Origin of the sequence: Gordonia amicalis NBRC 100051 = JCM 11271, assembly GCF_000332995.1 — a bacterium.
GTDB classification, from domain to species: domain Bacteria; phylum Actinomycetota; class Actinomycetes; order Mycobacteriales; family Mycobacteriaceae; genus Gordonia; species Gordonia amicalis.
Genome location: NZ_BANS01000021.1, coordinates 1 through 56,828 on the forward strand (window position 1 = coordinate 1; position 56,828 = coordinate 56,828).

General features: G+C 67.4%; 52 protein-coding genes (1 of these 52 running past the window's edge). 26 read left to right on the forward strand and 26 right to left on the reverse strand.

The window, feature by feature from the left end:
• Nucleotides 1–253: 253 nt before the first annotated feature.
• The 4 genes from GOAMI_RS10820 to GOAMI_RS10835 form a co-directional block, all read right to left on the reverse strand.
• Nucleotides 254–1,786: a catalase gene (locus tag GOAMI_RS10820; protein ID WP_006436538.1), complete on the reverse strand. Its 1,533-nt coding sequence runs from the start codon at nt 1,784–1,786 to the stop codon at nt 254–256.
• A 93-nt stretch (nt 1,787–1,879) separates the two neighbouring features.
• The gene (locus tag GOAMI_RS10825; protein WP_006436539.1) at nt 1,880–3,097 is read right to left on the reverse strand and encodes a CaiB/BaiF CoA transferase family protein; all 1,218 of its coding nucleotides are present in this window, start codon (nt 3,095–3,097) and stop codon (nt 1,880–1,882) included.
• 153 nt (nt 3,098–3,250) lie between these two features.
• The gene (locus GOAMI_RS10830) at nt 3,251–4,939 is read right to left on the reverse strand and encodes an MDR family MFS transporter (protein WP_006436540.1); all 1,689 of its coding nucleotides are present in this window, start codon (nt 4,937–4,939) and stop codon (nt 3,251–3,253) included.
• 267 nt (nt 4,940–5,206) lie between these two features.
• Entirely contained in the window at nt 5,207–5,725 is a 519-nt protein-coding gene (locus GOAMI_RS10835; protein ID WP_006436541.1) for a MarR family winged helix-turn-helix transcriptional regulator, read from the reverse strand.
• Between the two features lie 186 nt (nt 5,726–5,911).
• Between GOAMI_RS10835 and GOAMI_RS10845 the strand changes: the two genes are divergently transcribed.
• Nucleotides 5,912–6,325 (forward strand): DUF5313 domain-containing protein, encoded by a 414-nt coding sequence (locus GOAMI_RS10845; protein WP_006436542.1) that lies wholly within the window; start codon nt 5,912–5,914, stop codon nt 6,323–6,325.
• A gap of 42 nt (nt 6,326–6,367) precedes the next feature.
• Here GOAMI_RS10845 and GOAMI_RS10850 read toward each other — a convergent pair whose 3' ends face one another.
• A complete protein-coding gene (locus GOAMI_RS10850) occupies nt 6,368–7,204 on the reverse strand; it encodes an SDR family oxidoreductase (protein WP_006436543.1) in 837 nt (278 codons plus the stop codon).
• A 306-nt stretch (nt 7,205–7,510) separates the two neighbouring features.
• Between GOAMI_RS10850 and GOAMI_RS23950 the strand changes: the two genes are divergently transcribed.
• Complete coding sequence (locus GOAMI_RS23950) at nt 7,511–7,735, forward strand: twin-arginine translocation signal domain-containing protein (protein WP_157228303.1); 225 nt, start codon at nt 7,511–7,513, stop codon at nt 7,733–7,735.
• Nucleotides 7,635–9,200, forward strand: a complete 1,566-nt coding sequence (locus GOAMI_RS10855) for a GMC oxidoreductase (protein WP_006436544.1) — start codon at nt 7,635–7,637, stop codon at nt 9,198–9,200. The genes GOAMI_RS23950 and GOAMI_RS10855 overlap by 101 nt, the downstream gene beginning before the upstream one ends.
• A gap of 68 nt (nt 9,201–9,268) precedes the next feature.
• Here GOAMI_RS10855 and GOAMI_RS10860 read toward each other — a convergent pair whose 3' ends face one another.
• Entirely contained in the window at nt 9,269–9,913 is a 645-nt protein-coding gene (locus GOAMI_RS10860) for a TetR/AcrR family transcriptional regulator (protein ID WP_006436545.1), read from the reverse strand.
• A 183-nt stretch (nt 9,914–10,096) separates the two neighbouring features.
• Here GOAMI_RS10860 and GOAMI_RS10865 point away from each other — a divergent pair, with 183 nt between their 5' ends.
• Both GOAMI_RS10865 and GOAMI_RS10870 read left to right on the forward strand, forming a co-directional pair.
• The gene (locus tag GOAMI_RS10865; protein ID WP_006436546.1) at nt 10,097–12,130 is read left to right on the forward strand and encodes an OPT family oligopeptide transporter; all 2,034 of its coding nucleotides are present in this window, start codon (nt 10,097–10,099) and stop codon (nt 12,128–12,130) included.
• 100 nt (nt 12,131–12,230) lie between these two features.
• Nucleotides 12,231–12,848, forward strand: a complete 618-nt coding sequence (locus GOAMI_RS10870) for a maleylpyruvate isomerase family mycothiol-dependent enzyme (RefSeq protein ID WP_006436547.1) — start codon at nt 12,231–12,233, stop codon at nt 12,846–12,848.
• Nucleotides 12,849–12,855: 7 nt separating this feature from the next.
• Here GOAMI_RS10870 and GOAMI_RS10875 read toward each other — a convergent pair whose 3' ends face one another.
• Complete coding sequence (locus GOAMI_RS10875) at nt 12,856–13,425, reverse strand: type 1 glutamine amidotransferase domain-containing protein (protein ID WP_006436548.1); 570 nt, start codon at nt 13,423–13,425, stop codon at nt 12,856–12,858.
• Nucleotides 13,426–13,664: 239 nt separating this feature from the next.
• Between GOAMI_RS10875 and GOAMI_RS10880 the strand changes: the two genes are divergently transcribed.
• Nucleotides 13,665–14,732 carry an alpha/beta hydrolase gene (locus GOAMI_RS10880; protein ID WP_006436549.1) on the forward strand — a complete coding sequence of 356 codons (1,068 nt, stop codon included), beginning with the start codon at nt 13,665–13,667 and terminating at the stop codon, nt 14,730–14,732.
• Nucleotides 14,733–14,922: 190 nt separating this feature from the next.
• Entirely contained in the window at nt 14,923–16,308 is a 1,386-nt protein-coding gene (locus tag GOAMI_RS10885) for an IS1380 family transposase (RefSeq protein WP_006436550.1), read from the forward strand.
• A 153-nt stretch (nt 16,309–16,461) separates the two neighbouring features.
• On the opposite strand, the gene GOAMI_RS10890 is transcribed toward GOAMI_RS10885, so the two are convergent.
• A complete protein-coding gene (locus GOAMI_RS10890; RefSeq protein ID WP_006436551.1) occupies nt 16,462–17,586 on the reverse strand; it encodes an Rv3169 family protein in 1,125 nt (374 codons plus the stop codon).
• A gap of 4 nt (nt 17,587–17,590) precedes the next feature.
• The gene (locus GOAMI_RS10895) at nt 17,591–18,724 is read right to left on the reverse strand and encodes a phosphotransferase family protein (RefSeq protein WP_006436552.1); all 1,134 of its coding nucleotides are present in this window, start codon (nt 18,722–18,724) and stop codon (nt 17,591–17,593) included.
• 107 nt (nt 18,725–18,831) lie between these two features.
• On the opposite strand from GOAMI_RS10895, the gene GOAMI_RS10900 reads away from it, so the two are divergent.
• From GOAMI_RS10900 to GOAMI_RS10910, 3 genes are read left to right on the forward strand one after another with little or no spacing between them, the layout of a single operon-like run.
• Nucleotides 18,832–19,464, forward strand: a complete 633-nt coding sequence (locus GOAMI_RS10900) for a TetR/AcrR family transcriptional regulator (protein WP_006436553.1) — start codon at nt 18,832–18,834, stop codon at nt 19,462–19,464.
• A gap of 58 nt (nt 19,465–19,522) precedes the next feature.
• Complete coding sequence (locus GOAMI_RS10905; protein WP_006436554.1) at nt 19,523–19,963, forward strand: CoA-binding protein; 441 nt, start codon at nt 19,523–19,525, stop codon at nt 19,961–19,963.
• A 17-nt stretch (nt 19,964–19,980) separates the two neighbouring features.
• The gene (locus GOAMI_RS10910) at nt 19,981–20,757 is read left to right on the forward strand and encodes a hypothetical protein (RefSeq protein WP_006436555.1); all 777 of its coding nucleotides are present in this window, start codon (nt 19,981–19,983) and stop codon (nt 20,755–20,757) included.
• A 10-nt stretch (nt 20,758–20,767) separates the two neighbouring features.
• Here the strand turns inward: GOAMI_RS10910 and GOAMI_RS10915 are convergent, their stop codons facing one another.
• Nucleotides 20,768–21,652 carry a LysR family transcriptional regulator gene (locus tag GOAMI_RS10915; protein ID WP_006436556.1) on the reverse strand — a complete coding sequence of 295 codons (885 nt, stop codon included), beginning with the start codon at nt 21,650–21,652 and terminating at the stop codon, nt 20,768–20,770.
• A gap of 101 nt (nt 21,653–21,753) precedes the next feature.
• On the opposite strand from GOAMI_RS10915, the gene GOAMI_RS10920 reads away from it, so the two are divergent.
• The 4 genes from GOAMI_RS10920 to GOAMI_RS10935 all read left to right on the forward strand — a co-directional run bounded on the left by GOAMI_RS10920 (nt 21,754) and on the right by GOAMI_RS10935 (nt 25,488).
• Nucleotides 21,754–22,134, forward strand: a complete 381-nt coding sequence (locus GOAMI_RS10920) for a YybH family protein (RefSeq protein ID WP_006436557.1) — start codon at nt 21,754–21,756, stop codon at nt 22,132–22,134.
• 110 nt (nt 22,135–22,244) lie between these two features.
• Nucleotides 22,245–23,639, forward strand: coding sequence for a phosphotransferase family protein (locus GOAMI_RS10925; RefSeq protein WP_006436558.1), 1,395 nt, complete (start codon nt 22,245–22,247; stop codon nt 23,637–23,639).
• Nucleotides 23,640–23,681: 42 nt separating this feature from the next.
• Nucleotides 23,682–24,953 (forward strand): acyl-CoA dehydrogenase family protein, encoded by a 1,272-nt coding sequence (locus GOAMI_RS10930; protein WP_006436559.1) that lies wholly within the window; start codon nt 23,682–23,684, stop codon nt 24,951–24,953.
• Nucleotides 24,954–25,011: 58 nt separating this feature from the next.
• The gene (locus tag GOAMI_RS10935; protein WP_006436560.1) at nt 25,012–25,488 is read left to right on the forward strand and encodes a hypothetical protein; all 477 of its coding nucleotides are present in this window, start codon (nt 25,012–25,014) and stop codon (nt 25,486–25,488) included.
• A gap of 295 nt (nt 25,489–25,783) precedes the next feature.
• Here the strand turns inward: GOAMI_RS10935 and GOAMI_RS10940 are convergent, their stop codons facing one another.
• The 3 genes from GOAMI_RS10940 to GOAMI_RS10950 all read right to left on the reverse strand — a co-directional run bounded on the left by GOAMI_RS10940 (nt 25,784) and on the right by GOAMI_RS10950 (nt 28,539).
• Nucleotides 25,784–26,323, reverse strand: coding sequence for a DUF1697 domain-containing protein (locus tag GOAMI_RS10940; protein ID WP_006436562.1), 540 nt, complete (start codon nt 26,321–26,323; stop codon nt 25,784–25,786).
• 19 nt (nt 26,324–26,342) lie between these two features.
• Complete coding sequence (locus GOAMI_RS10945) at nt 26,343–27,635, reverse strand: glycoside hydrolase family 183 protein (protein WP_006436563.1); 1,293 nt, start codon at nt 27,633–27,635, stop codon at nt 26,343–26,345.
• 136 nt (nt 27,636–27,771) lie between these two features.
• Entirely contained in the window at nt 27,772–28,539 is a 768-nt protein-coding gene (locus GOAMI_RS10950; protein WP_006436564.1) for a methyltransferase domain-containing protein, read from the reverse strand.
• A 168-nt stretch (nt 28,540–28,707) separates the two neighbouring features.
• On the opposite strand from GOAMI_RS10950, the gene rnhA reads away from it, so the two are divergent.
• The 3 genes from rnhA to GOAMI_RS10965 are packed head-to-tail and all read left to right on the forward strand — an operon-like array spanning nt 28,708 to nt 30,920.
• Nucleotides 28,708–29,145 carry a ribonuclease HI gene (gene rnhA, locus GOAMI_RS10955; RefSeq protein WP_085950454.1) on the forward strand — a complete coding sequence of 146 codons (438 nt, stop codon included), beginning with the start codon at nt 28,708–28,710 and terminating at the stop codon, nt 29,143–29,145.
• A gap of 27 nt (nt 29,146–29,172) precedes the next feature.
• Complete coding sequence (locus GOAMI_RS10960; RefSeq protein ID WP_006436566.1) at nt 29,173–30,069, forward strand: D-isomer specific 2-hydroxyacid dehydrogenase family protein; 897 nt, start codon at nt 29,173–29,175, stop codon at nt 30,067–30,069.
• A 59-nt stretch (nt 30,070–30,128) separates the two neighbouring features.
• On the forward strand, nt 30,129–30,920 hold the full coding sequence (locus tag GOAMI_RS10965; RefSeq protein WP_006436567.1) for an SDR family oxidoreductase: 792 nt from the start codon (nt 30,129–30,131) through the stop codon (nt 30,918–30,920).
• Between the two features lie 133 nt (nt 30,921–31,053).
• On the opposite strand, the gene GOAMI_RS10970 is transcribed toward GOAMI_RS10965, so the two are convergent.
• On the reverse strand, nt 31,054–31,623 hold the full coding sequence (locus GOAMI_RS10970; RefSeq protein ID WP_006436568.1) for a YdeI/OmpD-associated family protein: 570 nt from the start codon (nt 31,621–31,623) through the stop codon (nt 31,054–31,056).
• Between the two features lie 45 nt (nt 31,624–31,668).
• Here GOAMI_RS10970 and GOAMI_RS10975 point away from each other — a divergent pair, with 45 nt between their 5' ends.
• On the forward strand, nt 31,669–32,364 hold the full coding sequence (locus GOAMI_RS10975; RefSeq protein WP_006436569.1) for a hypothetical protein: 696 nt from the start codon (nt 31,669–31,671) through the stop codon (nt 32,362–32,364).
• A 103-nt stretch (nt 32,365–32,467) separates the two neighbouring features.
• On the opposite strand, the gene GOAMI_RS10980 is transcribed toward GOAMI_RS10975, so the two are convergent.
• The 7 genes from GOAMI_RS10980 to GOAMI_RS11010 all read right to left on the reverse strand — a co-directional run bounded on the left by GOAMI_RS10980 (nt 32,468) and on the right by GOAMI_RS11010 (nt 43,444).
• Nucleotides 32,468–34,096: an HNH endonuclease signature motif containing protein gene (locus GOAMI_RS10980; RefSeq protein WP_006436570.1), complete on the reverse strand. Its 1,629-nt coding sequence runs from the start codon at nt 34,094–34,096 to the stop codon at nt 32,468–32,470.
• 352 nt (nt 34,097–34,448) lie between these two features.
• Nucleotides 34,449–36,368, reverse strand: a complete 1,920-nt coding sequence (locus GOAMI_RS10985) for an ABC transporter ATP-binding protein (protein WP_006436571.1) — start codon at nt 36,366–36,368, stop codon at nt 34,449–34,451.
• Nucleotides 36,365–38,098: an ABC transporter ATP-binding protein gene (locus GOAMI_RS10990; protein WP_006436572.1), complete on the reverse strand. Its 1,734-nt coding sequence runs from the start codon at nt 38,096–38,098 to the stop codon at nt 36,365–36,367. The genes GOAMI_RS10985 and GOAMI_RS10990 overlap by 4 nt, the downstream gene beginning before the upstream one ends.
• 146 nt (nt 38,099–38,244) lie before the next feature.
• Nucleotides 38,245–39,045 carry a family 1 encapsulin nanocompartment shell protein gene (locus GOAMI_RS10995; RefSeq protein ID WP_006436573.1) on the reverse strand — a complete coding sequence of 267 codons (801 nt, stop codon included), beginning with the start codon at nt 39,043–39,045 and terminating at the stop codon, nt 38,245–38,247.
• A gap of 65 nt (nt 39,046–39,110) precedes the next feature.
• Nucleotides 39,111–40,115 carry a Dyp-type peroxidase gene (locus GOAMI_RS11000; protein ID WP_040004776.1) on the reverse strand — a complete coding sequence of 335 codons (1,005 nt, stop codon included), beginning with the start codon at nt 40,113–40,115 and terminating at the stop codon, nt 39,111–39,113.
• A gap of 112 nt (nt 40,116–40,227) precedes the next feature.
• Nucleotides 40,228–41,889, reverse strand: a complete 1,662-nt coding sequence (locus tag GOAMI_RS11005) for an FAD-binding dehydrogenase (protein WP_006436575.1) — start codon at nt 41,887–41,889, stop codon at nt 40,228–40,230.
• 76 nt (nt 41,890–41,965) lie between these two features.
• A complete protein-coding gene (locus GOAMI_RS11010) occupies nt 41,966–43,444 on the reverse strand; it encodes an amidase (RefSeq protein ID WP_006436576.1) in 1,479 nt (492 codons plus the stop codon).
• A 409-nt stretch (nt 43,445–43,853) separates the two neighbouring features.
• On the opposite strand from GOAMI_RS11010, the gene GOAMI_RS11015 reads away from it, so the two are divergent.
• Nucleotides 43,854–44,816: an alpha/beta hydrolase gene (locus GOAMI_RS11015; protein WP_006436577.1), complete on the forward strand. Its 963-nt coding sequence runs from the start codon at nt 43,854–43,856 to the stop codon at nt 44,814–44,816.
• A gap of 369 nt (nt 44,817–45,185) precedes the next feature.
• Here the strand turns inward: GOAMI_RS11015 and pgfA are convergent, their stop codons facing one another.
• Both pgfA and GOAMI_RS11025 read right to left on the reverse strand, forming a co-directional pair.
• Nucleotides 45,186–46,544, reverse strand: a complete 1,359-nt coding sequence (pgfA, locus tag GOAMI_RS11020; RefSeq protein WP_040004767.1) for a cell envelope lipid trafficking protein PgfA — start codon at nt 46,542–46,544, stop codon at nt 45,186–45,188.
• Between the two features lie 103 nt (nt 46,545–46,647).
• Nucleotides 46,648–48,024 carry an ABC1 kinase family protein gene (locus GOAMI_RS11025; protein WP_006436579.1) on the reverse strand — a complete coding sequence of 459 codons (1,377 nt, stop codon included), beginning with the start codon at nt 48,022–48,024 and terminating at the stop codon, nt 46,648–46,650.
• A gap of 223 nt (nt 48,025–48,247) precedes the next feature.
• Here GOAMI_RS11025 and GOAMI_RS11030 point away from each other — a divergent pair, with 223 nt between their 5' ends.
• The 3 genes from GOAMI_RS11030 to GOAMI_RS11040 all read left to right on the forward strand — a co-directional run bounded on the left by GOAMI_RS11030 (nt 48,248) and on the right by GOAMI_RS11040 (nt 51,246).
• A complete protein-coding gene (locus GOAMI_RS11030) occupies nt 48,248–49,291 on the forward strand; it encodes an NAD(P)-dependent alcohol dehydrogenase (RefSeq protein ID WP_006436580.1) in 1,044 nt (347 codons plus the stop codon).
• 115 nt (nt 49,292–49,406) lie between these two features.
• Nucleotides 49,407–50,540: an Rv2629 family ribosome hibernation factor gene (locus tag GOAMI_RS11035; RefSeq protein ID WP_006436581.1), complete on the forward strand. Its 1,134-nt coding sequence runs from the start codon at nt 49,407–49,409 to the stop codon at nt 50,538–50,540.
• A 40-nt stretch (nt 50,541–50,580) separates the two neighbouring features.
• Entirely contained in the window at nt 50,581–51,246 is a 666-nt protein-coding gene (locus tag GOAMI_RS11040) for a DUF6766 family protein (RefSeq protein WP_006436582.1), read from the forward strand.
• Nucleotides 51,247–51,254: 8 nt separating this feature from the next.
• Here the strand turns inward: GOAMI_RS11040 and GOAMI_RS11045 are convergent, their stop codons facing one another.
• Nucleotides 51,255–51,500, reverse strand: coding sequence for a DUF6480 family protein (locus GOAMI_RS11045; RefSeq protein WP_006436583.1), 246 nt, complete (start codon nt 51,498–51,500; stop codon nt 51,255–51,257).
• Between the two features lie 141 nt (nt 51,501–51,641).
• Between GOAMI_RS11045 and GOAMI_RS11050 the strand changes: the two genes are divergently transcribed.
• From GOAMI_RS11050 to GOAMI_RS11060, 3 genes are all read left to right on the forward strand, one after another.
• Complete coding sequence (locus GOAMI_RS11050) at nt 51,642–51,842, forward strand: hypothetical protein (protein WP_040004768.1); 201 nt, start codon at nt 51,642–51,644, stop codon at nt 51,840–51,842.
• A gap of 73 nt (nt 51,843–51,915) precedes the next feature.
• Nucleotides 51,916–52,974 carry a hypothetical protein gene (locus GOAMI_RS11055; RefSeq protein ID WP_006436585.1) on the forward strand — a complete coding sequence of 353 codons (1,059 nt, stop codon included), beginning with the start codon at nt 51,916–51,918 and terminating at the stop codon, nt 52,972–52,974.
• A gap of 52 nt (nt 52,975–53,026) precedes the next feature.
• On the forward strand, nt 53,027–54,496 hold the full coding sequence (locus GOAMI_RS11060; protein WP_040004777.1) for an aminotransferase class I/II-fold pyridoxal phosphate-dependent enzyme: 1,470 nt from the start codon (nt 53,027–53,029) through the stop codon (nt 54,494–54,496).
• Nucleotides 54,497–54,574: 78 nt separating this feature from the next.
• Here the strand turns inward: GOAMI_RS11060 and GOAMI_RS11065 are convergent, their stop codons facing one another.
• Entirely contained in the window at nt 54,575–55,009 is a 435-nt protein-coding gene (locus GOAMI_RS11065; protein ID WP_006436587.1) for an SRPBCC family protein, read from the reverse strand.
• Nucleotides 55,006–56,619, reverse strand: a complete 1,614-nt coding sequence (locus GOAMI_RS11070) for a phytoene desaturase family protein (protein ID WP_006436588.1) — start codon at nt 56,617–56,619, stop codon at nt 55,006–55,008. Before GOAMI_RS11070 ends, GOAMI_RS11065 begins: the two co-directional genes overlap by 4 nt.
• 126 nt (nt 56,620–56,745) lie before the next feature.
• Between GOAMI_RS11070 and GOAMI_RS11075 the strand changes: the two genes are divergently transcribed.
• A protein-coding gene (locus GOAMI_RS11075; protein WP_051995403.1) for an SDR family NAD(P)-dependent oxidoreductase crosses the window boundary here: on the forward strand, nt 56,746–56,828 show its beginning. It continues 817 nt past the right edge of the window; the window shows 83 of its 900 coding nt (coding positions 1–83); its start codon is at nt 56,746–56,748; its stop codon lies off the right edge, out of view.

A 56,828-nucleotide genomic window follows, 5' to 3' on the forward strand; every position in this document is an offset into this window, starting at 1 on the left:
CAACCGGCGTGTCGCGTGGTGCCGAATCCGGAGCTTGCGGAGGATGCGTCTCCTCCCGCTCCCTGAGGAGCGTCCGGAGCTTGCGGAGGATGCGTCTCGAAGGGCCTGGCGAGTTCGTCTCACCAGGCCCTTCGAGGCTCGTCGCTATCGCTCCTCGCACCTCAGGGAGCGAGGGGGGTGGCGCTGTCGCTCCTCGCACCTCAGGGAGCGACGGGCGCTGTCGCTCGTGGCCAAGGAGCAGTGGCGTTGCGCATCAAGCCTTTTCGGCCTTCGCCTTCTCCTGCGCCGACGACCGTGCCGGGTTGCCCTGGTCGTCCTTCTTCGGGTCGGACTCGTCCTTCTTCTCGGTGACACCCGATTTGATGCGAGCACCGATGTCGGGATCGACCCGGTGCCAGTACTCGAATGCGCGCTGCAGCACGGGTTCGGAGACACCGTTGAGGAGATGGCCGACGACGTTGTCGACGAACCGCTCTCGCGCGTCGTCGTCGAACACCTCGCGGACGAGCGTGCCGGCCTGCCCCCAGTCGTCGTCCTCGGGATGGTCGACGTAGGCGCTGCGCAGGATCTCACCGTTGGCCGCCCACTGCGGTTCGCCCTGACCGGGATACAGCGCAGAGGGGCCGCCCTTGGAGTTGGGCGCGTAGACCGGGTCGGTGACGTTGTGGATACGCATCGCGCCGTCCTTGGAGTACGAGTGGACCTCGTTCTTCGGCGCGTTCACCGGGATCTGCTTGTAGTTGCCGCCGAGTCGATGTCGATGCGCGTCGGCGTAGGAGAACACCCGTCCGAGCAACATCCGGTCGGGGCTGAAGCCGATACCCGGGACGACGTTGTTCGGTTCGAAGGCGGCCTGCTCGATCTGCGTGTGGTGATCGACCGGATTGGTGTGCAGCGTCATCTTGCCGACCTCGATGAGCGGGTAGTCGCCATGCGGCCACACCTTGGTCAGGTCGAACGGATTGAAGCGGTAGCTCACCGCGTCGTCGAACGGCATGAGCTGGACCTTGAGCGTCCATCTCGGATGATTACCCGCGGCGATGTTCTCGAACAGGTCCCGGGTATGGAAATCGGTGTCGGCAGAGGCCATCTGGTCGGCCTCGTGCTGAGTCAGGTGTTCCACGCCCTGATCGGACTTGAAATGATACTTGACCCAGTGCTTCACGCCCTCGGCGTTGACCCACAGATACGTGTGCGAGCTGTAGCCGTTCATGTGTCGCCACGTCTTCGGGATGCCGCGGTCGCCCATCAGCCAGGTGACCTGATGAGCGGACTCGGGCGACAGCGTCCAGAAGTCCCACTGCATGTCGTGGTCGCGAAGGTTGTTGTCCTGGCGGCGTTTCTGGGAGCGGATGAAGTGCTGGAACTTCATCGGGTCCTTGACGAAGAAGATCGGCGTGTTGTTGCCGACCATGTCGTAGATGCCTTCGGATGTATAGAATTTCAGCGCGAATCCGCGCGGATCACGCCAGGTGTCGGGGCTGCCCCGTTCACCGGCCACCGTCGAGAACCGCGCCATCATCTCGGTTTTCACACCCGGCTGGAACAATGCGGCACTGGTGTAGGCCGAGATGTCCTCGGTGGTCTCGAACGTCCCGAATGCGCCGCTGCCCTTGGCATGTGGCTGTCGCTCGGGAATTCGTTCGCGGTTGAACTGGGCCATCTGTTCGATCAGATAGTGATCGTGCAGGACGATGGGTCCTCCGGCGCCGACCGTCAGGGAGTGTTCGTCACTCCCGGCCGGTGCACCCGAGTCCCGGGTTGTGTACAGCGAATCGTCGGACATATCGCCTCCGAGAGGTCGTCGTATCCGTGCAGAAAATGCGCGACCCGAGGGCTGCAGGTCCGCTTTGCCGATCCTACGCTGAGGGAATGATCGTCACGGCTGCTCGTCGGCGGTGATCCCGAACTCGCGGAGCACCGCTTCGGTGTGTTCGCCGAGTGCCGGTACCGGTCCCATCGCCAGTTCGACGTCGTCGAAGGTCATCGGCGGCAGCACCGCTTTGATCGGGCCCACCTCGGTGTCGACATCCCGCCAGCGGTCGCGTTCGCCGAGCTGGGGATGCGCCACCACGGCCTCGAGGTCACGGATCTCGGCGGCGGGCACCCCCGCGTCGGCGAGGCGGCGGTCGAGTTCTTCGGTGGTGAACCGCTTGGTCTCCGCGGCGATGATCGCATCGACCTCCGCTCGACGGGAGACGCGGTCGATGTTGGTCTTGTACCGCGAGTCCTCGGCGAGGTCGGGGCGTTCGAGCACGACGCGGGTCAGCGTGTCCCACCCGCGGTCGTTCTGGACGCCGATGAGGATGGTGCCGTCCTGGGTGGGGTACTTGTCGTAGGGCACGATCGCTGCGTGGCCGAGGCCCGCCCGGGCGATCTGGCGTCCGCCGTAGAGCCGCATGTACATGGGGTGACCCATCCATTCGACCGTGGCGTCGAACATCGACACCGACACCCGTGCGCCGACGCCGGTGGTGGCCCGGCGGAACAGTGCCGACAGCACCGACGTGAGGGCGTACATGCCGGCGGCGATGTCGGAGGACGGGATGCCGGTCTTGGTCATGTCCTCGGGGGTGCCGGTCACCGAGATGAGACCGGTTTCGGCCTGGACGAGCATGTCGTAGGCCTTGCGATCGCGGAACGGTCCCGCGTCGCCGTAGCCGGACATGTCGATGACGATCAGTTCCGGATGGTCGGCGCGCAGGACGTCGGCGCCCAGCCCGAGTCGGGCCGCGGCGCCGGGGGCGAGATTCTGCAGGAAGACGTCCGCACCGGCGATGAGCGTCCTGATCGCATCGCGCCCGGCGTCGCTCTTGAGGTCGAGTTCGACCGATTCCTTGCCTCGGTTCAGCCAGACGAAATGTGAACCCGCGCCGCCGCGCACCGCCGAGTCGTATTGGCGGGCGAAGTCACCCTCGCCGACGCGCTCGACCTTGATCACCCGCGCACCGAGGTCTGCCAGATGCCGGGTGGCCAGGGGGGCGGCGACGGCCTGTTCGAGGGCGACGACGGTGATTCCCGCGAGTGGCAGCGTGGCAGTGTCGGTGGAGTGCGGCAGCGGGGCACGGCCCGAGGTGGGCGACTGGTCCGAATTCACCGGCCAAGGATCACCCGCGCCCGTCCGGTTCGTCAACGAGACCCCGCCGCCATGCACGTCATGACGACGATCGCGGCCGCCGTGGTGGCGGCCGCGATCGGCTTCCCTCAGTTGTCCCGCGTCACGGTCGGCGCGCTGCGGCGCGGGCGGAGGTCATGATTTTCGGTCGACCGGTTCCACAGCCGGGTCGATGACCTCCCGGCGGTCGAGGTCGGCGTCCATGCCGTCGAGGTTCTCGCCCGCGAGGACCTGCGTGAGTTCGGCATCGGCCGAGTCGGCGGCCGTTTGGGCGGCGCGTCGCTGATCCTCACCGCTGAGCCTGTTGAGGGCGACCTCCTTGATGAAGAGGACCGCGATCGTGCCGATGACGGCCATCGCCATCGAGACCAGGAAGATCCGGGCCGTTCCGTCGCCGTAGGCACCGCGGACGATCGCCGCGATCGGCGCGGGTAGTTCGTTGAGGTTGGACAGGCCTGCGCCTCCGCCGGAGCCCGTCTGGGTGATGCCGATGGCGCGCAGTCCCTGGCCGATGAGGTCGGTGACGTGGCTGGACAGCACCGCGCCGAGCACCGAGACGCCGGCCGCACCACCGAGTGAGCGGAAGAACGTCACGGTCGACGTGGCCGCACCGAGGTTGCGCGGCTCCACGGTGTTCTGCACCGCGAGGACCAGGTTCTGCATGGTCATGCCCATGCCAAGGCCCAGGGCGAACAGGAAGCCGCTGAGGACCGCCATGTTGGTGTGGGCGTCGATCGTCGACAGGAGCCCGAAGCCGATGGCCATGATCACCGAGCCGGCGAGCAGGTAGTTCTTCCAGCGGCCGTACTTGGTGATGAGGCGCCCGGACAGCGTCGCCGAGACCACCGCACCGAACACCATCGGCAGCGTGAGCAGGCCGGCCGCGGTGGGCGAGTAGCCGCGAGCGATCTGGAAGTACTGGCCGAGGAACACCGCGCCGCCGAAGAGGGCCACGCCGACGGCGATGCTGGCGATCGTCGCGAGGGTGGTCGTGCGCTCCTTGAACAGGTGCAGCGGGATGATCGGATCCTTGGCCCTGGACTCCACCCACACCGCGGCGGCGAGCAGGACGAGGCCGAGGGCGACGAGGCCGAACGACGTGGCCGAGGCCCAGTCGAAGTTCTTGCCTGCCAAGGTGACCCAGATCAGGATCGTGCTGACGCCGGCCGAGATGAGCAGTGCGCCCGCGTAGTCGATGTGGACCTCGCGGCGGATGACCGGCAGGTTCAGGGTGCGCTGGACGACGACCATGGCGATGACGGCGAGCGGGACGCAGACGTAGAACGTCCAGCGCCAGCCGAGCCAGCTCGTGTCGACGATGACGCCACCCATCAGCGGTCCGGCGACGGTCGCGATGGACATGACGCCGGCGATGGCGCCCTGGTAGCGGCCGCGCTCACGCGGGCTGAACATCGACGCGATGACGATCATCACGAGCGACTGCATGCCGCCGAGGCCGAGACCCTGGACCACACGGAAGCCGATCAGCATCGAGACCGAGGTCGAGAGACCGGAGAGCACCGAGCCGAGGGTGAAGACGCCGAGCGACAGCTGGACGAGGAGCTTCTTGCTGAAGACGTCGGACAGCTTGCCCCAGATCGGGGTGGCCGCCGTCGAGGCGAGGAGCGTCGCCGTCACGACCCAGGTGTACTGATCCTGCGTGCCGTGAAGGTCGGTGATGATCGTGGGCAGTGCGTTGGACACGATCGTGGCCGAGGTCAGGGCCACGAACATACCGAGCAGCAGACCGACGAGTGCGTTGATGCGCTGCTTGTGGGTCATCGGTGTGTCGACGGGTTCCACGCGTGGCGGGGACGTTGTCATACGGGGCTACCTCCGAAGTCGTGCGTGCACCGTGTGGACGGAGCCGAATGGCGGCGACCACAGAACATCGACGGAAGGACCTCGTCGACCTCGTGGACACAGGTGCCGGAAAAGGGCTGATGGAAACGGGGACCGGACGTGGGCCGCCGCCGTTTAGTTGAATGCTGCAACCATAGGGCGTGAAAGGTGTAACGCGCAACTAACCGGGTTATTCCCGGCGGCCGGAAACCGGTGGGGAACCGTACTGCCTGCCCTGGTCGGGGCCCGTCAGGACTCCCGGTCCACGACCGGGTCGTTGGTCGCCTCGCCGAGTCGGTGGAGCAGGCTCGTGAGGGTCCGGATGTCGTCCGGGTTCCACTGGGCCAGGCGGGCCCGCCAATCGGAGACCGCCGAGGCGAGGACGGCGTCGACGCGCTCGCGCCCGTGATCGGTGAGCGTGATCACGCGTGCCCGCGCGTCACGGGGGTCGGGGTGTCGCTCGGCGAGCCCGAGTCGGACCACCGCGTCGATCTGCCGCGTGACCGTCGACTTCTCCATGCCCACGGCGCTCACCAGGTCGGACATCGGCATCGAGTGGTGGCGGGTGAGCACGGACATGAGCGGATAGCAGGACGGGTCGAGCCGGGGATCGATCTCGCGGGCCCGCAGTCGTGTGCGGATACGGCTACGTCGCCAGAAGTCGTTGAGTTCGGCTTCGAGGCCGCCGATGGCCTCGGAATCGATGGAGGAGGCGTCGATGGAGGAGGCGTCGGTGGAGGAGGCGTCGGTGGTCGGGTCCGAGCCCATGATCGCGGAGTCCTTTCGCCGGTTCGCCGTGCCGAGACGCGGTCAGATTACCGACCGCGCTGTGTTCGAGCACACGCAGCGTGGTGGATATGCCCGATTCGGCGACGAGTTCGCTCGTGTCGATCCGGATGCGGCCACCCGAGGTCAGTGTGGCGTGCGACAACTTGCTTGGGAAGCGGCAACCACATGGTGCACGATCGAGAGGTGAGCACCACGCAACGCACGACCCCGAACGCCTGGGAGTACGTCAAGTACTGCTACTGGGCACCCCTGCCGAAGTCGATGACCGACTGGGTCGAGAACGACCTCGCAGGACCCAGGGCCTCGCTTCGGATGGTCGTGCGCTGGGCGATCCCGTGCATCATCATCCTGATCCCGATGCTCTTCGTCCCGGCGGACTGGGGCGTCCGGTTCACCATGACCGCGCCGATCCTCATCGCCTACCTCTTCTTCTCGATCGCACTGAACCGCGTGTACCGCCGGCACCGACTGGCCCAGCATGGACTCAACCCGGACCTGGTCAACCGCCTGGAGCGGGAGAAGAACTCCGACCTCTACGACGAGTACCACCGCAAGTACCGCGGCGAGCGTCGCGGCTGATCTCGATATGGCCGCGCACCCAGGTCGGTACAGGTAGTCCTCTCAGTACAGGTAGTCCTCGCCGCTCGCGCGCACGGTCACGTCCGAGAGGCTGATGCCCCAGGGCTGGTCGATGACGTGGACTACGGCGTCGGCCAGATCCTCGGGAGTGATGAGCCAGTACTTGATCGAGTCCGCGTCGGTCAGCTCGTCCGGTAACTCGCCCTGCAGCATCTGGGTGACGTGCTCCTTGTACGACGACACCCGCTGGCCGACGATGCCGCGGATCGCGCGATCGTTGACGATCCAGCTGGCCAGGTTGGTGCCGGCGACACCGGTGGGCTTGACCGTCGTGACCTTGATCTTGCCCTTCGCCTCGATGCGCAGGGAATCCGACAGCATGGTGACCGCGGCCTTCGTCGCGCTGTAGACGCCGGAGCCCTCGAATCCGCCGTTGCCGTAGATGGACGCGATGTTGACGACCTGCCCGCGGCCCTGCGCGATCATCTGGTCGTAGACCGCGGAGATGCCGTTCACGACGCCCTTGATGTTGATGTCGATGGCCTTGTGCCACTTCTCCCACGCACGTTCGTGGTCGGCGAAGAACGCCAGCGGCATGACCCCGGCGTTGTTGACGATGACGTCGATCGCCCCGAACTCCTCGACGGCCAGTGCTGCGGCCGCCCGCATCTGCGCCATGTCGGTCACGTCGGCGACCTGGGCGAGTGCCGAACCGCCCGCGGCGACGATGCCGCCGACGACAGTGTTCAGACCATCGGCGTCGATGTCGACGCCGACGACACGAGCGCCGCGAGCAGCGCATTTCTCGGCGATGACCCTGCCGAATCCACCACCGGCACCGGTGATGACGATGGTCTTGTCCTGCAAGTGATCTGACATGTACTTCCCCCGGCCGCGATGTGGTCGGGTCATCCTAACAGCGGGTGACGAACCGGCAGCGACTCGCGGCCCCGCCACGGTGCGCACCCCTCTGCACACCGTGGCCGAGGCAACGCAACACTCGAGAGGCCGGATCGGCGGCCTGCTCGGAAGACCGGTCCCGGTCGGTGTCCGCTGGTGGGGTCCGTGGTGCGGACCCGCTTGCGCTCGATTCAGTCACATGACTCAGCATCTGTCAAGCGTGCCACGCCGCGATGTCGGAATCAGGGCCGAAATCCGTTGTTGCCCTTGACACAGCGGTGGTCGATGCCAAAGTCTTCTTCGGACGGCTGCATCCCTCGCGGCCGTACGTCGTTCTCCCGCTCGCGGTCGTTCCCTTCGCAGGCCGCGAGCTACCCAGCACGTCTGCGCGGGACGTTCTCGTGCACTGATGACAGGAGACCCATGTCCGGGGCGTACCCAACGAGACGTACCTTCCTCAAGGCCGCGGCGGTCACCGCGGCCGGCGCGCCGGATTCGGCACACCCGTGAGGAGCATCGGGTGGTGGTCGTCGGCTCCGGTTTCGGTGGAGGGGTCTCGGCGCTCCGACTCGCGCAGGCCGGTGTGCCCGTGCTGCTGCTCGAACGGGGCCGTCGGTGGCCGACCGGGCCCAACTCGGAGACCTTTCCGCGTGCGTCGAACCCCGACAAGCGCATGCTGTGGCACGAGTCCACCCCGAACCTGTTCGGCAAGCCGCTCAGCGTCGAACCCTATGTGGGACTGTTCGAATCGGTTGCCGGTGCGAACATGACGGCACTGTGCCCGGCCGGGCTCGGGGGTGGGTCGCTGGTCTATCAGGGGATGACGTTGCAGCCGAGCGAGGCGGTGTTCGACGAACACTTCCCCAATGCGCTCGACTGGCGGTTGATGGACCGCGTGCACTACCCGCGGGTCGCACGGATGCTCAAGGTCGCGGTGGCACCGGACTCGGTCGTGCGGTCGCCGCAGTACCTGGCGCCGCGACAGTTCGCCAAACGTGTTCGCGCCGTGGGACTCCCACTACAGAAGATCCCGATGCCCATCGACTGGGGATATGCCGAGGCGGAGCTCCGCGGCGAGATGAGACCGGCCTACACCAACGGTGACGGGTCCATCGGCGTGAACAACGGTGGCAAGCACAGCGTCGACGCCACCTACATCCGGCAGGCCGAGGGCACCGGACTCGTGACCGTGCGGACCCTGCACACCGTCCGACAGGTCACCCGGCGCCCCGACGGCAAGTGGTCCCTCGACGTCGAAAGGACCGATGAAACCGGAAAAGTACTGGAACACAAGGAAATCGTCACCAAGACGCTCATCATGGCCGCCGGCAGCGTCAACACCACCAAACTCCTCGTCCGCGCCCGTGAGGCCGGCACGATCACCGACCTGCCCGACGGACTCGGACACGGGTGGGGCACCAACGCGGATCGCATCTACACCTGGACCAGCCCGCGCATCGATTTCGGTGCGGTACAGGGCGGTCCGGTGGTGTACGGCAGTCCCAACTGGAACAACCCCAAGAGTGCGTTCACCATCATCCAGGCGTCGCTGCCCCCGATCCCGGTCTACGCCGGCACCACGATGATGGTGGGTTTCGGCGTCAGCTCGGGGCGCGGCGTCATCGACTACGACTCCGCGGCGGGGGACGCGATCATCAAGTGGCCGCACGAGGGTGACTCGGAGATCCAGACCAAACACATCGACGGTGCCGTGCGCAAGATCGCCGGACCCGACGCGATTCTCACCGACACCAACGCGTTCTTCCCGTCGACCTGGCACGCGCTCGGCGGTGCCAACATGGGGACGGTCTGCGACCTCGAGGGGCGCGTCAAGGGGCAGCGTGGACTCTACGTTCTCGACGGCGCCCTCATGCCGGGTAACACCGCAGCATGCAATCCGTCCATGACGATCGCCGCGGTCGCCGAACGGGCACTCGACCACATCGTGGCCAAGGACGTGGGCACCCTCATCTGATCCGGGAGCGAAGGGTGGCTCGCTTCGTTCGCACTTCAGGAGCGAGGGACGGCTCGCTTCGCTCGCCCTCAGGGAGCGAGGGGGGTGATCGGGGCGAGCCACATGCCGGTCAGCGCGTCGACGACGATCTCGCACTGATGCTGCCAGGACGTCACCGGGTGATCACCGCTCTCGGCAGCGCGTTCGATGTCGGCCAGCGTGTTCACGATGATGTGACGCGTCATGTTGTTGCGGATCTCGAGGACGTCGCCGGGGAACTCCGGCAGCGCGCCGTAGAAACCCTCGAGAATCGCCAGCAGTGGTTTCGACTCGCCCATCTGCTCGTACAGCAGGATGGTGGTGGCCGGATCGCTCGAGACATTTGCGAAGAACCGGGCGAAGTAGGTCGGTGCGCCGAGCTTGCCGAGGTACTCGATCTCCGGACAGACCAGGCACCGGATCCAGTCACGGACCTGCGGGTTCTGGCCGACCTCGTCGACGGCCTTCTGGCGCAACCGGTCGATGGGGATGTTGTGTGTGGTGAGCGTGGCCCGGATCAGGTCGTCCTTGGAACCGAAGTGGTGACCGACCGCGTAGTTGTTGCCCTGACCGGCGGCTTTGCTGATCTGCCTGCTGGAGACCGCGGACACCCCGTGCAGGGCGATCAGCTCCTCCGCCGCGCTGATCAGCGCCTGACGGGTACGGGCAGACTGCTCCGTCTTCCCCTCGGTCATGGATAAATCATGCCCTACCCTCGCCGGCGTCCGGTGCCGGGTTTGGGACCTGTTCCCGGCGACACCAGGCCGGGTTTGCGTGGGAGCGACTGCCCGGCCATAAGGTGGATCGACTGTACTCGAGTGAATCCGGTTTGCGTCCAGCCATGGCGTGGCCGTTCACAATCTGTGTGAGGGGACCTGATGGCGACAGCGCCCACGGCCACGGCCACGGCAAGTCTGCGAGAACTGACGCTGCGAGGGGTCATCCTCGGCGGGGTCATCACCCTCGTCTTCACCGCGGCCAACGTCTATCTCGGCCTCAAGGTCGGGCTCACCTTCGCCACCGCCATCCCGGCGGCCGTCATCTCGATGAGCATCCTGCGGTACTTCGCCAATCACTCGGTGGTGGAGAACAACATCGTCCAGACGATCGCGTCCGCGGCCGGCACGTTGTCGGCCATCATCTTCGTGATCCCCGGCCTGGTGATGATCGGCTGGTGGACGGGGTTCCCGTACTGGATCACAGTCGCCGTGTGCGCGATCGGCGGCATCCTCGGCGTGATGTACTCGATCCCGCTGCGCCGCGCGCTGGTCACGGGGTCGGACCTGCCATACCCGGAAGGCGTTGCGGCAGCCGAGGTCCTGAAGGTCGGCGACTCGGCCGGCGGTGCCACGGAGAACAAGGCCGGTCTGCGCACGATCGTGATCGGCTCGATCGCGTCGGCGGGTTTCGCTCTCCTGGCCAAGCTGAAGGTCCTGAGCGACTCGATCTCCGCGACGATCAAGGTCGGTGCGGGAGGAACACTGTTCAGCGCCGGCCTGTCGATGTCGCTGATCGGCATCGGGCACCTCGTCGGCGTCACCGTCGGCGTCGCGATGCTCGTCGGCCTGCTGATCTCCTATGGCGTGCTGCTGCCCATCGAAAGCCAGAACCAGGGTGAGGCCGGCGAGTCACTCAGCGATATCGTCTCCGGCGTCTTCGCGAACGACGTCCGCCTCATCGGCGCGGGCGCCATCGCGATCGCTGCGATCTGGACCCTCATCAAGGTGATGGGGCCCATCGCGCGGGGGATCAAGGGGTCACTCGCCTCGTCGCGTTCACGTCGCGAGGGCGTGACCGTGGACATCACCGAACGCGACATCCCGTTCAACATCGTCGGCGGCAGCATCCTCGTGCTGCTGATCCCCATCGGCCTGCTCCTGTGGGACTTCGTGCACGACACCGCCCTCGAGGGCAGCGCCGCCGGGATCATCGCGGTGAGCATCGTCTTCGTCTTCGTCATCGGTCTGGCGGTGGCGGCGGTCTGCGGCTACATGGCCGGTCTCATCGGCTCGTCGAACTCCCCGATCTCCGGCGTCGGCATCCTCGTGGTCCTCATCGCCGCGATCCTCATCAAGGCGACGTTCGGGACCGCCGACTCCTCCCAGACAGACGCGCTGATCGCCTACACGCTGTTCACCGCCGCGGTCGTCTTCGGCGTCGCGACGATCTCCAATGACAACCTGCAGGACCTCAAGACCGGTCAACTGGTCGGTGCGACACCGTGGAAACAGCAGGTGGCGCTGGTGATCGGCGTGCTCTTCGGGTCCGCGATCATCCCCCCGATCCTCGGACTGATGTACGACGTCTTCGGCTTCGTGGGTGCTCCGGGAGCGGGAGAGGACGCACTGGCGGCACCGCAGGCCGGCCTGTTGTCGACGCTCGCGAAGGGCGTGCTGGGGGCCGACCTCGACTGGGGTCTGATCGGCATCGGTGCCCTCATCGGCGCGGTCGTCATCCTCATCGACGAGTTGCTCGGTCGCACGGGGAGGTTCCGGCTCCCGCCGCTGGCGGTCGGCATGGGCATGTACCTGCCGATGTCGGTCACCCTCATCATCCCGGTGGGTGCCTTCCTCGGTCACTTCTACAACCGCTGGGCCGAACGAAGCGGCGGCGCAGTCGAACACAAGAAGCGTATGGGTGTTCTGCTCGCGACCGGCCTGATCGTCGGTGAGGCCCTGTTCGGTGTGGTCTTCGCGGGCATCGTCGCCGCCACCGGCGACGACTCGGTCCTCGCCATCGTCGGCGACGGCTTCGACACCTGGGCTCAGATCCTCGGCGTGATCGTGTTCGCCGGCGTGGTCGCCTTGCTCTACGACCGCATCGCCAAGCTCGCCACCGCCAGCGGCGTCGTACCGAGCAAGGCCGACACGGCCGGCGTCGACGACACCGTCAGGTCCGACCCCCACAGCTGAGGACCTGACGGTCGGCCTCGGCGGTGGCGACGACCGCGGCGAGACAGCCGAATATCGTGTGCTGTGCAGTCGGTTTCCGCCGGAGAACCAGGGAGACACCATGGCAGACGAGCAGCGTCTGAGCAGGGCCATCGAGGACTACATCGCGGGGGCCGAACACTTCCTCCTGCTGGTCTCCGCGGTGAGCCCTGAGCAGTGGGACCGGCCCGGCCTCGGGGAATGGTCGGTTCGTTCGCTGATCGGACACACGAGTCGCTCGCTGACGACGGTCGCCGACTATCTCGCCCAACCCGAGCCGGACACCGTCGAGATCGATTCGGTGGCAGGGTATTACGCCCGCATCCAGGGACTGGCCTCCTCGCCCGAGGTGACGTCCCGCGGCGTGGCCGCCGGAGTCGATCTCGGCGACGACCCGCTGCGGGCCGCGGTCGAACGCCGGGACCGTGCGGTCGCGGCGATCACCGGCGTCGCCGACCGACCGGTCGCCACCCCATGGGGTGGAATCCTGCTGTCCCACTACCTGCCGACGAGAACCTTCGAGCTGGCCGTCCACGGTCTCGACATCGCACGCGCGATCGGATCGGCGCCGACGCTGCCGCAGTCGGTGCTGGCCTCGGCACTGGCGACGGCCGTCGGGGCGGCCGAGCTGACCGGGCAGGGCGAGCAGGCGTTGCTGATCCTCACCGGACGCGGCCAGGGCCCCATCTCGGTCGTGTGACCGTCGGTCAGCTCGGCACCCGGCTGTGGGCGAACTCGGCGACGATCGCCGCGTTGAACGCCGGCAGGTCGGCGGGCTTACGGCTGGTGATCAGCACGTTGTCGCCGCTTCGGCAGGTGACGACCTCTTCGTCGACCCAGTTGCCGCCGGCGTTGACGACGTCGGTCCGGATACTGGGGAACGATGTCAGCGTTCGTCCGCGCACGACGTCGGCCTCGATGAGCGTCCACGGCGCGTGACAGATCGCGGCGACGGGTTTGCCCGCCTCGAAGAAGCCGCGCACGAAGCGCACGGCCGGTGCCGAGGCACGCAGGAAGTCGGGATTGGCGACGCCGCCCGGTAGGACCAGGGCGTCGAAATCGGCGATGCGGGTGTCTTCGAGGGTCACGTCGACGGGGAAGGTGTCCGCCTTGTCGAGGTGGTCGAAGGCCTGGATGGTGCCGGAGTCGGTGGACACCAGTACCGGCTTCCCGCCGCAGGCCTCGATCGACTTCCACGGTTCGGTGAGTTCGACCTGTTCGGCGCCCTCGGTGGCCACCAGGAATGCGACGGTGACGTTGTTGAGTTCTTCGGCCATGATGTCTCCTCCTCGTACGCGCGGACGGTCGGGGGATGGGACCGCCCTGCGGGCTGATCGATTCGACCGCGTCTTGATCGCCTGGCATCGGCCGTAGCCGCGATGCCTCGATCCGGACATACCCACCTGCGCTCGGCCCCAACCACGACCCGAGCCGGCGCACCGTGTTGAATGACCAGCGCTCACGCGCCCGCGGGTGCGTGAGGAGTCTGCGAACGAGTTGCACGGGGAGGACTGTCATGGGTGGTCTCGACGGCGTCGCCACACTGCTTCACCTGGCACGCGGTGGGGAGATCGGTGAGTCCGGAAAGTCGCCGCACACCGTCGTCGTCGACGCACCACATCGTCAGCTGCGGCGCTACGGCACCGTCGAGCAGCTGACGTCGTCCCGCGAGTCGGCGCAGCGGCCGGTATTGCTCGTCCCGCCGCTCGCGGTCTCGACAGACTGCTACGACCTCACTCCGGGATTGAGCCTGGTGGAGTTCCTGCTGTCGACCGGCCGGGTGCCGTATGTGCTCGATTTCGGGGAGATGACCCGCGAGGACCGGCACCTGGGGTTCGCCGACTTTTTCGCCGACATCGTTCCCGGCGCGATCGCCGCAACCCTTGCGGACTTCGACGCCGGCCCGTCGACCGGCGAGGGGATCGACCTGCTCAGCTGGAGCCTGGGCGGCACCATCTCGTTCCTCACCGTCGCCGCGGATCCGGGTCTGCCGGTGCGGTCGATCACCGCGGTCGGAACCCCACTCGATTATGACCGCGTCCCGCCGTACCCCCTGGTGAAGGCGCTGATGCGGCCCATCGGTACCAAGCCGGTGTCACTTGCGCTGCGCGTCCTGGGAGGTATCCCCGCATTCTTCGTGCGGACCGCCTACCGGGGTACCGCCTGGCAGCGGGAACTCAAGAAGCCCGGCTACATCATCCGCAACGCCGACGACACCGAGGCGCTGACGCGGATGAAGGCCATCGACCGCTTCCAGGAGACGATGCCCGGCTACCCGGGCAAAGCGTCCGAGCAGATGTGGGAGAACTTCATCATGCGCGGTGAACTGGCCCGCGGCGTCCTGCGATTCGACGACGTGACCGTCGACCTCTCGAAGGTCGCGGTATCGGTACAGCTGTTCGGCAGCCACCGGGACGCCATCGTCAGCTGGGCGGCGGCCCACCACGGCGTCGACCTGTTCACCGGATCGCCGCGAGTGGAGTTCACGACCGTCGAGACCAGCCACCTCGGACTCATCGCGGGGTCGGCAGCCGTGGAACAGACCTGGCCGCGGATCGACGAGTTCCTCGCCGGTCTGGACTGACCCTTCGATACGCTCGCGAGCTCGCTACTCAGGGGGCGTGCGGTGCGCACAAGTCTTGCAGGGACTAAGCCTCGATCCACCGATCGGGAACGTGTGGAGGTCGGCGCGGTAAACGGAGAATGCCTCTCTGATCAGGGATAATTGTTCTTACTACGGAGCAATTGAACCCGAAAAGAGAGGCATCTCGCAGGTGCAAGTTTCTCACGCCGCACGGACGGCTGTCGCATCATTCGATGACCCGAATCTCGTGTCGAGTGCCGGTCTGGTCCCGATCGTCCGTCTCGCCGAGAAGGCGGGCCTGCGCAGCCTCACCGATCAGTGGTTGAGCGTCCCGACGGATAAGGGCGCGAATGCGGGGTTGAAGGTGTCGTCGCTGGTGGCGGGGATGGTCGCGGGGGCGGATTCGATCGATGACATGGCGCTGCTGCGCCACGGCGGGATGAAGAAGATCTTCACCGCGATCTACGCCCCCTCGACGTTGGGGTCGTTCCTCAGATCGTTCACCTTCGGACACGTCCGCCAACTCGACGCCGTCGCCTCCCGGCTCCTGGTGAACCTCGCCGGTGAAGCGGCGATCGTCTCGAGTGGACCCGACGGCGGGCTGGTGTTCGTGGATGTCGATGACACCATCATCGAAGTCCACGGCCCGAAGAAGCAGGGCGCCGGGTTCGGGTACTCCGGGGTCCGCGGCCTGAACGCGCTGCTAGCCACGGTGTCCACCGATACGTCCGCTCCCGTAGTCGTTGCCCAGCGTCTGCGCAAGGGCGCGGCCGGCTCCCCGCGGGGCGCGGCCCGGATCGTCGCCGATGCGCTGAAGACCGTGGCCCGGCTCCCCGGGATGGAGGCCGCACCCGTGTTGCTGCGCGCGGACTCCGCCTACTACGGACACGCGACCGTGACCGCCGCGCTCCGCGCCGGCGCGGACGTGTCGATCACCGCCCGGCAGGATCCGGCCGTGAAACGCGCGATCGGCACCATCCCCGACGACGCCTGGACGAAGATCCGATATACCGACGCGATCTACGACCCGGACACCGGCACCTGGACCTCTGACGCGGAAGTCGCTGAGGTCCCGTTCACCGCGTTCACCTCGAAACCGAAGAAGGACCGGGTCGAAGGGCGTCTGGTCGTCAGGCGCATCCCGGAGTTGAATGCGAAGAAGCTGTCCCAGCCGACCCTGTTCGACACGCACCGGTTCCACGCGTTCTTCACCACCAGCACCCTCGACACCATCACCGCCGACCAGGTCCACCGCGGGCACGCGATCATCGAGCAGGTCCACGCCGACCTGAAGCACTCCGCCCTCGCGCACCTGCCCTCGGGGATCTTCACCGCGAACGCCGCCTGGCTCGTCCTCGCCGTCATCGCGTTCAACCTCACCCGCACCGCCGCGACCCTCACCGGTGCTGCACTCGCGAAAGCGACAACGGCCACGATCCGCCGGAAACTCATCGCCATCCCCGCGAGGATCGCGTCCTCCGGGCGCCGCATCCGATTGCATCTCCCCCAAGCCTGGCCCTGGGAAACAGTGGGATCGGCACTGTTCGCGCACGCCCTCCCGCCACCGCGAGGCTGACGAACCCGACCGACCTGCCGCCAAAGGCACCGACGAAATGAACGAGTGGAACACTGCGGGCAGCGAGGCCCGCAGCTCCACCGCGTTCCACCACCACCACGCCCCCAGAAGCCCCGCAACGCTCCGTCACTCAAGGACATCGGTGGATCGAGGCTAAGGGGCGACGGTCAGCCAGTCGGCGAAGCCTGACGGGTCGTGTCGGCCGAGCGCACCGTGCTCGAACAGGCCCCAGCCGGTGCGGGTGGTGCCGTCGCCTTCCCGGCAGACCGCCCGTCCGACATGGTCGATCACTCCGAACGGTATTCGCCCGACGACCTCCGGGCTGGTCATGTCGTAGGTGAGTCGCTCGGTGAAATCCTCACCGCGCCACACGCCGTGGGTCCAGTCCGGGTCGCCGCCGACGTGGATCGGGACGGGAAGCAGTGACTCCACCTCGAATGTCACTGCCGAACCGTCCGATGCGGTGGCGGAAATGGTTGCGCCGGTGGGTATCCGGGTCCCGGACGCATAGTGCACGGAGATCCGCGGCCATCCGAGCTGTTCGACGCGGCCGTCCTTCCACACGCGGGAACAGTCGTTGAGGGTGCGGAATCCGCTCGGGTCCTCCTGGACGATGAGGACGAGCTGGAAGTCGTCGAAGGCCATCGGCACGTAGAGCCACCACATGCCCTCGAACGGCGGATCGGCCGGTCTCCCTGCGGGTTCCGGCTCGCCCACCGGCCGGATGCCCCAGGATCGGTCCCGGGTTCCGATCCAGGCGGTCGGGTCGACCGCGATCTGTTCGCCGTCGATCGTGATGAACCCTCGCCAGGTACCGACCTGCGCGAAGCGTTGCGCATCGAGCGTGACCTTGGTGCCCTGACGCATGACATGAGGTTGTTCCAGGAGTGGATCGAACAGACCCTCCCAGCGCAGGTCGACGGCGACGCCCTCGGTCTCCTCGAGCGTGAGATGCAGTGTGCGCAGCGGTTCGTCGACGGCGAGCCGATAACCGCCCACGTGCTGGTCCAGACGCGCGTCGTCGATGGCGTCGGACAGGTGGACCGCGGTCTGGGTGTCCGGGCCGTCGGCCGCCCGGCGCCGGATCAGGACGAAGGCGTCCTTGACCCCGAGATTGGGGTAATAGCCGATGCCGGTGATGAGGAAGATGTCGCCGCTGCGGTCGTGGGCGTTGAGGTAGGCACGATCGTAGAAGTTGCGGTCGGAGTTCGCGGGCCAGGCGATCGGTTGCGGCAGTTGATGAATCGGGAACTCGTCGAGCGGTCCGAGACCGGACATGTGGTCAGCCTTCCTCGAGGAGACGTTCGAGCAACGGACGGTGGTAGAAGAGCGTGCCGTCGATGTCATCGGGACGTTCGAGCTCGCCGAAGTGCACGCGTCGCGCGCCTGTCCGCATGAAGACGCAGCACCATTGCACCGCGGCGTAGACGTAGAACCAGCGCAGGTCGCCCAGTTCGGCCCCGGTCCGCTCCCGGTACGTCGCGCGGACGTCCTCCTCGCGGAGGAGGTCGGGAAGGCCGGGCAGGCCGGCCATCGTCGCGAGCTCCTGGAAGACGCCGTGCGCGAAGATCACCCAGGCGACATCGAGTTCACGCGGCCCGATCCGTGCCATCTCCCAGTCGAGGACGGCGGTCGGCGTGAAGTCGACGAACATCATGTTGCCCAACCGGGAATCGCCCCACGACAGCACGGGGTCGGCGGACGCGGCCTCGTCGGGGAAGTTCGCGGTGAGCCAGGTCAGTGCGCGCTCGACGAGAGGCGAGCGGCCGATTCCCTCGGCGGACAGGTCGTACCAGTCCTGCAGCCACGCGAGCAACCGCGACAGGATGGAGTCCCCGGCGGGCAGGTCGTCGAGGAGGAACCCGAAGTTCTCCGTCGCGTCGGGGATGGAGTGCAGGTCGGCGATGACGTGGATCGCGGAGTCCTGCGCACGACGCCGGTCGGTGGCGTCGGCATCGGCAAACCAGTTGTCGCCGAATGTGTACGGCATGACGTCGGGCGGCACGTCGCCCTCCATGCGGTCCATGAGGAAGAACGGCGCACCGAGCAGCGATCCGGTCGGTTCGAGGTGGTGAACCCGCGGGACCGGCACGTCGGTCAGTTCGGCGACACGGCGCATGGTCTCGAACTGGTGGTCCATCCGGTACGTGCGGAACACCGGGATGTCGGCGGCGGAAGGCGCCATCCGCATCACCCAGTGCAGGGTTTCGGTCCCCGGCCAGGTCGCAGTGACCGAGATGGTCTCCGACGACATGCCGTTGGTGTCGCCACCCGCGCTCACCGTCACCTCGGGGGCCGAGTCCGGTGTGTCGGGTTGTTCGGCGAGCCAGGACGCGAGGATGTCCGGGACCGAGGTGGTGTCCCTGCTGGAGCGTTGTAGATGGTCGATGTGTTCGACCGCCGGTTCGGTGGCCACGGGCGCACCCCCAATATTCGCTACGGTGAGTAGCGTAATGACAGCAGACGGGTCGCGGAGCGCGCAGGGACTTCGGCAAAATCGCGACTGCTACGAGAGTTGGTCTCATGGACGCTGGACCCGACGGCGCTGATCTCGCCGGCACCGGTCTCGACGGCACCGGACTGATCGAGACCGTCGCCGGGCGTCCCCGTGACGCGCGGATCGACTCCGCCGTGCTCGACGCCGCAGCCGAACTCGTCGTCGAGGTGGGGTACCGCCGCCTGACGATGGCCGCGATCGCCGACCGGGCCGCCACCACCAAGACCGCGCTGTACCGGCGATGGTCGGGTAAGGCCGAACTCGTCCACGACGTCGTGTTCGCGCAGATGACGCGTCTACCGCCGTCGAGTGGCGAGATGGAGTCCGACCTGCGGTCCATGGTCGACGCGGCCCGGGACCTGTTCGCCAGACCGGTGACTCGGGTCGCGCTGCCCGGTCTGATCGCCGACATGTCCGCCGATCCGGCCCTGGCCGCCCGCGTCCACGCCGGTTTCGCCGAGGTGTTCGGTGGGGTACGCGAACGGCTGGTGGTGGCGGTCGAGCGGGGCGAGGTGCACCCCGACGTCGACCCGGACCGTCTCATCGAGGTCGTCGGCGGATCGGCGATGCTGCACATCCTGCTGCTCCGGGACCAGGAGTTCGACGATGCCTGGGCCGAGCGGCTGGTGGCCATCGTCCTGCACGGCGTGATGCGCTGACGCCGGCGAACACCGCCGACGTGCCGAATCAGCCGACGTCGGCACATACACTCTCAGAATGGCTACCCAAGACTCCGCCGACCCCCGCACGACGGACGAGATCGTCGAGAAGATCCTGTCCACCTACGACACCATCACCGTGGTGGGTGCCAGCGCCAACACGGCCAAGGCCGCCAACGAGGTGCCCGCGCACATGAAACACCTCGGCTGGCGGATCATCCCGGTCAACCCCACCGCCGACGAGATCGTCGGTGAGAAGGTGTTCCGGTCGCTCTCGGAGATCCCCGACCAGGTCGGCCTCGTCGATGTGTTCCGTCCCGGTCCGGAGTGCGCCGACGTCGCGCGTGCCGCGGTCGAGGCAGGCGCGACGGCGCTGTGGCTGCAGCTCGGAATCCGTTCGGAGGAGGCACGGAAGATCGCCGAGGACGCGGGACTGCTCTACGTCGAGGACCGCTGCCTGATCATCGAGCAGCGGCGCACCGGCATCGTGCCGGCATGACGAGAGAGTGACCGACGGTGGAATTACTCGATGACCTGACGCATCAACGACTTCCGCTGTTCCTCCTGTTCGCCTCGTTCACGGTGACGTTCGTCGTGACGCGGGTGATCACCCGACTGATCCGGGCGGGCAAGGGGCCTTTCAAGAACAATGTGTCCGGCGGTCTGCACGTCCACCACATGGTCCCGGGACTGATTCTGCTGCTCGTGGGAGCGTTCGTCTCCGTCGGCGTCAACGGCGTCGAGCCCGGCGCGTCCATCAGTGCCGTCCTGGTCGGTATCGGCGCGTCGCTGGTGCTCGACGAGTTCGCGCTGATCCTTCGTCTCCAGGACGTGTACTGGTCACGCGAAGGCCAACTCTCGGTGCAGGTGGTCGCCCTCACCGTCGCCGCGCTGGGAATGGTCCTTCTCGGCTTCAACCCGTTCAATGCCGAGGCGGACGTCGAGTTCGGACCCGTGGCGTTCGCGTTGACCGCGCCGATCAACATCGCCGCCGCGATCTTCTGCGTGGTCAAGGGCAAGTACTCGACGGCGATCGTCGGTGTGTTCATCCCGATCTTCGCCTGGGCCGGTGCCATCCGTCTGGCACGACCGAGATCCACCTGGGCCCGGCGCCGCTACTCGCCGGCGAAGCTGGAGAAGTCGACCGCGCGGGCGCGGCACTTCGACAAGCGTTGGGGGCGTCGAGGATTGAGTATCGGCGACTGGATCGCCGGGAAGCCGACCGACGATGCGGTGGATCCCGCGCTGCCGGAGGAGTCGGCGGACGAGGCCGGGGACGCGCTGGCGAGCTGAGCTCGGAGCGTCACTCCGGGTCGGCGAGGCGGAATTCCTCGCGTACGAGGTCGACGAACCGTCGCGTCGCGGGGGCAGGGTCGGTTCTCCAGAGAACACCGAGCCGTGCGTCGACGTCGACGCCGTCGATCGGGAGTCCGGCAACGCGTTCGTCGGCAGCCGCGATGGACGCGCTCAGGATGCCCGTTCCCATGCCGCTGCACACCAATTCGACGATCGCGTCGGGGGATGACGCCTCGATGGCCGGCCGGATGGGTCCGCCATGCGCGACCGCCGCGTCGTCGAAGACGGTTCGGATGCCTGCGCCGCGCGGCAGGCAGATGAGGGACCGGCGCCGGAGGTCGTCGAGTTGCGTGGCCTCGACCTTTCCCGATGTGTTGGCCGGGACAACGGCGACGACGGGTTCGGAGATGACCGTGAGTGATTCGATGCCGCGCGGCAACTCGTCGCCGTAGCCGGCGAGCACCACGTCGAGACTGCCGTCGGCCACCGATGCGATGAGCCGGTCCGACGGCGACTCACGCAGGCTCAAGGCGACTTTCGGGTGGGCGGAACCGAACGCGCCCAGCGCGGTGAACAGCGGTGCGACGGTACAGCCCTCGACCATGCCCACCGCCAGGCTTCCGCGCAGCAGGCCGCGGACCTCCGACACCGCATCAATCACGCCCGCGGCGGCTGCCAGCGCCGGGCGCGCCGCGGGGAGTGCTGCCCGCCCGGCGTCGGTGAGGCGGACAGACCTGCCCGACCGGTCGAAGAGCGCCGATCCGAGTTCGCGTTCGAGGCTGCGGATCTGTGCGCTGATGTTGGGCTGCGTGGTGTGCACCCGCTGCGCCGCGGCGGTGAAGCTCTCCTCGTCGGCCACTGCCACGAAGTACTCGAGCTGCCGCATCTCCATAACTTTCGATGATAGCGACCATCAGGACAATCACTTGGACTTATTCTGGCTGGCAACGCACCGTGAAGAGGTCCCTGTGACTCCGCCCGAGAGGAATCGTTGTGACCGCCTACGAGACCGCCCGAACTCCCGAAGACCTCACCAGGTTGTTCGTCGAGTACTCCAACGCCGGCGACGCGGACGCGGTCGCCTCGCTCTACCACGAGGACGCCGTCATGGCGTTTCCGCCGGGGCGGGTGACCAGGGGTCGCGCGGCCATCCGCGACCTCTGGGCGTCGGTCCTCGAACACCGTCCGACCTTCGTCCCGGAGTCGCCGCTGCCGACGCTCGCCTTCGGTGACGACCTGGCCTTGACCTCGACACCGCCGCGCAACGGAGCGGGGGCCCGTGCGCAGGTCGTCACCCGTCGTCCCGACGGCTCCTGGGTCCGCATCATCGATCAGCCGGAGTTCCAGACCCCCACAACCGGAGAGCGCGCCTGACACGGGAGTTTTCTGACAGCGGATTCAGCTTCCGTGCTAGCTTCGCTGTGTCGGGGATTACACCGGTGATGGCGTCGGTCACCGGGTGAGGCGCGAAGGGACGGATCTGCGTGGGAGTGCCTGAGGCCCGGGATGTGGCCACCCGAGTCGCCGAGCGGCTCAGCGCGACACGAGGTACTCCGGTGACGGTCGATTCCGCCCGGCGACTACCCGCAGGTGCGAGCCGCGCGACCTACGCCGCGACCCTCGTCGACAGCGAGGGCAGACCCGAAGCGATCATCATCCGCGCCGTACCGGCGGCGCAGGACGACGGCGGACTCGGGGCGGAGGCGGAGGTCCTGCGGGCCGCCGCCGACGCCGGGGTTCCGGTGCCGGCGATCCTCGATGCCGGCCTCGGCGAGGACAGCGTTCTCGGGTTTCCCTACCTCACAATGAATTTCATCGGTGGCGAATCGATCCCGCGTCGGATACTCCGCGACGACACCTATGCTGCTGCGCGTGACCGGTTCGTCCAACAGTGCGGCGGGATTCTGGCGCGGGTGCATCAGATCGATGCCGCTGCGACGCCGGGTCTCGAAGAACTCGTCGATCCGGTCGATGCGTTGCGCGCACTGTTCCCGCGCGAGTTCGACGCGATGCCGGCCGGGCTCCTCCTCGCGACCCAGTGGCTCGTGGCCAATCCACCGCCGTCGTCTCCCGGTTCCGGTGTCGTCCACGGTGACTTCCGGCTCGGCAACCTCCTCGTCGACGCCGATGGCGTTGCCGCGGTGCTTGATTGGGAACTGGTCCACATCGGTGACCCGGTCGAGGACCTGGGTTGGCTGTGCGCCAAGGCCTGGCGGTTCGGTGGCTCCACCCCGGTGGCCGGGATGGGCGAGCGCGCTGGGCTGCTCGACGCCTACGCCGAGGTGGCCGGGTGGCGACCCGCCGAAGAGGCGTTGCGCTGGTGGGAGCTGTACGCCACGGTGAAGTGGGGCCTGATCTGCGCGTTCCAGGCCAACCGGCACCTCGACGGCATCGAACGGTCCGTCGAGCTCGCCGCGATCGGACGGCGAAGTGCCGAACAGGAATTCGACGCCCTGCTCGATCTCGGAATCGTGTCGCCCGAGGTGGTGCCGGACCCGTTGAGCGTCGAAACCTCCGGCCCCGACGAGGAGCCGCACGGCTCGCCGTCGTCGCTCGAGTTGCTCGAAGCGCTCGGTGGATTCCTCCGCTCCGATGCCGTGACGTCCGAGATGTCACCGCAGGTCAAGTTCCACACGCGGGTCGCCGGCAACGTCGTGGATGTCGTCCGACGCCAGGTCCTGCTCGGGCCCATCCACGCCGCGGAGAGCGCGCAACGATTGGCCGCCCTGGGCGTCACCGATCAGCGAGCACTGTGCGACGCCCTGCGATCCGGCGAACTCGACGGCACCGACGAGAAGGTGCGTGCCGCGGTCGCGGCCGACGTGCGGGCGCGGTTGGTGGTCGCCAATCCGAAGTACTTCGCGGTCCCGCACCCGTGACATGACCACACGACAGCCGATCACCAACGAGAAGGATTCACCGTGGATTTCGCACTGCCCGAGTCGCTGAGCGACTACCTGGATGAACTCGACGCCTTCATCGAGGCGGAGATCAAGCCTCTCGAGCAGGCCGACGACAACATCCGGTTCTTCGACCACCGGCGTGAGGACTCGCGCACGGACTGGGAACGCGGTGGGTTGCCGAACGCCGAGTGGGAAGCGCTGCTTGGCGAGGCACGGCGGCGGGCCGACGCCGCGGGACACTTCCGGTATCCGTTCCCCGAGGAGTTCGGCGGGCGCGACGGATCGAATCTCGCCATGGCGATCATCCGCGAGCATCTCGCGTCGAAAGGGCTGGGCCTGCACTGCGATCTGCAGAACGAACATGCCATCGTCGGCAACAATATCGGGCTCCTGCTGATGCTGGAGTACGGCACCCCCGAGCAGCAGGAGGAGTGGGTCGAGGGTCTGGCGGCCGGCACCAAGTTCTTCGCGTTCGGGATCACCGAACCGGAGCACGGCTCCGATGCGACGTACATGGAGACGACCGCTGTCCGCGACGGTGACGACTGGATCATCAACGGCGAGAAGACCTGGAACACCGGAATACACGCCGCCCACCGCGACATCGTCTTTGCCCGTACGAGTGGAGAACCCGGTGACGCACGCGGTATCACCGCGTTCCTCGTCGACCCGCAGGCGCCCGGCTTCCGCGTCGAGGAGTACCTCTGGACGTTCAACATGCCCACCGATCACGCCCACATCTCCCTGCGCGACGTGCGAGTCCCGAACTCGGCCGTGTTCGGGGCGGAGGGTGCCGGCCTGCAGGTGGTGCAGCACTTCTTCAACGAGAACCGGATTCGGCAGGCGGCGTCGAGTCTCGGTGCCGCGCAGTACTGCGTGAACCGGGCGGTCGAGTACGCCAACGAGAGGGCTCCGTTCGGTAAGAAGCTCTCGACCAACCAGGCGATCCAGTTCCCGCTCGTCGATCTGCACACTCGGTGTGCGATGGTGCGTGCGCTCATCCGGGAGACGGCCTGGAAGATGGACACCCACGGCAACTTCGCCGCCTCGGCCGAGGTCTCGATGTGCAACTACCAGGCCAACCGGCTGTGTTGCGACGCCGCCGACCAGGCGATGCAGGTGTTCGGCGGACGCGGGTACTCGCGGCATGAACCGTTCGAGCACATCTACCGTCACCACCGGCGCTATCGCATCACCGAGGGCGCCGACGAGATCCAGATGCGGCGCGTCGCCGGATACCTGTTCGGTTTCATGTCCGGCAAGGCTCCCAAGGGTGTGCGCACGTCCTGAGTAGGCTGGGCCGTATGCCAGATCATGTGCGAACCGTGTCGGACGAGGTGAGCCGGCCATGATCGCAGTCATCGTCATCGTCGTGACCGTGGTGGTTGCGCTGTTCATCCTCGGTGGGGCCGCGTGGTTCGCCTACGACTCCGACAAACGGGTGCGCCGGTTTGCCCGGTCCACCGATCTCATCCCCGGCCGGCCGGGCCGCGCACCGGAGAGCTGGACCACCGACAACACCCTAGAGGCGTTGCTGCACCGGCGTATCCGCTACGCGATCGCCGACGTGCACGCCAATCCCGCCATTCCGCACGACGATGAACTCGTGTCGGCGCGGGACCGGCTGGACGACGCGGTCTTCGAACTCGACGATCGCCTCATCGCGGCCGCCGACACCGGCGGCGACGCAGCCGTCGAGATCCTCGACAGTGCCGAATCGGCGGTCAAGGCCCTCGAAGAGCTACCGAAGAAGCTGTGGGAGGCGCCGAAGTCGGATCAACTCGCCGACCTGGATCGCGTGACGCGGGTCCTGTCGCGCGGCTGACGCTCAGATGACCACCGGACGCGGAGGCGGCTCCGGATCGGGCGGTCCTGGTTGGGGATCGGGCGGCGGCGTGGGCGTCGGGAAAGGCGGTTCCGGCGGAGGCTCGGGGATCGGCTCCGGCACCGGAACCGGGTCCGGAGGCGGCGGGGGCTGAGGTACCGGCTGATTCCCACGCGTGGGGTCCGTTACTGTCGGGTCCGATTCCGGGCGGTCCATGGGGACTCCTCTCGACGTACGCGTCCGGTGTCCTTGTTCCGACGCTACGCCCGCACCTGCGGTCCGGCCACCGGGCTGCTCAAGCCTCGGTGAGATCCAGCAGCTTTCGGACCGTACGCAGGTTGCGGCCGGTTCCCTGCACACCCAGACCCCGGGCGATCGCGGGCGCGGTGAGCTTCGATCGGCCCGCACCCTCGGCGTATCGGATGTGGAGATCGGAGCCGATCACCTGCCGGACATCGCCGCCGAACTCCTTCTCTTCGAACGCCGCCACCTTGTCGGCGTCCGGTCGGGCGACGAGAAAGTAGATGTAGGAGTATTTGTCGTCGACGATCTCGAACGGGTGCGCGTCGAGCGCGGCACTCACTTCGGCGGGGGTGCGGCTGATGACCTCGCGGAAGAAGCCGTAGCGCTCTTCGATCACGGCCTCGAGCGCACGGTCGAACTCGGTGGGATCACCTGGTGGTGAACAGAGGAGATTGCCCGACGCGATGTACGTCGAGACGTCCGTGGCCCCGAGTTCGGTTGCGATCTCCCGCAGTTCGGCCATCGGCAGCATGGCGCCGCCGACGTTGACCGCTCGGATGAGAACGATGCGCGTCGTCTCTGATTCACTCACCGGTCCATGATGGCAGGTCTCACAACTTGGACAGGTCGGTGCGCGCCAGCATCACGTTGTAGTCGTCCCAGCGGGACACCACGAAGTACAGATTCTTGCCGCTCGAGCGGGGGTGGATGTACGGCGTGTACAAACCGCTCGAGTGCGCGCTGGGGATCAGGACGCGCTCGCCGCTCCACGGGCCGACCGGGGTGGGGGACGTGCGCATCATGATCGTGCCGGCACGTTCGGTGAGCATCACGAACTTCTTCAGGTAAGCGTTGTAGGCCACCGACATCTCGCTGACCGGCAACCCGACGATCGGGGCGGCGTCGGCCGGATTCGGCGACCATCCATCACCGCCCCGGAAGTACTGGTAGCGGCTGAGATTCAGGATGTCGCCGGGCCGGAAGCGGGCCACGAACGCCGATCCGTGCCGACCGTTCGGCGTGCCGTACTGATAGATGTACTCCCCGCTGCGCAGAAACGCGCCCATCTGGAACCGGCTGTGACCGCGCGCGATCTGCGGAACGCCGGGTACGGTGAGGTCGAGGTTCACGCGGATCGTGTTGTTGTCGACGGTCCAGGTCTGACCGTTGTTGCGCGACACCGCGATCGCCGAGTAGTTGGTGCTCCAGCGTCCCGGTCCCAGCCACTTGTGGATCGACATGAAGCTCAGGAACTGGATGCCGTTGACCGAGATGCCGCCGGTCGGGATGCGTCCCACCTCGGTGTTGCGGACGCCGATCGCGTTGAACATCGGTTGTGAATAGGTGGGATGTGCGGGTGTCACCGAGGCGCCGGAACGGACGGCTCCGGGTATCGCGGTCGGGAAGCGGATGGCCTTGTCGAGATTCGAGTTCGCATCGCTGCGGAGCATCGTGTTGTGCCGCCAGACCATCTGACCGGCGCACCTGCCCCAGGTGTCGCCGAAAGCCATGAGGATCTGGCCGGAGCCGTTCTCCCACGGGACGCCGACATCGGTGGCCGTGATCCCGAAGCGGGTGTCCGTGCGTTCGGGGCTCCGTGGACCGGTGACCCAGGAGACGGCGGTCGTCGCGCCCTTGAGCTTCGGCAATGGTCCCTGCGGTTTCTTGCCGCCGGCGCGGTAGCTGCCGAAATCGGCACTGCCCCAGCCCAGGTCGCTGGATCCGGTGCTGCCCGTGCTGCCGACGTCGCCGCCGGTGATGCCGGTGACGTTGCAGACCGCCGCGCCGGCCGGTGGGGCCGCCGAGAGAAGGCCCGCGGCGAGTCCGATGGTGAGGCCGCCGATCACGAGAGTGCGGCGCGCAGGCGAGAGCGGGCGCAGGCGCACGCGGCTGCGTCGGGACATGCGGACCCCCTGTGACTACTGGTTGTTGCCAGTGTTGCAGAAGTAGCCGGTCCGACCGGTGGAGGTGGCCGAAGCTTGACCGGGATGTGACCCTTCGATTCGCCCTGCAGCCTTCCCGGCTGCTCAGGCGGCAGGTTCAGTGCCGGGTGGCGACCGCGAACGCGCGCCGGAACGGGAGGAGCGTGCCCCATTCGTGGCGCGGGTACGCCTCGGCGAGGCGGCGTTTGAGTTCGGTGACGAACTGTTCACGCAGGTCGGCGGGCAGGGCCTGGATGTAGGGCCGGATCCCGCCACCGGCGATCCAGTCGAAGACCGGATCGTCGCCGGCGAGGACGTGCAGGTAGGTGGTTTCCCAGGCGTTGACGCGGAAACCGTGATCGAAGAAGAACCTCAGGTAGTCCTCGGCGTCCAGGCGGGGGAAGGGGCGGACGTCGCTCAGCGACTCCGCGAACGGTTCGGTGGCGGCGAGCTCGGCCAGTACCGTGCGGAACGGGGCGTCGTGGCCGTTGGGCACCTGGATCGCGAAGGCGCCGCCGTCGGAGAGATGGCCCAGGAGGCGGTCGATGACGCCGAACTGATCGGGCACCCACTGGAACATCGCGTTGGAGATCATCAGATCGTACGGGCGGTGCGGTGCCCACTCGACCACGTCGGCGACGTCGAAGTTCGCGCGAGGATCGAAGTTGTCAGTGATGGCGCGGTCGACCATCGCGGCGGATTCGTCGATGCCGAGGATCTCGGCGGACGGCCACTGAGCGCGCAGATGTTTGGTCAGGTGCCCCGGACCGCAGCCCAGATCGACGATCGTCGTCGGGTTGGTGGGAATCTGCGCGATCAGGTCGAGGAAGGGCCTCGCCCGGTCGTCGGCGAATTGCAGATAGCGTGCTGGATCCCAGACAGCCATGTGTCCACCCTAGGGGTCGGCGGTGGTCGTGTCAGCAAGAAGACGGCTTCGGCGCAGCATGGTTCGGGATGTGAGCGGTCTGGGGAGCCGTCACGCCGCTGACGTAGGCTTCCCTGCGTGACAGATCCCGTGAACCCCGCTCTCGAGAACCCGACCGGCGCCGATGGCATGGCGGTCGTGGAGATCTCCACCGACGGCGCCTGCCTCGGGAACCCGGGCCCCGGCGGATGGGGTGCGGTGCTCCGGTACAAGGGCAGCGAGAAGCGGATCTCCGGGTCGGAACCCGACACCACGAACAACAAGATGGAGCTCACCGCGGCGATCGAGGGTCTCGCAGCGCTGACCAGGCCGTCGAAGGTGATCATCTACACCGACTCCACCTATGTGCGGAACGGCATCATGAAGTGGGTGGCCGGCTGGCAGGCCAACGGCTGGAAGACCAGGGACAAGAAGCCGGTGAAGAACGCCGACCTATGGCGCCGCCTCATCGAGGAGGAGGAGCGTCACGAGGTGGAGTGGCGCTGGGTGAAGGGCCACGCAGGGGACCACTTCAACGAGATCGCCGACGAACTCGCCACCACCGCGGCGCGGGCGGTCTCCCGATGACCGCGGGGGCAGGGCGCCTCCATTCCGGTGGCGATCGAACCGAACCACGACGAGCACCTCGTCGCCGCCGTCGAGCGCGGCGGCGGCAAGATCGTCGGTCTGGACGAGGCGCGGGTGCTGGTCTGGATCGGACTGCCCGACAACTTCCCCGAGCTGCCGGATGCCGTCGAATGGGTGGCGCTGGAGTCGGCGGGCATCGAGGACTTCTTCGACGCCGGGATCGTCGACGACCGTCGGGTCTGGACCAACGCCTCCGGCTTCTACGCCGAGAACGTCGCCGAGCATGCGCTGGCACTGCTCCTCGCCGGGCTGCGCCAGATCAACACCGCCGTCACCCGGCACTGGGACAAGGAACGGATCGACACATCGGTGCGGTCGCTGCGCGGCTCGACGGTTGCCATCGTCGGAGCGGGCGGCATCGGTGCATCCCTGGGGCCGCGGCTGAAGGCGTGCGGTGCGCGTGTGATCGCGGTGAACCGGTCGGGCCGCGACGTGCCGGGGGCCGATGAGGTACGACGCTCCACCGAACTCGACGCGGTGTGGGCCTCGACCGACCACGTGGTGCTGGCCGCACCGGCAACCGCGGAGACGCGGCACATGATCGACGCCGAAAGCCTTGCGGCACTTCCGAATCACGCATGGATCGTAAACATCGCACGGGGTCCGCTGGTCGACGAGGAGGCGTTGTACGACGCACTCGTCGCCGGCGAGATCGCCGGGGCGGCGCTCGACGTGACCGACCCGGAGCCGCCGGCGGCGGACCATCCGCTGTGGTCGTTGCCGAACGTCATCATCACGCCGCATGTCGCGAATCCCGCGTCGGGTCTGACGCGCGAATTCGCGCCGTGGCTGGCGAAGAATCTCCGCCGGTTCGCGGCGGGCGACGAGCTGATCTCCGTGGTCACCCCCGGCCGGGAGTACTGATCCGGGCGACTTTCTAGAACACGTTCTCGTTTTCTGGCGGTTCGTGGCAAGGTCGGGGAGTGATTCTCGACAGATTCCGAATCGATGACCACGTCGCCGTCGTCACCGGTGCCGGTCGCGGGCTGGGCGCGGCGATCGCCGTGGCCTTCGCGCAGGCGGGCGCTGACGTGGTGATCGCGGCACGTAGCGAATTCGACCTCGACCAGGTGGCGGGACAGATCGCCGACGCCGGGCGCCGGGCGCACGTCGTCCCGGTGGACCTCAGCAACGCCGACGCCACGGCCGCCCTCGCGCAGACCGCGGTCGACGAGTTCGGGCGCCTCGACACGGTCGTCAACAACGTGGGCGGTGCGATGCCGCGCCCGCTGCTCGACACGACTCCCAAACACCTGGTCGACGCCTTCGACTTCAATGTGGCCAATGCTCACGCTCTCGTCGTGGCCGGGGCGAAGCAGATGCTCGCGACGACGGGTCACGGCTCGATCATCAACATCACCTCGGCCGTCGGCCGGGTGCCGGGCCGTGCGTACGCGGCCTACGGCACCGCGAAAGCTGCTCTCGCGCATTACACGAGGATCGCCGCGATGGACCTCAACCCGAAGATCCGGGTGAACGGTATCGCGCCCGGCGCGATCCTCACGTCGTCCCTGGAGATCGTCGCCGGCAACGACGAGATGCGTACCGCCGTCGAGAACGCCACCCCGATGCACCGGCTCGGCGAACCCGAGGACATCGCCGCCGCCGCGCTCTACCTCGCCTCACCGGCGGGTGCCTACGTGACCGGCAAGATCCTCGAGGTCGACGGCGGGATCATCGCACCCAACCTGGACCTGCCGATCCCGGATCTGTAGTCGAGGTTTCGACGGGGCTCAACCAGCAGTGGTAGGGGCTCAACCAGCAGTGGTAGGGGCTCAACCGGCAGTGGTAGGGGCTCAACCGGCAGTGGTAGGGGCTCAACCGGCAGTGGTACGGGCTCAACAGCCGTCAGGGGCGGATGTTCCGGGCGGCCTGCTCGACGATGGTCGCGATCCGTCTGGACTTGGTCTCCGGCCTCTTCGCCAGTGCGATCTGGCCGAGACCCTGCTTGCGGGCGCTGAGCGGGAAGGCATTCCAGTTGGCGCGCGCCACCGGGTCGGCGTCGAGGGCGGCGGCGAGTTCAGGGGACTCGATCCCGGCCTCGGCGTCGTCGAAGATGGACCACAGGCCACGTGCCTTCGCGTCGTCGACGACCGCCTGGCCGGCCGGTTGCATGCGTCCGGACTCGACGAGGTCGGCGATCCGCGCCTTGTTCGACGCCGCCCACGGGCTGTTGCGGCCGCGCCGGGTGAACCACAAGCCGCGCCGGGCCTCGTCGAAGACGCGGCTGTGGCCGTCGATCCAGCCCCAGCAGAGCGCTTCCCGGACCGTCTCGTCGTAGTCGAGCGGCTCGCGTCCGGAACCCTTGCGCCAAAACACCAGCCATACACCTGACGAGGTCCGATGGTTGTCGCGCAACCACTCTCGCCAGTCATCGACGGTGTCGAGAACGAGCTGAGGCGCGCCCGGATCGGCCATGCGTTCACCCTAATCGCGGACGGTCGGTCTCGGTACAGTTGGGCTGTGACCGGCATTCTCGAGTTCGCGAGCAACAACTGGTGGCTGATCTTTCCCATCGGTGGAGTCGTCGGTGGCTGGGCCGGGTCGATCGCCAAGTACAACGAGAAGCGGCGCAAGGACAAGATCGAGCTCGCCCGGATCAAAGCGGCCGCACAGACCGAGCAGCTGAAGCTGACCACGACGTCCGCCGAGCAGCTGCGCAAGACGCTGAAACAGCACGATGCGCTCAACGAGAAGTGGTTCGCCTACGAAGTCGACCTGGCCACGCTGATCGAGTACCCCCTGATGACCGACATGCGGGAACCGCTCACCCTCGCCTTTCATCGTGCGCGAGTCCACGCGGACGACCTGCGTCCGGACGCTCCACGTCCCGGTGACACCGAGTCGACGATCGCACCGGCCGACTTCGCCGACTACCGGGAGGCGGTCGGCGACTACGCCGCGGCCTTCGACGCCGCCGAACGCGAGGCACGCCGCCGCAAGCAGGCCGGTTTCTCGCCGATCGAACGGGAAGCCCTCGACCGCGCCCGCAAGCTCATCAGCGTCGCCTCCGACTCGGGTGCCACCGCTGCGGAACGCCAGGCCGCCTACAAGAAGGCGCGCGCCGAGCTCGACGGACTCATCGACGTCCCGCCGCCGGCGGCCGAACGGCTCGAGCGCCAGATCGCCGGTGCGCTCGAGCGGGGTCGTGGGGACTGAGGTTCCCGTTCTGTGTGCATGAAAGCGGGAAGTCGCGGGACATCGTGGCGGACATTCGGTCCGGGACGGTTCAGTTCCTGAGCAATCGCGAATGTCGTCGGGCTCAAGGCTTTCGGGTCTTGGTGAGTCCGATGAGTGCGGCGCATTGCAGTTCAATGGGTGACAGGTCGGCGAGTGACATACCCCGGTCGTCGGGCGATTCGGGTCGGTGGTCGATGACTTCGCGCATGTGTAGGCGTGGGTGATCGCCGGACGCCTCGTCGGGTCCGTAGATCTCGGTACGCACGTGTTGTAGGTGTTCGGCGAATCGTCCGGGTATATCAGGTGCCCGGTTGATGCGTTCGGGGTTGGGTGGAGCACCGGGTTCGGCATTCAGCTGCCAGGTGCAGCGGCCTTCGTCGGGTCCTTCGCGGACCATGCGGGTGGTGTAGTCACCGGGCTTGTCGCTGACCATTCGGTTGTGTTTCGGGCACGCCGGGGCGAGGTCGACGATGTCGGTCAGCCCGCCCAGGCCCCAGTCGAGTTGGGCGTGATGCATTTCCACATACGCCGCGGACAGGTCGCAGCCGGGTGTGGAGCAGACGTGACCGTCGGGGCGGGCGAAGGAGACCAGGCGTTGTTCGCGGGTGGCTAGACGTTTCCCGCGCCCGAAGTACAACGGGATCGCGGTGGCGTCTTTGAACACCGTCAGCCAGGGTTGGGCGTCGGCGGCCATCGTGATCAGGTCGGGGATGGGGATGAGGGTGCCGGTGGCGGTGGTGGCGAACCCGGCTTCACGTATCAGATCGGTCAGATCGGCCTTGACGATCATCTGCACAGGCAGCCCACGGTGACTCTTGCCGAGCATGCCGTCCTCGAACACCGCTGTCAGCAGCGCGTTGAACGCATCGTGGTTCAACTGCGCGGGGCTGCGGTCATCGCGCTCGGCCGCGGCGGCCACCTGGTCGGGGTCGGCGTTCTCGATCGAGCCGTGGGGTGAATCGGGATCGGTGGGGTTGTTCATGCCGGGTTTGGCCCACACCGCGAGGAACATGCTGATGCGCGCGAGGAGTTCGGGGGTGAGGGTGGCGGTGAGTTGGGCGGTGCCGTCGGCGCGTTGGCGGTTGACCCACAGTTGGCGGCGTCGCTGGCGATCCGAATCGTCGGTCAGGATGCCGTCGGGATCGAGTTGCGCCAGAAGCCGTGCGCCGAGCGCGGTGATGTCGGCGGGGGTGTGGTCGACAGCGATCTCGGCCATCTGGCGTTCGGCGGCGACCTGCATATCGTGTGGGGTGGCGTGGGGGATCTGGTCGAGGACCTCCATCACCGCGTGCACGTGCGCGGACCCGACGCGGCCGTCGGCGAAGGCCTTGGCCAGGGTGGGGTGGGCGGGTTCGAGGGGTTCGCCGGTGGTGAGGTCGGGAAAGGTTGCAGTGGCCCGAGTTTGTTTGAGTCGTTTGCCCGGGTAGGCGATGCGCAAGCGGTGGGTCATGAACTGGATGACACTGCGATGACCGGTCTTACGTGGCAGATCACGTTCGGTGGCTTCGACGACCTGACGGTCACCGGCGAAACTCAGTCGCGCGATCGCGCGTTCGGTCTCGGCGGCGACATCGACCAGCTCGGCATCCGGACACTGTGCCAGGCTCGCCGTCTGCAGTTGATCGATGAGGGTGTGGATCTGACCGATCAACGCGGCGGGGTTGGACGGTGGCGGTGTGGTGGTGCCATCGTGCAGTGCGTGATCGGCCATGGTCACCCCCCCGGAGACATTGACTCGAATGTGTGTTCGATAACTCGACAGTACCCGCAGTTCGACTACCTCGCAACGACTTTCGGTACTTGGCTTCGTCGCGTGACTTGTCGGTGGGGTCTGGTAGAGGGCGGTGGGCGGGGGCTTCGACGCGGTGCCTCGCTGCGCTCGGTACCGGCTCAGCCGGCGGGGTGGATGCCGGGGGCTTCGCTCGGTACCGGCTCAGCCGGCGGGGTGGATGCCGGGGGCTTCGCTCGGTACCGGCTCAGCCGGCGGGGCGGGGTGGATGCCGGGGCTTCGACGCGGTGCCTCGCTGCGCTCGGTACCGGCTCAGCCGGCGGGGGCTGTCGACTCAGCCCGCCTCGAGCGCACCGGTGAACTGGCTCTCGTAGAGACGGCAGTACGCACCGCGGGCGGCGAGGAGTTCCTCGTGGTTGCCCTGCTCGACGATGTGGCCGTTCTCCATCACCACGATCACGTCGGCGTCGCGCACCGTCGAGAGTCGGTGTGCGATCACGAAACTCGTGCGATCGGTACGCAGGTTGGCCATCGCCTTCTGGATGAGCAGCTCGGTGCGGGTGTCGACGGAACTGGTCGCCTCGTCGAGGATGAGGATCGTGGGCTTGGCGAGGAACGCCCGGGCGATCGTGATGAGCTGCCGCTCACCGGCGCTCACGCCGCCCCCCTCGTCGTCGAGGACGGTCTCGTAACCGTCGGGAAGGGTGCGGACGAAGTGGTCGACGTGGCTCATCCGCGCGGCCTCGAGCACCTCCTCGCGGGACGCAGCCGGGTCGCCGTAGGCGATGTTGTCGTAGATGGTCCCGCCGAACAGCCAGGAGTCCTGCAAGACCATCCCGGTCCGCTCACGCAGGTCGTCGCGGGTCATCTCGGCCGAGTCCCCGCCGTCGACGCGGATGGTTCCGGAGTCGACGTCGTAGAACCGCATGATCAGGTTGACCAGCGTGGTCTTGCCCGCGCCGGTCGGCCCGACGATGGCCACCATGTGCCCGGGCCGGGCCGTCAGGGTGAGGTTCTCGATGAGCGGCTTGTCCTCGACATAGCGGAACGAGACGTCGTCGAACTCGATGAGACCGTTGTCGACCTCGGGGGACTTCGGGTTCGCCGCGTCCGGGGTCTGCTCCTCGGCGTCGAGGATGTCGAAGATCCGTTCGGCCGAGGCCACGCCGCTCTGCATCAGGTTGATCATCGACCCGATCTGGGTCAGCGGCTGCGTGAACTGACGCGAGTACTGGATGAATGCCTGCACCTCGCCGAGGCTCAGGGAACCCGACGCCACCCGCAGACCACCGACGACGGCGACAGCCACGTAGTTGAGGTTCCCGAGGAACATGATGGTCGGCATGATGACGCCGGAGATGAACTGCGCGCGCCAACTCGACTCGTACAGCTTCTCGTTGCGCTCGTCGAAGGTCGCCTCGATCTCGCGCTGACGCCCGAATGCAGTCACCAGCTCGTGACCGGTGAAGGCCTCCTCGACCTGGGCGTTCAGTGCCCCGGTCGATGCCCACTGCGCGGAGAAGTGCGGCTTGGAACGCTTCGCGATGACGGCGGTGGCGAGGACCGCCAGCGGGACCGTCGCCACCGCGATCAGCGCGAGCAACGGCGAGATCCAGATCATCATCACCAGCAGTGCGATCACCGTCAGCGCCGAGTTCACGAACTGGGCGATGGTCTGCTGCAGGCTCTGCGAGAGGTTGTCGAGGTCGTTGGTGACCCGGCTGAGCAGCTCACCCCGCGGCATCGTGTCGTAATAGCGCAGGGGCAGACGGTGGACCTTCTCCTCGACCTGGGCACGGAGCTCCCGGATGGTCTCCACGACGACGATGTTCAGCAGATAGGCGGCCAGCCAGCCCAGTCCCGACGCCACGACGTACATCACGAACGTGATGAAGAGGACTCGGCCGACGTCGCCGAAATCGACTCCGACGCCGGGTGTCACGTCCATCGACGACACCATGTCGGCGAACGTGTCGTCACCGCTTGCACGCAGGCCCGCGACCGCCTGGTCCTTCGTCTGGCCCGCGGGCAGCATCCGGCCGATGACCCCGTTGAAGACGAGGTCGGTGGCGTGCCCGAGAACGCGCGGGGCGATGGCCAGCAGGACGACCGAACCCACGATCGAGGAGAGCGTGACCGTCATCAGGCCCCGGTACGAACCGAGTTGGGCGACAACTCGTCTGATCGACGGCCAGAACGAGCGCGGCTTGGACTCGGGGCTGCCGGCCGCCGGTGGCCCACCTGGGCGGGTCATGCGCGCTCCTCCATGGCCATCTGCGATTCGGCGATCTCGGCGTAGGTGGGACACGAGGCCAGCAGGTCGTCATGTGTGCCGATGCCCACGATGCGTCCGCGGTCGAGGACGACGATCTGCTCGGCGTCGACGATGGTCGAGACGCGTTGGGCGACGACGATCACCGAAGCGTCCCGGGTGGCCGGGCGCAGGGCCGCGCGCAGTCTGGCGTCAGTGGTGAGGTCGAGGGCCGAGAACGAGTCGTCGAACAGATAGATGGCGGGACGCCGGACGAGAGCTCGGGCGATCGCCAGCCGCTGCCGCTGCCCGCCGGAGACCGTGGTGCCGCCCTGCGACACCTTCGTGTCGAGGCCGTCGGGCATCGCCGAGACGAACTCGTCGGCCTGCGCGATGCGCAGCGCCTCCCAGATCTCGTCGTCGGTCGCGTCGGCCTTGCCGTGCAGGATGTTGGAACGGATGGTTCCGGAGAACAGGTACGGCCGTTGCGGTACGAGACCGACCACCGCCCTCAGCTCGTCGGGATCAAGACGTTTGACGTCGGTGCCGCCGACCCTGACCTCCCCGGCGGTCGCGTCGATGAGTCGAGGGACGAGTCCCAGGAGCGTCGTCTTGCCCGAACCGGTCGACCCGACGATGGCGGTCGTGGTCCCGGGCGTCACGCCGAAGCTGATGCCGCTCAGCACCGGATCATCGGCGCCGGGGTAGCGGAACTCGGCGTCGTCGAACCGCACGGTGCCCGGATGGCCGGCGAAACCGACCGGATCGGTCGTCGGATGCACCGAGGTCTCGGTGTCGAGGACCTCGGAGATGCGCTCGGCGCAGACCGCGGCGCGCGGCGCCATCATGGCCAGGAACGACGCCATCATCACCGACATCAGGATCTGCATGACGTAGGTCATCAGCGCGGTGAGCGCGCCGATCTCGACGGTGCCGTCGGAGACGGCGTGCCCGCCGAACCAGATGACCGCGACGATCGTGACATTGGTGATCACCATGACCAGCGGGAACATCAGGGCCATCAGCTTGCCGACCCGCAGGGTGGCGTCGGCGAGGCGGTCGTTGGCGACGGCGAAGCGCTGCCGCTCGTGGTCCTCCCGCACGAAGGCGCGCACGACGCGGATGCCGGTGATCTGTTCGCGCAGAACCCGGTTCACCGCGTCGATGCGCTCCTGCATCGAGCGGAAACCGGGGATCATGCGGGCGATGACGAGCCCCATCGACAGGCCGAGGACCGGCACGGCCACCGCGATGACCCACCACAGTGCGGGGGCCTCGCGGATGCCCATGATGATCCCGCCGACGCACATGATCGGCGCCATCACGAGGATCGCGCTGCTCATGACGATCAGCATCTGTACCTGCTGGACGTCGTTGGTGGTGCGCGTGATCAACGACGGTGCGCCGAAGGTGCCGACCTCGCGGGCGGAGAACGAGTTCACCCGGTGCAGCAGGTCGCCGCGGATGTCGCGGCCCGCGCCGAGGGCGGCCCGGGCGCCGAAGAACTGCGCGATGACCGTGGCGACCACCTGCACGATGCTCACCAGGAGCATCCAGCCACCGATCCGCAGGATGTAGCCGGTGTCGCCGGTCGCCACACCGTTGTCGATGATGTCGGCGTTGAGACTCGGCAGGTACAGCATCGCCGCGGTCGCCAGTAGCTGCAGCGACACCACCATGACGATGTTGGTGCGGTACGGCTGCAGGTACGTGCGGATGAGGCGGGTCAGCATCCCGGCGCCGGGAGCGGAGCGAGCGGGCCGAGGTCATGGCCCGGCGCCGGGAGCGTAGCCCGCGGGGCGAGCGGGGCGGAGGTCACTGCGATCACCTGCGTCAGACTAGTTGCCCCGGCTAAGTGAGGTGCGTCGGTCTCCGTCGATCAACCGCCGAACAGCGCGACGGCCGCCTCCCCGGTGTGGGTGAGGTAGGTGAACGACTCCTGGAAGTAGAGGTTCACGACGTCGGCGTCGTGGGAGTCGTAGCCGATCGAGACGTCCTGCCCGATCGTCAGCTCGAAGTCGCCACCACGGGTGCTCATGACGAACGCGCCACGGATGGCGGGCGCCCACACGATGTCGCCGGTGACCAGCCGCTTGATGTGGTCGCGGATCGGGTAGCCGTGGTTGGACGTCTCGTTGACCTGCGTGTACACCTCCGCCGACATGGCGACCGAGTACGGCCCGTCGACCGAGGCGAGTCGCAACGTGGTCAGTGCCTGGCTGACGGCCTCGGGGTAGTCGCGGACGTCCTCGGGCAGCTGGATCGGGGTCGCCGTGGCCTCGGAGCGGATACCGGCGATCGAGGCAGCCGCGTAGCCCTCGAAGATCGCCCGGTCCTCGGCGAGCGCGAGCTGGCGCGCGGCCTCGACGACCGGATCCCAGTCGGAGTCCTGGGCGCCGCGGTCCACATCGTCGATGGCCTCACGGGAGACGGTGAACGGCACCTTCAACTCGACCAGCGACTGTGTGCGCCGGATGAACGCCTGGATGCCGTCGGCCGGCGAGTCGATCTTGCTGCGATGGCCCAGGGTGACCGCCGCGGTGTCCTGACCCATCGGCCCCTTCACGTCGACGAGTCGACGGCCCGCGATGTTCCGCTTGAACGACCGGGTCGCCTCCTCCTCGATCTCCGCCCAGGCTGCCTCGGAGATGGGCGCGAGTTCGCGGTGCAGGTTGTTCATGGTGGCCTCCTGATGCGGTGGTGTCGGGCGGTGGGTCTGTCTGCAGGGACTGGTTCCCGGGGGGACTAGCGTAGGGAGCCGATCCCCAGGGAACCGTCGCCGCGGCGGGGCGGGACCTGGGCGGCGGGTTCGGATGTCTGGGGTGCGGGCGGCAGATCCTCGAGGAAGTCGATGGTCGGGGTGAAGAACTGCGCACCGGTGATGGCGGTGGTGAAGTCGAGAAGGCGGTCGTAGGTCCCCGGCGGATCGCCGATGAACATCTTGCGCAGCATCTCCTCGGTGACGTCGGGTCCGGCGGAGTAGGCGATGTAGAAGGTGCCGTTCTCGCCGGCCCCGGAGACGTCGCCGTAGGGCATGTTGTCGCGGACGACGTCGATCTCCTCGCCGTTCTCGTCCTCGACCTTGTTGAGCGCGATGTGGGAGTTCGCCGGCTTCACGTCGTCGGACATCTCCACGTTGTCGAGCTTGGTCCGCCCGATCGCGGCTTCCTGTTCACCCGTGCTCAGCCCGTTCCACGACGAGAGGTCATGGACATAGCGCTGGATCGCGACGTAACTGCCGCCGGCGAAGTCGGGGTCCTCGTGGCCGACGGTGATCGCCTCGACCGCGGCCTGCCCGACCGGATTCTCGGTGCCGTCGACGAAACCGATGAGGTCGCGTAGGTCGAAATAGCGGAAGCCGTGGACCTCGTCGACGACGGTCACCGCATCGCCGAGTGCGTCGGTGATCAGGCGGCCGAGTTCGAAGCACAGGTCCATCTGGTCGGACTTGATGTGCACCAGCAGATCGGCCGGGGTGGCCGGAGCTGTGTGGACGTCGCCCTCATAGGGCACGAACGGACGCAGCGCACGGGGACGGGGGCCGTCGAACAACCGGTCCCACGCGTCCGAACCGATCGAGACGATGCCGGCCAGCGCCGCCTCCGGGGCACGCGAGGACACCGCGTTGTTCAGTCCCGGGATCTCCGCCAGCACATCGCGGACCGTGTCCTCACCACCGTCGTCGATGGTGAGGACGAGAAAGATCGCCGACTTGGTCTTTCGCGTCAGGATCGTCTGCGGCACCGGCACGCCCATTACCCTAGCCCACGCATGTCCGAAACGGGATCGCGGATGGGGTCGCGAAAAAGTAGGGCAGGCAGCCCTTTTCGTTGACGTGCCACCACCCGGTCGAGGGCCGGGGTCAGCTGCGCGCGACGGCCCGTCCGGCCGCTCGTCCGGAGAAGATGCAGCCGCCCAGGAAGGTGCCCTCGAGAGCGTTGTAACCGTGCACACCGCCGCCCCCGAAGCCGGCGACCTCGCCGGCGGCGAACAGACCGTCGAACGCGCTGCCGTCGGGTCGCAGCACCTGGGAGTCGAGGTTCGTCTCGAGGCCGCCGAGGGTCTTCCGGGTGAGGATGTTGAGCCGCACCGCGATCAACGGACCGTGTGCGGGATCGAGGATGCGGTGGGGCTTGGCCACACGAACCATCTTGTCGCCGATGAACTGTCGCGCGTTGTTGATCGCCATCAGCTGGGCGTCCTTGGAGAACTTGTTGTCCACCTCGGCGTCGCGGGCGGAGATGACGCGTTCGATGTGGGCGAGATCGAGTTCGGGGCCGCGGGCGATCGCGTTCATGCCGCTGACCAATTCGGGCAGGTTGTCGGCGACCACGAAGTCGATACCGTTGCGCAGGAAGGCATCCACCGGACCGGCGGCGCCCTTGGCGAGGCGGCTCCTGGCGGCGAGCCGGAGATCCTTGGACGTGATGTCTGGGTTCTGCTCCGAACCCGACAGCATGAACTCCTTCTCGACGATGGACTGGGTGAGGATGAACCACGAGTAGTCGTGACCGGCGGCGAGGATCGCCTTCATCGTCGAGTTCGTGTCGAAGCCCGGGAAGTTCGGCGGCGCGAGGCGGTTGCCGTTGGCGTCGAGCCACAACGACGACGGGCCCGGGATGATCCGGATGGCGTGGTCCGGCCAGATCGGGTCCCAGTTGTGGATGCCCTCGGTGTAGTGCCACATGCGGTCCCGGTTGACGATGCTCGCGCCGGCGTCCTCGCTGATCCCCAGCATGCGTCCGTCGACGTGGGCCGGGACGCCGGAGATCATCGTCTTCGGTGCCGGTCCGAGACGGTCGACCGGCCAGTTCTTGCGGATGAGGTCGTGGTTGTGGCCGATCCCGCCGGAGGTCACGATGACCGCGCCGGCGCGGACCTCGAACTCGCCCGTCACATCGCGGTTCGACGCCTTGCCGCGCCCGAGGTCGGTCGGTGCGAGGGTCGCGCCCCGCACGCCAACGGCGACACCGTCTTCGACGATGAGTTCGTCGACGCGATGGCGGAACCGGAACTCGACCAGCCCGCGCTTCTCGGCCTCGACGACCGGTTCGGCGAAGATCCGCACGACCTCCGGCCCGGTGCCCCAGGTCAGGTGGAAGCGTGGCACGGAATTCCCGTGCCCGTCGGCGAAACCGCCCCCGCGTTCGGCCCAGCCGACGATCGGGGTGATGCGCAGCCCGAGATCGTGCAGATACTGCCGCTTCTCGGTGGCCGCGAAGTCGACGTACGCCCGGGCCCACTGCCGCGGCCAGTAGTCCTCGTCGTCACGGTCGAATCCGGCTGACCCCATCCAGTCCTGCAGGGCGAGGTCCGCGGAGTCGGAGATGCCGAGTCGGCGCTGCTCGGGGGTGTCGACCATGAAGAGTCCGCCCAGCGACCAGAATGCCTGTCCCCCAAGATTGTTGCGGTTCTCCTGATCGACGACGACCACCCGCCGGCCGGCCTTGGTGAGCTCGTATGTCGCGACCAGACCCGCCAGACCCGCACCGACGACCACCGCGTCGGCCACCTGCTCAGTCACGACAACTCCTCACCTCGTTCGATGTGCCGCTCGTCCCCACGAGAACTCGCGATCTCGAGAAGACATTAGCGCCGCGTCACACGGTGATGTCGGCGTACCGGTGGAACCACGGCGCGGCATCTTCGAGCGATGCGGCGAGGGCGAGGAGATCGCCGTCGGCGCCCAGCTTGCCGACGAACTGCACCCCGAGCGGCAGGCCGGTGTCGGTCCAGTGCAGGGGAACGCTGATCGCCGGACGCCCGGTCAGGTTCGCCAGCTGGGTGTAGGGAACCCAGTCGAGGTTCTCCTCGATGAGCTGGTCGACGATTCCCATCCGCGACATCACCCGGCCGACGCGGGCGCGAGCCGCGAGACGCGCTGCCCGCTGGAGGAGGGGTGGGGTCGTCATGGACCCGATCCTCGGTGGCGGTACGGCGAGGGTCGGGGTCAGCAGCAGGTCGTAATTCTGGTGGAAGCGTTCGAGCGCGAGGACGTGGTCGTTGACGTGATCGAGTGCCCGGAAGAGCGGCACGACCCCGGCCGCACGGCCGATCTCGGCGAGGGCGAGAGTGTCCGCCTCGAACTCGGAGTCACCGGCGCCGGACAGGCGTCGCGCCTCGTCGACCTGGGCCGCCGCCTTCGCGAACCAGATCTCGAGGAAGTCGCGGGCCAGTTCCGCGTCGTCGTGCGGCGGGTCCACCTCCTCGACGTGGTGCCCGAGTCCGGTGAGCACGCGTGTGGCGTGCTCGACGGCGGCGACCGCCTCGGGGTGTGGTGCGGGGTTGATCGCCGAACGGGTGGTGAACCCGATCCGCAGCAGTCGCGGCGGCGTGGCGATGCGGGTGGTGAAGGACTCGGTGTGGAGGGGAGCGGGATAGGTCGACGACGAGGTGGGGCCGATGATCGCGTCGTAGAGGGCGGCCGCGTCGCGCACGGTCCGGGTCACGACGCCCTCGACTCCCATCCCGAAGAGCGGTTCACCGGTGGCGGGGCCGAACGGCATCAGACCGCGCGAGGCCTTCAGGCCGACCAGGCCGTTGCACGCCGCCGGGATGCGGATGGATCCGCCGCCGTCGTTGGCCCCGGCCGCGGGCACGATGCCGGCGGCGACGGCGGCCGCGCTGCCACCGGACGAGCCGCCGGGGGTCACGTCGGGGTTCCACGGATTGCGCGCCGGGCCCCAGAGGACGGATTCGGTCTGTGCCTTGGCACCGAACTCCGGGGTGTTGGTCTTACCGAAGATGACCAGCCCGGCGTCGAGGAAGCGTTGGACGACCGTCGCGTGTTCGGTGGCCACGTGCCGGGCGAGTGACCGGGAGCCGCGCGTCGTCGGGTAGCCGCGGTAGTCCTGGGCGAGGTCCTTGATCAGGAACGGGACGCCGGCGAACGGTCCGTCGAGCTCGGTGTGCACCCGGCGGTCGGCCTCGGCTTCCATCGGGATGACGATGGCGTTCAGGTGGGGGTTCACCGTGGCGGCACGTGTCCGTGCCAGATCGAGGAGTTCGACTGCCGTGACCTCGCCCGAGGCGACGAGTCCGGCGAGTGCGGTGGCGTCGGCGCCGAGGTATTCACCCATGTCCACCGCCCTGACCCTAGTGATCGAGGCGTCGAATCGCGGGTGGTTGATCGACATGGCCGGCCCCGAAGCTCGTGGCAGATCTCTGTATCCGTTAACCACCCAAACGAATAACGGTGCGGTCGCGGCAATTTCATCCGTTCAGAGGGCAAAATCGGGCAAGGGTGCCGCGTATGGGCCATATGGGCTGCTCAGATCGCGGCAGATGTGAGATGTGCCACTGCCATCCGGGGTCACGAAGCACGTTCCAGCCTTTGCCGCGACGTTATCGTGCCGTTACACTTCACGACGACGGGTACCGCGCCGGACGGGGATCAATACAATCCCCCTCGTACCACTTCCGCAGTACCCGGTAGGCAAGACCCAGACAGCGGCCGACTCCGGCCGAGATCCAAAGGAAAACTGACGAATGCTGACTCGCGCCCGTAAGCGCCTCGTCGCCGGACTCGTGGCTCTCGTGGCCGTGTCAGGTGCCACGCTGGTCGCAGCTCCGCCGGCGTCCGCAGCCAATGGCTGCAACGTCGAGTACGTCCGCTCGAACGCCATGAACCGGACCGTGCCGGTGTGCATCGTCTCGGCGGGTGGCGGCGGACCGAAGCCGACGCTCTACCTCCTCGACGGACTCCGCGCCCCCAACAACAACAGCGGCTGGCTGATCAACACCGATGTCGCCCGCTACATGGCCGGTAAGGGCACCAACGTCGCCATCCCGTTCGGCGGCGGCGGCAGCTTCTACACCGACTGGCAGTCGGCCGACCCCAAGCTGGGCGTCAACAAGTGGGAGACCTTCCTGACCCGCGAATTGCCGGGCTACATGGCCGCAAACCATGGCAGCGACAACCGTCGCAACGGCATCGCCGGCCTGTCGATGTCGGGCACCTCGGCGCTCAACCTCGCGTCGCGTCACCCGAACTTCTACAAGGCGGTCGCGTCCTACAGCGGCTACCCGACGGTCACCATGCCGGGCTTCACCCAGGGCATCCAGGCCTCCGTCATCGAGATGGGCGGCAACCCCACCAACATGTGGGGCTTCTACCCGGCGGGTAGCTGGTTCCAGAACGATCCGTTCCTGAGCGCGGGCAACCTGGCCGGCAAGTACGTCTACGTGTCGTCCGGCAGCGGCGTCGGCAGCAAGTACGACTCGTCGGTCAACCCGACCAGCGGCAACTTCGACCCGGTCAAGTTCGCGCAGATGATCCCGCTCGAGGTCGCCGCCTCGACCAGCAGCCAGCTGTACGTCGGCCGCGTGGCGCTCGTCCCCGGCGTCAAGCTCACCACCCGGATCACCCCGGACGGTGCGCACTGGTGGGACTACTGGTCGAGCACCTTCAAGGAGTCGTGGGCCAAGACCTTCCGCCCGGCGTTCTTCTGAGCCGAGTGAACGGTCTCGCAACTCCATAGGGACAACAACGGCACGGGCCGGTGACCTTCGGGGTCACCGGCCCGTGTTGTGTGTGTGGCCCTGCCTGGCTACGGGAGCGGGGTGGCGCGGTCCTCGCATCTGAGGGGCGGGGTGGCGAGCCCTCGCACCTGAGGGGCGGGGTGGCGAGCCCTCGCACCTGAGGGGGTGGCGCGGTCCTCGCACATCAAGTGGGCAGAGGAGCCTCGCGCCTCTGAGGGCCAGATTCAGCAGTTCGTGTCGCCGGCCGACACGTAGTGCTGCACCTGCCACAGACAAAACACCGCGGGCGCATCCGGTGGGTACCGGATGCGCCCGCGGGGGTCGCCGTGCAGCTGGGCCCTACTCGGGCGGCGGCTGCTTGCGGAAGGTGCGCGTCGACGAATCGTCGGCCGGGGGCTCGCCACCGTCGACCTTCGGGATCTGCTCGGTCGGCCGCTCCCACGGGTTACCCGCTGACGGTGCGGCACCGGCCGGAGGGACATCCCGCTTGATCAGTCGGGTGTCGCGGTCGTCCGCGGCGGGCGGGGCGCCGACCGGACCGGCGGTGGCCACGACGGCGTCGTCGCGACGTCCGCGGAGGAACAGCAGGACCGCGGCGGCCAGCAGGATGGCGCCGATGACGCCGAGGATGATCGGCACCCAGGTGCCGCCGACCTTCAGCTGGTTCAGGTAGCCGCTGGCCTTGTCGGCCTGGTTGGCGACGGTCTGGTCGGCCCACTTGAACGTGCCCTTGAGCGCGTCCATCCGGAATTCACGAACCGGCGCCGGAGTGGCCTCGCTCTGGTCGGGCGACTTGAAGTACTGGTGCTGGTCCTCGCGACCGTCGACGATGGTGCCGGTCTCGGGTTCGACCCACACGTGGCGGGTCGCCGCCGCGTAGCGGTGCATGGTGACCGGATCGTTCGGGCGGACGCCGCGGCCGGTGATGCCCCACCACCTGGCGGGCATGGTCAGCATGGTGCCGAGAGCGGCCTCACCCTGGGCGTTCGGCAGCGACGACAGATCGGTCTCGGGGACGTCGCACGCGAAGTGATACGTCTTGACCCCGTCGATCTCCTCCTCGCCCTGGAACTTGGCCGCGCAGTCCTGGCGGGTGTTCAGGTCGTAGTACGCGTAGTCGCGCTTCTGGACGTCGAAGCCGAACTTGTACTGGAAGCCGGTGCGGTTGTCGAGGGTGACCGACACGTCGTTGACGTTGCCGCCCGGCGGGACGGCCTCGAGCTGCAGCGAGCTCACGGCGCCGTTGGGAACCGAGGTCTTCCGGTTCACCGACACGCGGTCGATGGACGCGGTGAGCAAGCCGTCCTTGCAGGTGCGGGTCTCACCGGCAGCGGCGACGCTCGGCTCGGTCTCCTGACCGTCGGCGTCCCGGAGCCGGTCGATCAGAACGGTCTGCGCGGACTGCAGGCTCGCCTGGCGGCTGTCCGACGGTTCGGTGATGATCGAGCGGCGTTGCTGGGTGAGGTGCGCCTCGAGTGTGCGGGCACGGTCCTCGGACACCGAGCAACGGTCGAAGATGACGGCCGGGAACCGGTCGCCCGTCGAACCGTCGGCCGCCACCGTCGTCGCGTCGGAGGTGATGTCCAGGTCCAGCGGCACCACCTTCAGTTGCGGCACCAGGTAAAGCGGGATGGCGATGGCCGCCGCGATGAACGCGGCGCCAAAGAATGCCAGCAGTGCCGGCACGAAACGTCTCATGTGTGACTCCTGTGAATCAGCAGCTAATCGCTCTCACCCTAGCGGTCGATTCGCGCTCCGTACGCGTCAGTAGGCCCGACATGCCGCGATTTACCACCGTGCATCAGCTCATTCGTTCACGGTCGGCCCGGCGATCGCGCTCGGCCTCCTTCAGGATGCCGGCCATGTAGCCGTAGATCTCCTTGTCCGACATGGCCTTCCATCGTGGCGCCAACAGCTTCATGTACTTCTCGACGTACAGCAGCTGTTTGCCGACGAGAACCAGTTCGCGCGGCAGCCGGGCGTCGTGGGCCTTGGCCACGGCGGCGAGTTGTCGGCCCAGGTCGGTGTAGGACATCGAACCGAGATCGGTCGTCGACAGCGGGGTCGTCACCTTCTTGATGTCCTCGGCGCCCTTGACGGTCGACCCCGGCTTGTGGACGGCGCCCAGCAGGAAGATCGCGCGGCCAGCGGATTCGTAGTCTGCCCGGACCACCAGATCGACGACGAGTTGGCGAAGGATCCGGCGCGTGCGCGGGGTGAACCGGCCGACGATGCCGAAGTCGAGCAACACGATCTTCCCGGTTTCGTCGACGAGGACGTTGCCGGCGTGCAGATCGCCGTGGAAGAGGCCGCCGTGGAATGCCGAGTCGAGGAGCGACAGCAACAGGTTCCGGCACAGCGCGACGCCGTCGTGACCGGCCGCCCGAACCGCGGCGGCGTCGTCGATCCGGACCGCGTGGATGCGCTCCATGGTCAGGACGCGCGGCGTCGTGAACTCGTCGTACACGTGCGGGACGCGGACACGATCCCCGAAGGGGCCCGGTTGCAGGCACTCGAACCATTCCCGCATGGTGTCCGCCTCGATCCGGAAATCCAGTTCGGCATCGAGGCCGGCCGCGAAATCCTCGACGACGTGGCGCGCGCTGAGCATCCGGCCGTACTCGGAGACCTCGACGAGACCGGCGAGACGTTCGAGGATCGCGACGTCCGGGGCGAGCCGGTCGGCAATCCCGGGTCGCTGGATCTTGACGACCACTTCTTCGCCGCTGTGCAGGGTCGCGGTGTGGACCTGCGCGATCGACGCCGAGGCGATCGGCACCGGATCGAACTGCGCGAAGACCTCTTCGGGCGGGCGGCCGAGTTCGGCGACGAACTGTGCACGCATCTCGTCGGGGTCGGCCGGTTTCACGCGATCGAGCAGCGTCTCGAACTCCGAGGAGAGGGCGTCGGAGAAGACGCCGGGACTCGAGGCGATCAGCTGCCCGAGCTTCACGTAGGTCGGACCCAGATGCTCGAAGGTGGCCCGCAGTTCATGCGCCGCGCGCGCAGCAGTGGGCGCGCGACCGCGAATCGCGTCGCCTGCCGTGTGGAGGACTAACCGTCCGAGGCCCGCAGCCGCGTGGGCGGTGGTTGCCCCGAATCGCGTGACCTCGGCGATGGGCGACACCGGATGCAACTGCGTGCGCCGGCCGTCGTCGACCGAGCTGTTGATCGTCACCGTCGGCCATTGTAACGATCTTTGAAGTCCGATCCAGTGTCCGTACGTGCTGCGTCGGCTCCCGACGTGCCGTTCTGGCGATGACGCACGCGCGACGGCAGACTTGTCACGTGCCGACCCATGCGCACCTGCGCATCGGTCGCCCCGAACGCATCAGCCCCCGAACACACATCAGCCCGCGAACACTTCAGTCCCTGAACATCCAGCCCTAGGAGTCCCCCGCATGCCCACGACGGTCAACGCGTACATCGCCCCGGCAGCAGATCGCCCGCTCGAGCCGACCACGATCGAACGGCGCGACCTCGGCCCGAACGACGTCGCGATCGCCATCGCCTACGCCGGGATCTGCCACTCCGACATCCACACCGCACGCGACGAATGGGGTGGCACCCGGTTCCCGGTGGTCCCGGGGCACGAGATCGCCGGTACGGTCTCCGCCGTCGGTGAGGGCGTCACCCGGTACGCGGTCGGGGATCGCGTGGGCGTGGGCTGTTTCGTCGACTCCTGCCGTGAATGCGAGCCGTGCAGACTCGGTGAGGAGCAGTACTGCGAGCGCGGCAGCACCGGGACGTACAACGCGCTCGGCCGGGACGGGCAACCCACGCACGGCGGCTACAGCACCTCGATCGTCGTCGACGAGAACTATGTCTGCCGCATCCCGGAGGGGATCGCGCTCGACGAGGCGGCTCCGCTGCTGTGCGCGGGGATCACGCTGTATTCGCCGTTGCGGCACTGGGGTGCGGGTCCCGGCAAGAAGGTGGCGATCGTCGGTCTCGGTGGCCTCGGACATGTCGGGGTCAAGATCGCCCACGCGCTCGGCGCCGAGGTGACGGTGCTGTCGCAGTCGCTGAAGAAGATGGAGGACGGCTTGCGTCTCGGGGCGGACCACTACCACGCGACGAGTGATCCGCAGACCTTCCGCGACCTGCGCAACTCCTTCGACCTGATCCTCAACACCGTGTCCGCGAACCTGCCGATCGGCAAGTACCTGGGCATGCTCGCCCTCGACGGCACCCTCGTCGAACTCGGTCTGCCCGAACATCCGATCGACGTCCCGGCCGGTGCGCTGATCGGCAAGCGGCGCAGCTTCTCCGGTTCGATGATCGGGGGGATCGCCCAAACCCAGGAGATGCTCGACTTCTGTGCCGAGCACGGCATCGGTGCGGAGATCGAGGTGATCTCGGCCGATCGGATCAACGAGGCATACGACCGCGTGGTCGCGTCGGACGTGCGCTACCGGTTCGTGATCGACGCCGCCACGCTCTGACCCCCGTCTGTTGCCCGGCACGCCGACCGGCGGCCGGGCCGGGATGTTTGAGGGCCTCCTCGCTGGGCACCCGTAGAGGGTCGACGTGCCCGAACAACCCGTGAGGAGACCGCGCATGAACTCGACCCGACTTCGAGCGCTGACGACCACGACAGGTCCGTTCGCCTCGGTCTACATCGACGATTCGCACAACACCGAAGATGCCGCGCACGCGATGGAATTGCGTTGGCGCGCATTGCGCGACGAACTGATCTCGGCCGGAGCGGAACCCGCTGTCGTCGATCCGATCGGCACCGCCCTCCTCGGCCAGGTGCCGTCGGTCGGTGTCAGTGGTCGAGCGGTGATCGCCGGTCCGGACGGAGTGATCCTCGACGAGCAGCTCATCCGTCCACCGGTGACCCCGACGGCCCGTTACTCGCCGGTGCCCTATCTGGTCCCGCTGATCGAGCACGGCACCGCGTCGCCCTGCCACGTGGTCGCCGCCGTCGACCACACCGGGGCCGACATCGAGGTCTTCGCTGCCGGTGGGGTGTCCGTGAAGACCGAAACCGTTGAGGGCGAAGGGTATCCGGTGCATCACGCGGCAAGTGCCGAGTCCCCCGGATACGGCGACCCGCAGCAGCGCAGCGACGAAGAAAGACGCAAGAACATCCGGGCGGTGGCCGAGCGCCTGACCGCCATCGTCGACGCCGACGACCCCGAGATCGTCTTCGTCATCGGCGAGACATCCTCGACCGCCGATCTGACCGCCGCGGCTCCCGAGCGGCTGGCCACGCGACTCGTCGATCTGCACCTGGGCGCGCGGCGCGGCGGAGTGGCCGACGCCGACGTCCGCCGTGCTGTCGCCGAAGAATTCGCGCGGCGCCAGAACGAGCTGATCGCCGATGTGGCCGAACGTTTCGAGGCCGGGCTCGGTCATGATCCGGCACTCGCCGTCGAAGGTCTCACCGCCGTCTGCGGCGCGCTGCGGAACGGCGAGGTCGAAACGCTGATCATCGGTGACCTCGACGGCGCGACGGTCGTCGACGGCGGACCGGACGCGGGTGGGGTCGCAACTCTCGCACCGACTCCGGAGAATCTCTCGGAGCTCGGACTGGCACCCGAGCGGACGCTCCTGGCCGACGAGGCGCTGCCGCTCGCGGCGGTCATGATCGGCGCCGAGTTGGTGCGAGTGGACGAACGGATCGCCCCGCGTGACGGGGTGGGTGCGGTGTTGAGGTATTCGCCTCGTTCTCCGGCCCTGGGCTGAGGCCCGGCCGGCGTCGGTGATCGGAGAGGGGCCGGTTCTGATGATGCGCCGCGTCTTACGCGACAACGGGCTGTTCCTGGCCTGTTCGGCGCTGTTTCTCGTCTTCATGTTCGGGATGATCGTGTCCGGTTGGCATGCCTTCAACGCCGAGCAGATGTCCCACGGCGCCGCGTCGGTCTCGCTGTCGGGGTACCTGCGCACCGGCGAATTCGTCGAGGCGACGTTCGAGAACTGGGAATCCGAGTTCCTCCAGATGGGCATGTACGTCGTGTTGACGGCTTTTCTGTATCAACGGGGTTCGTCGGAGTCCAAACCCGTGGATTCCGAAGCGCCGCAGGACGTGGACCCTCGCGCGGAGAAGGACCAGGCCGGTGCCCCATGGCCGATCCGCCGCGGTGGGTGGGTTCTCGCGGTATACGAGAACTCGTTGTCGATAGCGTTTTTCGCGCTGTTCCTCGCCTCGTTCGTCCTGCACGCCGTCGGCGGCGCGCGTGCGTACAGCACCGAGCAGGAGCAACACGGTGAGGCCGCGGTAACGGTCTGGCAGTACCTCACCACATCGCAGTTCTGGTTCGAGTCGATGCAGAACTGGCAGAGCGAATTCGTGGCGGTGGCCGCGATCGTCGTATTGTCGGTCGTACTGCGACAACGCAATTCGGCGGAATCCAAGCCCGTCGCCGATCCCCACCTGGCGACGGGGGCCTGATCAGGTCGTCACAGCACCATCACGATGAGCCCGACGATGATGACGAGCATCGCGATCACCAGGAGACCGACGCCGAGGAAGGCGCCGACCCCGCCGGCCGGAAAGTGTTTCGTCCGATTGGGTTGTTCGTGCGAGAGCCCCGACGTCTGGGGGGTGTCGGGTGGAGTGTCGCCGGGTGCCACACCGCCACCGGACTCCAGATCGGGTGTCTCCTCCGGCGCTGGGTCCATGGACTTGCGCTGTTCGTCAGACATGCTCGTGGCATACCCACGTCACGAAGGGCCTACACCTCGTGGGAGGCCGTCCTCACGGATTTCCGGTGTTTAGAAACCGAACACCCCGGGAAGTCGCACATGTCCGGATACCCGAAACGGATTGGCGGTGAACACACCTAGATGTCCGAAGAACTACCGATGGAGCCGGCCGAGACCGGTTCACCGGACCAGACCCCCGACGACGCCCGCCGCAAGGTGGACGAACTCGAGGCAGAACACGTCGACGAGCCTACGGAGAAGGAGAACGAGGCTCAGCCCACGTCGGGCGACGAGGAGGACCTCGAGTCGCCGGCCGCCGGCGAGCCCGAGCCGCCGGACTGACCCCGGCGGACCGACCGTCGGTGGATGAACAACCGTCGAGCGCCAGGAGGGCAGGAGAATCTCGAGTCTGCGAATGGTGGCCGAACACGGGTTGCCCGAGACGTTGATCACGAACGGCGAGGACCGGATTCGCGGGATCGCCGAGCGATTCGGGATGGATTACCGCGGAGTCACCGTCACCCGTGACACCACACTCCAGATGACCCCGCGCGGCGATCTGGAGACCGTCTGGGGTGCCGACCGGGTCCCGGACGAAGTCGTCGTGTTTGTGACCGAGATGCCTCGCCTGTTCACCGTCCGCGGGGGTCTCGGCGGTGACCGGCGTACCCGGGACAGTGTCGTGCTGGCCGAACTCGACCGGGTACGTGGGGCCGCGGTGATCTCCCTGCCGGCGCTCGGGCCATCCCCCCGCCGGCGGCTCGGCAACCTCATCGCGACGGTGGTGTCCTCTCTGAAGGACTCCTCGACCGAGTCGTTCGAGCGGTCCCGCGGACTGCTGGTCGAACGCGATGGTGAGACGGAATATGTTGTGGCCCCGGGTATCACCCCTCGGATGCGTTTGACGGCGGGGATGGTGCGCGGCAACCGGCCGTGGCGACTGATCCCGACGCTCACGGGCATGACGGCGGCCGCTGCCGCGGCGGCGTCGTTCGGTGTCTTCTTCTCCACCATCTGGTCGATGGCCAACGCGCTCAGTCCATGGCGTCTGGCCGCCATCTCCATACTGTCGATGGTCCTGGCAACGCTCTGGCTGATCGTCAACAACCGCCTCTGGGAACGGACGACCGACACCTACCGACCACGCGCCCGGCTCTACAACACGGCCACGGTCTGCACCGTCGCCTTCAGCGCGGTGGTCCTCTACGTGGGCCTGTTCGTCGCGGTCCTCGTCGCCGCCATGACCGTCATCGAGGAGACCTTTCTGTCCTCGCAACTCGGCTTCCGGGCCGGGCTGGTCAACTACGTCAACCTCGCATGGCTGGCGACGTCGATGGGGATCTTCGCCGGTGCGCTCGGTTCCAGCGCCGACAGTCACGACGACGTGCTCAGGGCGACATACGGCTATCGAGAACGCCTGCGACGCCGCGCCGCGAAGTCGTCACACAGCGGCGAGATGAGCGAAGCCCATTGACCCGCACCCCTGTTCCGTCATAAGACACGATCGGAGCCCCGACACGATGTCTCTGGATCAATCTCGAGCACCACTACTCGAAGCACTCGACGGGTACCGCCGCGAGAACCGGTACGGCTACACGCCGCCCGGCCACCGACAGGGTCGTGGCGTGGACGACCGCACGCGCTCGACCATCGGAGGGGCCGCCTTCGAATCGGATGTCCTCGCCTCGGGCGGTCTCGACGACCGGCGGATGACCAACGCCTACCTGTCCGACGCCGAGGAACTCATGGCGGACGCGGTGGGCGCCGAGCTCGCGTTCTTCTCCACGTGCGGCAGTTCGCTGTCGGTGAAGGCCGCGATGATGGCCGTGGCCGGTGGCGAAGGTGGGGAACTCCTCATCACCCGGGATGCCCACAAGTCGATCGTGGCCGGGCTGATCTTCTCCGGACTACGTCCGCGGTGGGTACGTCCGCGATGGGACGAGACGCTCCACCTGACGCATCCGCCGTCGCCCGCGGAGGTACGCAAGGCGTGGGAGACGGATCCCCAGGCGTCGGGCCTGCTCATCGTGAGTCCGACTCCATATGGCACGTGTGCGGACATCCGGGCCATCGCCGACGTCTGCCACGAGTACGGCAAGCCGCTGATCGTCGACGAGGCGTGGGGCGCGCACCTGCCGTTCCACGACGAACTACCCACGTGGGCAATGGATGCCGGAGCCGATGTTTGCGTCGTCAGTGTCCACAAGATGGGCGCGGGCTTCGAGCAGGGGTCTGTCTTCCACGTCCAGGGCGACCTGATCGACCGCTCTCGGCTGTCACGGTGCGCGGACCTGCTGATGACCACCAGCCCGAGCGTGCCGATCTATGCCGCGTTGGACGGCTGGCGTCGATACATGGTGCGGTCTGGGCGAGAAGTGCTCGGCCGAGGACTCGAGTTGGCGCGCACCGTCCGTCGCAGCGTCGACGAGATCGACGGTCTGACGGTGACGCATGACGAACTGCTCCGTGAAGAGGCCAGCCATGATCTGGATGAGATGCAGGTCCTGATCGACGTGGACGGGCTGGGGGTCAGTGGCTATCAATGCGCCGACTGGCTCCGCGAACACCATTGCGTCGACCTCGGATTGAGCGACCATCGACGGATTCTCGCGACCATCTCGCATGCCGACGACGAGGACACCGCGGATCGGTTGCTGACAGCGCTGCGCGATCTCGCTTCCGCCGCAGACTCTTTCGATCCTCCTCGGGAGATCCGCCAGCCGTCTCCGGACGAGCTGCAGCTGGAGAACAGGATGCTCCCCCGTGACGCCTTCTTCGGCGACACCGAGTCGGTCTCCCTCGACGAGGCTCCGGGACGTATTGCAGCCGAACAGATCACACCGTACCCGCCCGGTATCCCGGTGGTGGTACCCGGCGAGGTGCTGAACGAGCCGGTTGTCGAGTACCTACGGACCGGGAAGAACGCCGGGATGAACCTGCCAGACGCCGCAGACGACGCCCTGGACACCATCAAGGTGGTGTGCCGCCCTACGTGACGGCCCTCCGCATGCTCCGGCCTCCTCGCCCAAAGCGGGGCTACTCGTAAGCCGGGAACACTGGATGAATCCCGGCTCTCAGCCGGGCTGACGCTCGGCGAGCATCGCCAGTCGAGTCAGGCACTCGTTCAGTCGGGGTGACATGGCGGTCTGCTGGACCACCGGCGGAACCCACTTCAGCGGGGCCGTCTCGACGAACTCCTCCATGCCGATCAGGGAGCCGTTGCCGTCCTTCTCGATCGTCATCCGGATGCGGGCGCGACCGAACGGCCAGCCGGCTGCGGACATCTCCAACAATCCCGCCTTGGACTCCACCGACGTCGTCTCGTCGTTGAGCAGCACGGGCCAGACGCCCACCGAGTGGTGGATCTTCGCTCCCGCCTGCGGCCAGGTGGGGTCGACGTCGCGGATGCGTGATGCGCCCACCACCCAGGAGGAGTAGAGCCAGCCGTCGGACAACACCGACCAGACCTGCGCGGGGGTTGCGGATGTGTGGCGTTCGACGCGATTCATGAATGATCTCCGTTCCCTTGTGGTTTCCACGGTTTCGTGAGGTGTCTGGTGATGGTGCGGTTCAACGCTCTTCGCGGCGTTCCGCGTATACCGTCGGAGGCAAGGGCGGCGCGTGCGGCGTTGTTGCCGCAGGCCCCGTGTACCCCGCCGCCGGGATGTGCGGCCGATCCCGCGAGATAAAGGCGGTCCACGGGTGTCGTGGCGCCACCGAGACTCGGCGATGGACGGAAGATCAACTGCTGGAACAATTGTGCCGTTCCCCCGTTCACCGTCCCGTGGACGAGGTTGGCGTCTGCGGTCTGCAGGTCGTGCGGTGTCTGCACGTGGCGGCCGATGGTCATGTCCGAGACGCCCGGAGCGTGCTCTTCGAGTACTTCGTCCATCCGGGCGGCGAGAAGACGAGCGGCCTCGTCGTCGGTGACCCCGCGGGGCAGGTGGCTGTAGGACCATGCGCTCTCGGTGCCGGCGGGTGATCTTCCGGCGTCGGCCGTGGTCATCTGACCGAAGAGCAGGAAGGGGTGTTCGGGTATGTTCCCGGTCTCGATGTCGGCGGTGGAGTAGGCGATGTTGCGCGCGTCCGCGCCGAGGTGCACGGTACCCGCGCCGCCGAGATTGGCGCTGCGCCAAGGTATCTTCCCGTCGATCGCGTAGTTCACCTTCACCACCGGGGTGTCCCAGGTGAACTTCTGCAGATCGTCGAGTACGCGCCCGGGCACGTCGGCCGGAGAGAGCAGGTCCGTGTAGAGCGCAGGCGCCGAGACATCGGCGAGAACTGCCCGGTCGGCCCGCCAGCGGCGTCCGCCGCTGTCGACGACACCTACCGCACGTCCACCCCGGACCTCGATCTCGGTCACCCGGGTGTCGCAATGTACCTGTGCGCCAGCACTTTCCGCGCGGCGCCGCAGTGCGGCAGACAGCGCACCCGCACCACCCACCGGGACCGGATATCCGGTGTCCTGGCCCAGCATGGTCAGCAGGTACCCCATCATTCCGCTGCCGGGTGCATGGAGGGGGATGTCGGCGTGCAGCGCGTTGCCCAGGATGAGCAGTCCCGACTTCTCGCTGTGGAACAGTTCCCGCACCATCCGATCGGCGGGCAGGATCAAGAACCGGGCAAGGCGCAGAGCCTCTGCGGTGCCGACGGAACGCAGCAGGGACAACACCGCGCGGACCGGCGGGAAAGAGCCGAACAACGTGTCGAGGATGGCGGGCCGCAGCATTTCCCACTGCTCGACGAGATCGAGCCACGCCTGGCCGTCACGTCGGTCGAAGGCGGCGAGTTGGGCTGCGGTGTCGGCCGCGTCGGGGTGGACGACCGGTGCGTCGTCGTCCTCGGGCCCCGCCGGATGTCCGAATGCCAATGGCGCTCTGCTCCAGTTCAGGCCGTGGGCTTCGAGATCCAGGTCGGCGAACACCGGGGAGGCGACGGCGAGGGGATAGAAGGCGCTGAAGAGGTCGGTCACGTAACCGGGGGTGAGCTCGGCACTCTTGATCGCCCCGCCCACCTCGGGCGCTGCCTCGAGGACGGTGACGTCCCATCCGGCGTCGGCGAGCCGGATGGCGGAGATGAGCCCGTTGTGTCCGGCGCCCACCACGACTGCGTCTGACACTCGTTTCCCTCTCCGTGATGGCTGCGTTCGGGTGGGTCGAGCCCACGGTGAGAAGGGGTACCCGTGCAGGGGCCGGATAAACGCGGTGAAGGTGTAGGACGGGACGGGCGGGGTAGTCCGGTGAACGTGAAGGTTTCCCTGGGTCTCGGTCGGTTGTGGCATCCGCAGGTCACCGATGATCGTCTTCGGCGGTTGTGTGCCGGACGGCC

What these genes read in the sequence shown, in the direction of transcription:
- GOAMI_RS10850 (WP_006436543.1), bottom strand. Translation starts at nt 7,204, where the DNA reads ATGTCAGATCACTTGCAGGACAAGACCATCGTCATCACCGGTGCCGGT.
- GOAMI_RS11040 (WP_006436582.1), top strand. Translation starts at nt 50,581, where the DNA reads ATGATGCGCCGCGTCTTACGCGACAACGGGCTGTTCCTGGCCTGTTCG.
- GOAMI_RS10980 (WP_006436570.1), bottom strand. Translation starts at nt 34,096, where the DNA reads ATGGCCGATCACGCACTGCACGATGGCACCACCACACCGCCACCGTCC.
- GOAMI_RS10915 (WP_006436556.1), bottom strand. Translation starts at nt 21,652, where the DNA reads ATGGAGATGCGGCAGCTCGAGTACTTCGTGGCAGTGGCCGACGAGGAG.
- GOAMI_RS10830 (WP_006436540.1), bottom strand. Translation starts at nt 4,939, where the DNA reads ATGACAACGTCCCCGCCACGCGTGGAACCCGTCGACACACCGATGACC.
- GOAMI_RS11065 (WP_006436587.1), bottom strand. Translation starts at nt 55,009, where the DNA reads ATGAATCGCGTCGAACGCCACACATCCGCAACCCCCGCGCAGGTCTGG.
- GOAMI_RS10995 (WP_006436573.1), bottom strand. Translation starts at nt 39,045, where the DNA reads ATGAACAACCTGCACCGCGAACTCGCGCCCATCTCCGAGGCAGCCTGG.
- GOAMI_RS11050 (WP_040004768.1), top strand. Translation starts at nt 51,642, where the DNA reads ATGTCCGAAGAACTACCGATGGAGCCGGCCGAGACCGGTTCACCGGAC.
- GOAMI_RS10835 (WP_006436541.1), bottom strand. Translation starts at nt 5,725, where the DNA reads ATGGGCTCGGACCCGACCACCGACGCCTCCTCCACCGACGCCTCCTCC.
- GOAMI_RS11030 (WP_006436580.1), top strand. Translation starts at nt 48,248, where the DNA reads ATGCCCACGACGGTCAACGCGTACATCGCCCCGGCAGCAGATCGCCCG.
- GOAMI_RS10870 (WP_006436547.1), top strand. Translation starts at nt 12,231, where the DNA reads ATGGCAGACGAGCAGCGTCTGAGCAGGGCCATCGAGGACTACATCGCG.
- GOAMI_RS11055 (WP_006436585.1), top strand. Translation starts at nt 51,916, where the DNA reads ATGGTGGCCGAACACGGGTTGCCCGAGACGTTGATCACGAACGGCGAG.
- GOAMI_RS10985 (WP_006436571.1), bottom strand. Translation starts at nt 36,368, where the DNA reads ATGACCCGCCCAGGTGGGCCACCGGCGGCCGGCAGCCCCGAGTCCAAG.
- GOAMI_RS10855 (WP_006436544.1), top strand. Translation starts at nt 7,635, where the DNA reads ATGACAGGAGACCCATGTCCGGGGCGTACCCAACGAGACGTACCTTCC.
- GOAMI_RS10890 (WP_006436551.1), bottom strand. Translation starts at nt 17,586, where the DNA reads ATGTCCGGTCTCGGACCGCTCGACGAGTTCCCGATTCATCAACTGCCG.
- rnhA (WP_085950454.1), top strand. Translation starts at nt 28,708, where the DNA reads ATGGCGGTCGTGGAGATCTCCACCGACGGCGCCTGCCTCGGGAACCCG.
- GOAMI_RS10945 (WP_006436563.1), bottom strand. Translation starts at nt 27,635, where the DNA reads ATGTCCCGACGCAGCCGCGTGCGCCTGCGCCCGCTCTCGCCTGCGCGC.
- GOAMI_RS11045 (WP_006436583.1), bottom strand. Translation starts at nt 51,500, where the DNA reads ATGTCTGACGAACAGCGCAAGTCCATGGACCCAGCGCCGGAGGAGACA.
- GOAMI_RS10990 (WP_006436572.1), bottom strand. Translation starts at nt 38,098, where the DNA reads ATGCTGACCCGCCTCATCCGCACGTACCTGCAGCCGTACCGCACCAAC.
- GOAMI_RS10860 (WP_006436545.1), bottom strand. Translation starts at nt 9,913, where the DNA reads ATGACCGAGGGGAAGACGGAGCAGTCTGCCCGTACCCGTCAGGCGCTG.
- GOAMI_RS11015 (WP_006436577.1), top strand. Translation starts at nt 43,854, where the DNA reads ATGCTGACTCGCGCCCGTAAGCGCCTCGTCGCCGGACTCGTGGCTCTC.
- GOAMI_RS23950 (WP_157228303.1), top strand. Translation starts at nt 7,511, where the DNA reads ATGCCAAAGTCTTCTTCGGACGGCTGCATCCCTCGCGGCCGTACGTCG.
- GOAMI_RS11035 (WP_006436581.1), top strand. Translation starts at nt 49,407, where the DNA reads ATGAACTCGACCCGACTTCGAGCGCTGACGACCACGACAGGTCCGTTC.
- pgfA (WP_040004767.1), bottom strand. Translation starts at nt 46,544, where the DNA reads ATGAGACGTTTCGTGCCGGCACTGCTGGCATTCTTTGGCGCCGCGTTC.
- GOAMI_RS10970 (WP_006436568.1), bottom strand. Translation starts at nt 31,623, where the DNA reads ATGGCCGATCCGGGCGCGCCTCAGCTCGTTCTCGACACCGTCGATGAC.
- GOAMI_RS10820 (WP_006436538.1), bottom strand. Translation starts at nt 1,786, where the DNA reads ATGTCCGACGATTCGCTGTACACAACCCGGGACTCGGGTGCACCGGCC.
- GOAMI_RS10880 (WP_006436549.1), top strand. Translation starts at nt 13,665, where the DNA reads ATGGGTGGTCTCGACGGCGTCGCCACACTGCTTCACCTGGCACGCGGT.
- GOAMI_RS10865 (WP_006436546.1), top strand. Translation starts at nt 10,097, where the DNA reads ATGGCGACAGCGCCCACGGCCACGGCCACGGCAAGTCTGCGAGAACTG.
- GOAMI_RS11010 (WP_006436576.1), bottom strand. Translation starts at nt 43,444, where the DNA reads ATGGGTGAATACCTCGGCGCCGACGCCACCGCACTCGCCGGACTCGTC.
- GOAMI_RS10900 (WP_006436553.1), top strand. Translation starts at nt 18,832, where the DNA reads ATGGACGCTGGACCCGACGGCGCTGATCTCGCCGGCACCGGTCTCGAC.
- GOAMI_RS10875 (WP_006436548.1), bottom strand. Translation starts at nt 13,425, where the DNA reads ATGGCCGAAGAACTCAACAACGTCACCGTCGCATTCCTGGTGGCCACC.
- GOAMI_RS10845 (WP_006436542.1), top strand. Translation starts at nt 5,912, where the DNA reads ATGGTGCACGATCGAGAGGTGAGCACCACGCAACGCACGACCCCGAAC.
- GOAMI_RS10905 (WP_006436554.1), top strand. Translation starts at nt 19,523, where the DNA reads ATGGCTACCCAAGACTCCGCCGACCCCCGCACGACGGACGAGATCGTC.
- GOAMI_RS10935 (WP_006436560.1), top strand. Translation starts at nt 25,012, where the DNA reads ATGATCGCAGTCATCGTCATCGTCGTGACCGTGGTGGTTGCGCTGTTC.
- GOAMI_RS10950 (WP_006436564.1), bottom strand. Translation starts at nt 28,539, where the DNA reads ATGGCTGTCTGGGATCCAGCACGCTATCTGCAATTCGCCGACGACCGG.